Source organism: Mariniradius sediminis, from assembly GCF_021491425.1.
In the GTDB taxonomy this organism is placed as follows: domain Bacteria; phylum Bacteroidota; class Bacteroidia; order Cytophagales; family Cyclobacteriaceae; genus Mariniradius; species Mariniradius saccharolyticus.
The window spans coordinates 57,672-115,342 of record NZ_JAKEVZ010000012.1; the positions used below are offsets into that span (position 1 = coordinate 57,672).

The following is a 57,671-nucleotide window of genomic DNA, read 5'->3' on the forward strand; positions in this document are numbered from 1 at the left end:
CTCAACGATTCATACCTCCATCCAAACGGACAAATACCCGCATATGAGTGGAATTTTTCCGATGTAAATCCTCCAGTCCATGCCTATGCCGTACAGCGGGTCTATCAGATAGACAAAAAAATGAACGGGGGAAAGGGTGACCGGGACTTTTTGGAACGCTGCTTCCACAAGCTGATGATCAACTTCACGTGGTGGGTCAACCAAAAGGACAGCGACGGCAAGAACATCTTTGAAGGTGGTTTCCTTGGTCTAGACAATATTTCAGTTATCGATCGCTCCCATGCCCATCGCTACAAGGGAAAACTGGAACAAGCAGATGCGACGTCTTGGATGGCTATGTTTTCGCTTAACATGCTTCGGATATCCTTGGACCTCTGCGAGTTCAACAAAAACTATCAATACACGGCGATCAAGTTCCTAGAGCATTTCCTCCATATTGCGGGGGCAATGAGCAATATCTCCGAAGAGCACATCAGCCTCTGGAACGATGAGGAAAACTTCTTTTTTGACGTTTTTCACCTACCTGGAAAAGAGCCAAAGGTGATGAAACTCAAATCCATTGTAGGCATCATACCTTTGTTCGCAGTGGAATCGATCAAGGTGGATATGTTTGAGAGCCTTCCGGACTTCAAGGAAAGACTGGAGTTCTTCCTAAAGGAAAAACCCAAAATGGCAGCTTTGGTCTCGAGCTGGATCAAGCCAGGATACGAGAAACGGAGGTTGTTTGCCCTCCTGAGGGGACACAGAATGAAGAGCATCCTCCAAAAAATGCTTGACCCGAACGAGTTCCTAAGCGACTATGGCATCAGGTCGCTGTCGAAATACCACCTCAAAAAACCCTATAGCGTCAAAATCAACGGTGACCTGCTGACTGTCAGGTACACTCCTGGGGAATCCGACTCGCTGATGTTTGGGGGCAATTCCAACTGGCGTGGGCCGATCTGGTTTCCCATCAACCACTTGATCATCGAATCGCTCCGCAAATTCGATTACTACTATGGTGGCGAATTCTCGATCGAATACCCGACCGGCTCGGGAAATTACGTCACGATGGATTTGATTGCCAAAGAGCTTTCGCTCCGTTGCATCAGGCTGTTTTTGCCGGATGAAAATGGAAACCGACCGGTATATGCCCATTATGAAAAATTCCAGAAAGACCCCCATTTCAAGGACCACATCCTGTTTTACGAGTATTTCCACGGAGACAATGGCCGAGGCCTCGGCGCTTCGCACCAAACGGGTTGGACTGGCCTCGTCGCCGAGATGATCCACAAGTATTACAAAACCGAAAGCACATCCAAAGACAATGCTGAGTCCTTTTTTAGAATTTGAGCGGATAGAAGCTGGCTGCGATGAAGTCGGGCGGGGTTGCCTTTGCGGGCCGGTGGTGGCGGCGGCGGTCATTTTGCCACCCGACTTCGCCAACGCTTTTGTCAATGACTCAAAAAAATTGACCCGGGAAAGCCGGAATGCCTTGGTCAATGAGATCAAATCCGAAGCCATTGCCTGGTCCATCGCCGAGGCAAGTGTGGAGGAAATCGACCGGATCAATATTCTCAGAGCGTCTTTTCTAGCCATGAGCCGGGCAATTGAAGCACTAAATGTGAAACCCCAACACCTGCTGATCGACGGCAACAGGTTTAGCAGCCATTTGACAATACCTTATACCTGTATCGTAAAGGGCGACGGAAAATTCGCGAGCATAGCCGCAGCATCCATCTTGGCAAAAGTTTACCGTGACGAAATGATGGAACGCTATGCCGAGCAGTACCCGGGATATGGCTGGGAAACAAATGTGGGCTACCCAACACATTCACATCGGGAAGGAATTCTGAAACTCGGCACCACACCGCTGCACCGAAAAAGTTTCAGGCTGCTGCCTGATCAACTGGAATTTGATTTCTAAAACCGGAGAAGCATGTACCCTTGAGGAACATATTTGGTCAGGGTCGTCAGCATCGACAACGCGAGTTGCGCCCCCTGCCACATATCGCTTGGCTTCATATCGCGCGCGATGAGCGATTGGCCACAAATATAGAACTCGACCCCAGCGTCCTTCAAAGCTTCATAGACAGGAAGGTTTGGATTTTTGTAGCCATAGAGCTTTTCATAGTATGCATCTCCGAGGATGCTAAAAACCGCACCACCATGTACCGCCACTTTCACCTGGATATGCTCATGCTTGACGCCGCCGATGCCATGGAGGTTGATCATGCGGGCAATATTGTCCACCATTCGGTTGATTTGCTTTGGATCGTCGGCAGGTGAGACGAGGTCAATGATGATCTTGAATTCTCCGTTTGGATCGGGCTTTTCTGTCGCTTCAGGTATTTCATATATACCACCAAAGCCCTTTATGATCGGAAATTGGGCCGTCTGGCCATTGGCTGCAAATGCAAACGTTAGAAAAACAAGTGGCGCAAAAAAGGTTTTCATTATTGCAAACATGGGATCGGTCAAGGATATTTTCGAAAAAGTACCCAAAAAATCACCACCATCAAACCTCTATTTTTTTGACTACATAACGCTGAATGCCATTGATGTTCTCAATACCCAACACGACAAACTTGTTCTCCTTCCAATGATACACCCTGACTTCTTCCCATCCAGAGAGATTTCGCTGCGTTTTTAGAAAATCATCGATTTTGAGCAATCCAGTAAGGTTTCCTTCCTCAATCTGATAGAGCTTGAAGCCCGGTAGCACGTTAATTTTCGGGCTTCCCTCAAAAACGAAATACAAATCCCTTTCGACCAGCCCGAGGGTACTATAATTTGCCAAGGCTCCTCCCAATCCATAAAAAACCTTCACCGATGTGTCGTAAACGCGTTCGCCTTTGTAGTCGAGCAGGACAAAATGTACAAATTTCCTTACCACTCGGTCGGAACTGGAAGCAAGTACGATATAATCGCCATTGGTCTTGGAATGATATATCACCATTTCCCTCCTGAGGTTTTTTGCATTTTTCCGCCGGCCGGGGTTCTTTTTATAGTCAAAAAAACCCTCCAAGGACTGCATGGGGTGGATTTTTGCGGATTGTTCTAGGAAATCATTGACCGCAACATGGTAGTATCCGGAAAATTGCTCCCCCTGCTTTTTGGCATAAGTCCCGACAATGCTATAGCCTAACCCAGAGGTCGAGATCAACTTCGCCGATTTAAAGATCAGCTTTTTCGGCCCCGGGGGACGTATTTCCATTTCGTAGACCTTTGTTCCTAAAGTCGAAAACCCAATCATCTTAAGCGATTGATTGTTGAAATCACCTTTTTTGTGAAGCAGCATATCAAAAACATCACCTTCTACCTGTACATCCCATACCCTTGTTTTTGGATAGTACAATTCGGAAAGCGAAATCAAAATCCCGGTACGATAGTCGTATAATTGGACGAAATCACCTTTCTCGAGCGATTCAACGACCAATAGCGTATTTCCGATAATCTTGAATCGATCAACCTTCCCAAGGTTGATCGAAATTGGGTAGAACTTGATATCCTGGGTCTTAGTGTCGACGACACTGATCATCTTGTATGAACTCCGGTTGGAGAGTAGCAGGTATACCTTATCATCAGCTACCTCATGATTGACTCCAAAGAAATCCCTTCCAATTCGGTATTCTTCAAAAAGCTGATGGTCGAAATTTCCGTCCTTGAGCGACAATGACAGTACCCCCAAAACAGGATCAACTTGATAGGTAAGTACAAAATCCTCCCCCGTTACAACGCCACTGTTTGCCCCGAATCCAAGTGGGCTTTCGGTCTGTTGGCTCAATTCCTGACAAAACCCACCGACGGAAAAAAGAAATAATATTAAAGTCGTTCGAAATAGAAATGCGAAGCGTCTTGACATAACGGAATTTACGCCCCAGAAATGAAATGGTTTTTTTAAAACCAAACACTTTAGGAAGTTGGTGCTGGACTTTCTTGGGTTTTCCCCTTTGGTCGTGGCACAAATCTAGGAACGCGGGCTTGATATGATTTGTATTCGGGGTATTTTGAAGCACTGATTTCCTCGCTGAAATTGGAACTGCCCTGAAAAAGAATCAATAACAAAAGGCAGCCGACTATTGACCAATTGAGCCATTGGCCAGAAGCGGTTACAGAGAAAAAGTAGAAAGTCACCCAGAAACCCTGCTCACCGAGGTAATTGGGATGGCGGGAAATGGCCCAAAGCCCCTTGTCCAAAAAACCCTTTGCAAAATCCCCCACAAGCAACTTCCCCTCCCGTATCAGCCTCCATTTTTCAGATTGGTACTTCCACTGCTGCTCGTCGGCGGCGGTTTCCAATGCCAAGAAAAACAAAGTACCGGCAGCCACGAAATAATCCCACCTACCAATACCTCCATCGTCAAACTGCATTACCACCAGCATGGGTAGCGTAAACAACAAAATCAACACATTTTGATAGCCAGAAATAAAAAACAGATTGAATAGGGTCCATTTCCAGCGGGGTTGAAACTCGGGCTTTTTACGCAAAATCTCCCAGCGGTAGTCCTCTTCGCCCTCCCAAAACTTCCATCGATAGGCACCTTTTCTGGCAAAATTATAGGTAAGCCGTACTCCCCAAGCGCTTACCAACACCGCAAGCAGGATCATTCTTGGCGTGAAGTCACCATAATTTGCCATCACCCAGGCATAGATGATCGGCAAGATGCTCCAATACTTGTCCACCTGACTGTTGTTGCGGGTAAGTTCTCCTACCAGAAAACAATAAGCAATCGACACGCCGCAGATCTTGACCAATAGTGAAAGGGCAGCCCATTCCGTTTCTCCCAAGGGTATTCCAAACAGGTATGTGAAAATGGGTACTACCAAAAGGGTGAATATCAAGAGTACAGCTGTTTGGACGATCTTCATGGAGACAGTATTTTCTATTGAAAATAGGGAGAAAATCAATTTTTCAAAAATCATTACAAACCTGGCGAAAAAAATACAGGACAAGGCAACCCACCTATCAACAAAAAAGCCCCGGAGAGAATCCGAGGCTTTGTGCGCATGAGAAGATTCGAACTTCCACACCCGTAAGGGCACCACCCCCTCAAAGTGGCGTGTCTACCAGTTTCACCACATGCGCGGTTAGGGTCTGCAAAAGTAGAAAGGTTTGTTATTCGTTGCAAGTGGGTAAATGAACTTTCCGAAGAAAAATTGGGCAGCATCAGACTTTGGTGTTCCCGCTTTTTGTAAGCTTAGGGAAAGATTTTCTTTTCCGCGGCCAACAGCGTATTGAAAAGCAGGGAGGCTATTGTCATCGGTCCAACACCACCCGGCACCGGGGTAATGGCAGAAACCTTGGCCGCCACTTCGTCAAATTTCACATCTCCCAAAAGTCTGAATCCGGACTTTTTACTCGCATCATCGACCCTGTGGATTCCCACGTCAATCACAACTGCACCTTCCTTGACCATCTCTGCGGTGACAAACTCCGGCTTGCCGATCGCCACGATCAGAATATCGGCAGTCTTGGTGATTTCAGGAAGGTTTTGTGTGCGGCTATGGGTCAGCGTGACGGTACAATTTCCAGGATATTCATTTCGTGCCATCAGGATACTCATCGGAGAGCCTACTATATGGCTGCGACCTATGACGACACAGTGTTTGCCCGCAGTTTCAATCTTGTATCTTTTCAAAAGCTCCACAATTCCGTAGGGAGTAGCTGCCACATAGGCAGGCCAGCCCAAGGTCATCCGCCCCACATTAGTCGGCGTAAAACCGTCGACGTCTTTTTCGGGCTTGATCTTATCGGTTACTTTTTGGACCGAGATGTGTTTTGGCAGTGGCAACTGCACAATCAATCCGTCGATTTCGGGATTGGCATTGATGTCTTCCACCACTTGGAGCAATTCCGCTTCGGATACAGCTGCATCCAAACGGACCAAAGTGGATTGGAAACCTACTTGCTCGCAAGCCTTCACTTTCGCACCCACGTAGGTCTGGCTCGCACCGTCGTTGCCGACCAATATGGCTGCGAGGTGGGGGATTTTTCCTCCTTCAGCCTTGATTTCGGCTACCCGAGCGGCGATTTCGGTTTTGATTTGTTCGGAAGTGAGTTTTCCATCGATAAGAATTGCCATTTGCTATGGATTGAGTTTTTTTGAAAGTACGAAATCCGAAGTACGAAGTACGAGGAAAGCACACCCTATTGGTTGCTTTTTGCTTTGTTTATCGAAGCCACAACCATCTTCAATATCTGTTCACACTCATCTAAAAGCAGTGACAGTTCTCTCTCTAACGAAACATCACCGTTGATCTCTCTGATAAGTTCCAGGAAGTATAACGATTCATCAGCTTCCTCTTCGACAATTTTCAATTTATTAATGAAGTCAGCGGTTGACTTTGCGCGTTGACTTGCACGGTAGTTTGCTCCTACTGAACTGGAGCATCTGATAAGTTGGTTGACATAACTGTTGAAGCCTCTGGAATTAGGAAGTTTGTTGCAAAAATGCCAAACATCAACCGCAAACCGTTTTGTCCTTATTGTCAGATTGGTCTGCATATGGGTCTCAAAAGGGCCTTGAGTTAAGATATTCGTACTTCTAACTTCGTACTTGACTAATCCAATTTAAGTACCGCCATAAATGCCTCCTGAGGCACCTCGACATTGCCGACTTGCCTCATTCGCTTCTTGCCCTTCTTCTGTTTTTCGAGGAGTTTGCGCTTTCTGGAGATATCACCCCCGTAGCACTTGGCCAAGACGTTTTTGCGAAGTGCCTTCACCGTTTCCCTGGCGATGATTTTGGTGCCGATGGCAGCCTGGATGGCGATTTCGAACATCTGACGCGGTACGAGTTCTTTGAGTTTTTCACAAAGTCTCTTGCCCCATTCGTAGGCTTTGTCGCGGTGCACGATGGCGGAAAGCGCATCTACGACCTCGCCATTGAGCATCACATCCAATCTCACCATGTGAGATTGCTGGAAGCCCATCAATTCGTAATCGAGCGACGCATATCCCCGCGAAATGGTCTTTAATTTATCGAAGAAATCAAATACGATCTCGGCCAAAGGCATATGGAAGGTCAATTCGACCCGGTCAGAAGTCAAATAGATTTGGTTTTTGATCTGACCTCTTTTTTCCATGCAAAGTTGAATCACAGGACCCACATACTCTGCAGCGGTGATGATCGTAGCTTTAACAAACGGCTCTTCAATATGCTTGAACCTGGTCGGATCGGGCATGTCTGAGGGTGCGTTGATCAATTTCACCTCGTCATTGGTCATGATGGCTCTGAACTGCACAGAAGGCACCGTCGTGATCACCGTCATGTCAAACTCCCGCTCAAGCCGCTCTTGGATGATCTCCATGTGGAGCATTCCCAAGAAACCGCAGCGAAATCCAAAACCCAGCGCCGCAGAGGTCTCGGGTTCCCATACCAGCGAGGCATCGTTGAGCTGTAGCTTCTCCATCGAAGCCCTCAACTCCTCAAATTCAGTGGTATCCACGGGATAAATCCCCGCAAAAACCATCGGCTTAACGTTTTCAAAACCCTTGATGGCTGCGGCACAGGGATTTTTCACATGGGTGATGGTATCACCGACTTTCACTTCTTTGGCGACTTTGATGCCGGAAATGAGGTATCCCACGTTACCCGCAGACATGGTCTGTTGCGGAATTTGGTTGATGCCGAGTATTCCGATCTCATCGGCCTCGTATTCACGGCCTGTGTTGACAAATTTGATCCGGTCACCCTTGTTGATAGTGCCGTTAAAAATCCGGAAGATAACTTCCACACCACGGAAAGAATTGAATACGGAATCAAAAATCATGGCTTGAAGTGGTGCTTCCGGATCACCCTTTGGTGCCGGTATTCTTTCCACCACGGCATTCAGGATATCTTCGATCCCAATGCCCTCTTTTCCGGAGGCAAGTATGATATCCTCTCTTTTGCAACCAATCAGATCGATCACCTCATCGGCCACGACGTCAGGGTCAGCGCCGGGAAGGTCAATCTTGTTGAGCACAGGAATAATCTCCAAATCATGGCCAATCGCCAAATACAAATTGGAAATGGTCTGCGCTTCGATACCCTGGGAGGCATCCACGATCAACAGCGCGCCCTCACAAGCGGCGATGGATCTGGACACTTCGTAGGAAAAATCCACGTGTCCCGGGGTATCTATAAGGTTGAGCACATATTCCTCATCCTTGTAGTTGTACTTCATCTGGATCGCGTGGGACTTGATGGTAATCCCCCTTTCCCTTTCCAAATCCATGTTGTCCAACAACTGGTCCTGCATTTCCCTGTCACTTACCGTGTTGGTAAACTGGAGCAGGCGGTCGGCCAAAGTACTCTTCCCATGGTCAATATGGGCGATGATACAGAAGTTTCTAATTCGTTGCATATTCATTCTGGGCGCAAAAATAGGTAAATTTGTGGGTTATTTTGGTATAGCCTCAAAACACCTAGGTAAATTTGAAGGGCAAGAGAACAAACCACAAAATGGCATCAACCAGATATTTGATCTTGGTGTCAATCCTTTATCAAACTGGTTGAAAGCAGCAATTGTTGGCCAGCAGAAAGAATATGAAAAAAATTGCTTTAAATAAACTGGAAAAGAATATCGCCGAATACATCCTATATATGTACCAAATGGAGGATTTGATCCGGGCATACGATTTCAATATGGAGGAAATCGGGCAATATGTCGTGTCTCATTATCCTATTGCCGAGTCTGAAAAACAGGAAACTTTGAGCTGGTTTGCGGAAATCGCCCATGAAATGAAGTCCTCCGGCATCGAAAAACGAGGGCATCTAGTCCGGATTCAAACACATATGGATACCCTAGCCAAGATTCACTGGGAAATCCTCAAGACCGACAAAAACTATTTCGAGCTCTTCCAAAAAGCCAAACCACATCTCCTTCAATTGGTGTTGGAGGTGAAAGGTGAAAACCCGGGAAATGAAATCCGAATTTGCCTGCATTCCATCTACGGGCAATTGCTGGCGAGGCTAAAAGGACGAGAGATTCCAGCAGATATCCTTGAAGCAAATGAGCGATTTGGCGATCTCATCAGTTACCTGGTGTTTGTCTTTCACCAACGTGAAAGGGAAAAAATCCAGAAAAATTAACTGTCGGCACTATCCCACTAAATGCGGATTTGTGTAATTCAATTTTTTGGCCGAGATCTGTAACAAATCGCATTCTTGTGCATCATTCCAACATTTACCAAAACAACCTACCTATTGATTATCAAGGAAAACATCCTCGCCCAACTCTTTGTGATCTACACCCGATATCTTGTCGGTTCGGGCTTTGTTTTTGCAAGCATCGTAAAAATCAAAGGCGAAAGATTCACTACCGTCAGCCACCAGGATGCCCCGTTCGGAACGGCATTCCATTTTTTTGAAACCATGTACCAGACCGGGATTTATTGGCAATTTCTGGGCTGGGGGCAGTTAGTCGCAGGTTTGTTGCTGATGACGCAGCGCTTCGCCAAATTGGGTGCGGTGGTTTTTTTTCCCATTATTCTCAACGTATTCGTGATCACGATCTCGATGGAATTCGCCTTCACGCCGGTGATCACGTTTCTGATGCTGATGGCCAATCTGCTGCTGCTTCTTTGGCATTGGGACGAGCTCAAGATCTTGCTCAATTTGACGCCAACACTTCCCGATGCCAATCGATTGGAGAACAAAAAAATCTGGGAAATCACAGGCTGGATCCTGTTTTTGATGACTGCCGGATATCGTGCCATCAACACGCTCTACAACCCCATGCTATGGATGGGAATGTTGGTATTGGTTGGATTGATTCCTTTAATACTTGTTGGGGTGCAAAGGAATAAATACCTCCGGTTTTGACCAAATTCTCGCTGATAACACCTGTAGATCGCTGGATTGGAATGATGGAATCAAAATAAAAAAAATCCGCACCCCTGTAGGATACGGACCTTTTTTGGAACCGGGTAACTCAAACCTGATTACATCGTCAAGGTTCCTGCCGCTAAGGCAATGTGTCAGCTGCAGCTTTTTGCGCAGCCTCATACTCCATAAAAGCGATAACTACGGGGGAATTGTCCCAGTAGCCATGCTCCCGGGTAATTTTACCGTCAACAAACTGATAAGTGGCGTGGACGGGAACCTCAAACGCCTGGCCCGTCGCAGCCATGGTCGCTTTCCAGGTTCCCCATACGTTGACCCATTTTTCGCCCTCATCTGTAGTCACCATTTCAATCGCATCTTCACCGATGGCGATGGAATAGCTCGAAAATCCGGCCATCTCGTCCTTTTGTTGTGCGATCATCTGATCTACCGATGTTGGTTTGGTTTCGGGCGCGTTGTTGAATATCTGGGCACCCTCAGCATAAAACTGCCTTTGCCCCTCATAATCCCCTTTGTTGTAAAGATCGTACATCGATTTGATCGCGTCGATTTCTGGCGACTGCATGGTGTATCGCTGCTCTTGGGCACAAGAAAACAATATGGCGCAAACTCCAAGGATAATCAGTGTTTTTTTCATAGGATGTTTTTTTTGATTGATGGGAAATGATTTGGAAATTCTGTCTGCTCAATTAAACCCTGCACTTACAGGGAATGCACCGCCCCCTTGGGCGTACCGAAAATCTCAAGCTGATTGATCTTTCATCGTAGCCTTGACTATCAAGCTTACTTCCGAACAGAGGAATCGAACCTTATAAACTAATTTCTTGGAAATCTAAAAACCCTACTCAAATCCTCGGGACGGGCATCCCATTTCAATGGACTTTGGAAACATCAAATTTTGGGCATTTTCACTAAAAACAAACTCTTGTAAATGTTGATAAAATCGCCCAAATATCAAAACAAATATCGTTGATTATGAGGAATTTAAGATGCAGGAGAACACTTTTTACCATCGAATATCCGAATAATACATTCCCACGATTCAACTGACGATAAAAGCCAAAAGATATTTCCCCACATGCAAACATACACATCATGAATATACCCCGAAGCGGATGAGGTCTGATGATATTCGAAAGCATTAAAAATCCACCCGGACTACCATCTCGGGTGGACTTAAAAAAACCAGTGTTCCAAATGAAGCTTACTATTCCGATTTCAACGTCTTGGCCGGATTGACCTGGGCCGCTTTCAGCGCCTGAAGGCTCACGGTCATGTATGCAATCCCCATAATCACCGCGGCGGCCAAGGGTATAAACCACCATTCAAAATCAATCCGATAGGCATATCCCCCCAACCAGTCCTGCATCAGCCAATAGGCGATCGCGGAACCCAGCAGGATTGAGATCGACACGATCAGGATAAACTCGCGGTTGATCACATGGAGAATCGACAAAGTGGACGCGCCCAGCACTTTGCGGATGCCGATTTCCTTTGTTTTCTGCTCGGCGATATGGGCAGAAAGGCCAAATAATCCGAGACAAGAAATAATGATAGTCAGGATGCTGAAATACTGTGCGAGGTCACGAAGCCGCACATCGTCCTGGTACATTCTTGCATAATTTTCGTCCATAAATTGATAGGAGAATGGGAAATCCGGGTTGAGCTCCGTCACCACGCCTTCGATCAACGCGATAGTCTCCTGCATCCTTTCGGGTTGGACTTTGACAAAGGCATTGAATGCGTAGGTCGGGTCAAGGATCATAAACGCCGGTTCCATAGACTGGTGAAAACTCTCGAAGTGAAAATCCTCCACCACGCCGATAATTTCGCGGGGTTCGCCGTTGATTTCAATACTTCTCAAGTCAGGATTCGCTTCGGTGATGATCTCAAAAGCTTTCTTGTTGACGACAACCGACTGTACAGAGTCAGCTGCGCGATCCCTCGAAAATCCCTCGCCAAGGACGAATTTCATCCCCATTGTTTCAAAAAAATCATGATCGACCAATATCCTCTCAAACAAAGCATTGAAATTCGGATCCTTCCCCTCCCAATTGACACCGCCGGTATTGTTGTTTCTTCCCATCAGGCTGTGGGTCGTTCGGGTTACTGATGCGATGTCGGGGCCGGATTCCAGTCTGTTTTTAAAAATCTCATATTTTCCAAATAACTCACCTTCTAAAGGGATTTGAAGCAATTGATCTTTCTCGTAGCCCAGATTTTGGTTGAGGGCAAATTCGATCTGCCGATAGATTACCATCGTGGACACAATCAGACCCGTCGCCAAGACAAATTGAAAAAGCACCAAACCCTTGCGGGCGAAAACCACACCACGACCGCCCTTGATGTAGCTCCTGAAAACGGAAACCACTTTGATCGCCGAAAGGTAAAACGCCGGATAACTACCCGCTATCAGGCCGGTGATGAACATGACCAGCAGTAACCTCGACCAGAAAACCACATCACTAAGCGGCATCACGAGCGACTTGCCTGTCAGGTCGTTGAATATCGGCAAGGTCAACTGCACCAACAAAACCGCAAAAAGACCCGCAAAACAAGTAACCAACAATGATTCGGTGAGAAATTGCGCAATCAATGAATTCCTATCTGCACCTGCGACTTTTCTTACCCCAACCTCCTTGGCTCTTTTTTGGGACTTTGCAGTGGAAAGGTTCATGAAATTGATGCAGGCAATGATGAGGATAAAAATGCCTATCATGGCAAACAGCTTTACATTTTTGATCCGTCCCTCCTGCAATTTTCCGTTCTCCCAAGAACCATAAAGATAGAGTTCGCTTTGCGGATAAGTGAACAGTTTCACATTGCTGCCTTCGTTGCGGTCGAGGATATAGTTTTCGATGGAAGCCGAGAATTTTTCGGGATCGGCCCCTTTCCTGAGTTTCAAGATTGTACTTGGCCCATTGTTGCCCCAATGCTTCAACCAATCGTTGTAGGGTTTGTCAAACATGACCTTGTAGGGTAGAATGTACTCAAAAGCTGCTGCGACTTTGTTGCCCGGATCCGCCAACACACCTTGGACGATAAAGGGTTCTTTGCCCTCATTGGAAATGAACTCAATCGTTTCCCCGATGACATCTGTCTTCCCAAATAGTTTCAATGCACCCTGTGCGGTCAAAACAACATGGGATTTCTCGGTAAGGGCTTTTTCCCTGGACCCATGCAAAAAGGGATATTGCATGATCTTCAGGTAATCCTCTCCCGCATAGAAGCCATTCAATTTGACCCGGTTTTCGCCGTAAGCAAACAATTCCTCGCTGGACCAGGAATAAGTCGCCGCATGCTCGACGTCGGCAAGCGTCTCCTTCATCGACTCCGCCAGAATCCCGGGTGTGGAGTTGGTGGTGAATATCTGTTCACCATAGGACTGGTGCTCCATGACACGGTGAACTTGGTCAATTTCGGGCAGTCCATTGCCCACTTCAAATTCACTTTGGATCCAAAGTCCGATCAGGATTGCGGCCCAAAGTCCCAAAGCAAGGCCAAATACATTGATAAAAAACGTTAGCTTGTGCTTGGCGAAGCCACGAAGGGCGATTTTGAGGTAGTTGGTGAGCATAGTTGGTAGTATTATTGTTGGTTAGTTTGTTCTTTATCAAAATTTCCAGCTGGTGGGAAGGGCACTATTCGTTTTTCAGAATTTGGACCGGATTGGTACCGATGCTCTTGAAGGACTGAAACAGGACGGTAAGCAATGCCAAACCAAAACAAGCCCCAGCTCCGATGAGAAATACCCAAGGCGTGAGTGGCACTCGAAATGCAAAACCCCCCAGCCACTCTCCCATCAGGAGATAGGCCGTAGGTAAAGCAATAAGTACAGCAATTCCGATCAGCTTGAAATAACTGCCGGAAAGCAACAGGAACAATTCGGATGTCTCCGCCCCGAAAACTTTTCGGATGCCGATTTCCTTGGAACGCTGCTGCACGGAATACGCCGTCAACCCAAATAATCCAAGCAATGCAATGAAGACTGAGATCAGCGTCAAGACGTTCATCAGTTTTCCCATCCTGATCTCTGAATGATAGACGGCCTCAAAATCCTGGTCCAAAAAGGTGTAATTCATGGGTACTCTTGGCTCAAACTGCTTCCAAGTCTGCTGCAAATCTTCGATGGCCGCCGCAAAATTGCCCGCGCTGACCCTGACCGTGATATAGTCACGCAAAAAATAGTCATCCATGTACTCAATCACGAGCGGTTTGATTTCTGTGCGTAGGGATTCAAAATTGAAATCGCGGAGCACTCCGACAACTTCCAACTTTGCTTCGTCTTCCGCGCCCTGATTCTTGATGATCGTCTTGCCTATAGCGTCGTCCGCAATCCCCAGTACTTTCGCAGCCCGCTCGTTGATCAAAACCTTTTGTCGATCAGCCCCAGGTATTTTTGAAAAATTTCGCCCATCTGCAAGCTTCAAGTCGAGAGTCGTCACGAAATCCTCATCTGCCTCGTACCAATTCATCCCTTGACCTGTGCCGGACTCCGGAAGGTTGAATCCGCGCATGTGGAAGCTTCCCGGAAGTGGTATCCCCGTTGAGAAACTGGCCGACTGAAACATGGGGTTGGTAGAAAGTCGCCGCTTGAAATCCTCCCGCTCCTGATTTGAGACTTCGCCGTCGTTATGGATGACAAGCAGTTGGTCTCGTTTGAATCCCAGGTCGGTATGCTGGATAAAGCCGAGCTGTTCCTGTACGATCAAAGCACTGATCATCAAAACCAAGGATATCCCAAACTGAAACACCACAAGGCCGCTTCGGAGCCCAACGCTGCCCTTTTCGGATAAGGCAGTGCCCCTGAGTGCCTTGATCGGCTTGAAAGAGGAAAGGTAAAATGCGGGATAAAATCCAGCCATCAAAGTCAGAATAAGGACCAGAACTGGCAGTGATATCCAAATCCAAGAAGGCTGCATCAGGTCAAAACTGATCTGCTTTCCGCTGATTTCATTGAATAGGCCGTTGAGCGATTGGATCAAAAACAGCGAAACAACAGTACTCAGCAGCACCAGAATAAATGCCTCCGCAAGGAACTGTCCGATCAATTGGAACTTTCCCGATCCCATTACTTTTCTCACACCGACCTCCATGGACCTATTTGCTCCTTTTGCGGTGGACAGGTTCATGAAGTTGATACTCGCCAGGAGCAAGATGATTGCAGCCACAGCTGAGAAAACATTGACATAACCCCTGTATCCGTTGACTTCGTGCTCACGCAGGAGGTGGGAATCAAGGTGAATATCCTGTACCCGCTGCAGCGCAAAGTAAAAATCCGTGGACTGCTGATCTCCCGTGAGACGAGGCACAATTTCCGTCGCCACAATTCTATCCAAATGCGCTTCTACGACACTTTCCCCACCCTTTTGCACGATAGCATAAGTGTGGAGGATATTCCATGTCCAATTGTCCATGAGGAATATCTCCTCGTGCATGGATGGCTGATGTACCAATATATCAAAATGAAAGTGCGACTGCGTCGGCAAATCCTTCAAAATCGCAGCGATCCGAACGGGAGTAGTTGCAGAACTGCCTATCAGCAGGTTTTTGTCCATTACTTCGTGTAATGGGACATTTCCAAAGTAACGTCTTGCAGTCGTCTCGGTGATTGCCAAGCCATTGCCTTTGGCAAACGACTCCTTGTTACCCTCAATGATTTCAAAGTCGAACACCTCAAAAAAGTTGGGCTCCGCATAGAATACAGATGTCTCGCGGAATATCTGTGCCGCATTGAGCCCCGTCTCCGGTTGGATGGTGAAATCATTCCATTTCAGAAGCCTCGTGACGGCTTTGATCTCTGAAATACCACTCGTAAGCGCAGCGCCCAATGGCGGAGGTGCCGTGGCGTATTGTGCGTCGCCGTTGGTTCCCCAGTGCGAGGTAATTCGATAGACATGGTCCGAATTGCTGTAAAACCGGTCGTAGTTGTTTTCATCCAAAATAAAGAAACCAATCATCAGAAAACCCGAAATGCCTATCGTCAGTCCGAGGACATTTAGCAGAGAGTACATGCTATTTTTTCGAAGGACTCTCCAGGCGATAAGGAAGTGGTTTTTTAGCATTTTGATTGATGGTAAGCAGGCTTCAATATCTCTCCTCAATCCAGAATTCTTGGAGTTCACCGAGAATTGACCCAACGCAGCGATTCACTGCTGAATGGATTAGTTGATTTGCGTTTAGAAAAGAAAACCGGCACTTTACTTTGCGCCGGTTTCCCTTTGGCTATCAAATGTGGAATTGTTCGCGGATATTCTCCGTCACCACCTTGCCATCAAACAGATTGATGATGCGGTGGGCATAGTTGGCATCATGGGGGGAGTGGGTTACCATCACGATGGTGGTGCCTTCGTTGTTGAGTTCCTCCAAAAGCCTCATGACTTCTTCACCGTTGGCAGAATCCAAGTTACCTGTAGGTTCGTCGGCGAGGATGACGGAGGGCTTGGCAACGATGGCACGGGCAATCGCCACCCTTTGCTGCTGACCGCCGGATAGCTGCTGCGGAAAATGGTCCCGACGGTGCATAATGTTCATGCGGGTCAATACTTCCTCTACCCTTCTTTTCCGCTCGTCGGAGGGAGTCTTGAGGTACAAAAGCGGAAGTTCGACATTTTCGAACACCGTCAATTCATCGATCAGGTTGAAGCTTTGGAAGACAAAACCGATGTTGCCTTTTCTCAGTTGGGAACGCTGGCGCTCTGAATATTTGGCCACCTCATTGTTGATAAAATGGTATTGGCCTGCATCTGGGTTATCCAACAGTCCAATAATGTTGAGCAAAGTGGACTTGCCACATCCTGAAGGGCCCATGATCGCGACAAATTCACCCTTTTTGATCTCGATATTGATATCGTCCAGAGCGGTGGTTTCCACCTCTTCGGTGGTATAGAGTTTTTTCAGGTTAACGGTTTTGATGATGTTTTCCATATTGATTTTTCGATAGATTATGCTTTACGAAAGTTGCATTGATCAACTGATAAACCAGATGTGCCAAACATATGCCACTTATTTTGTCCGCATTTGGTTCAAAATTGGCACTTTTTGTAGATAATCGGGGGAATTTACGAACAGTATTGTCCGCCAGCGAACAAAGCCGAATCTGGTTTTGGTTGGTTGGCCTTCGGTGATTTTCATGCCCCCAAAACACGGACGCACTTCGAATCCGATGAAACCCTGGGAAAAAACTGAATGCGTTTTTTTTGCTTCTAAGAATTCGAAAAAACCGATTTTGATTCATCGAATATCTCTCGAAATTCCCCGCTCACTTTATTCTCGAAGATTGCAGCGTCACATCGGCTGTCTTCCATACCGCATCAAACTGGTCCTTTGCCTGAACGGATTCGCCGGACTTCCCTGATTTCTCCAAAGCCAGCATCAGGCCATAGGATGCCCATCCGTTTTTTGGAAATTCCTCCAAATCCCTCCTGAAAACAGCCTCAGCTTCCTCATATTTCCCAGCTTCCAAGAGCACCGCACCCAAATGATGACGCGTGGACAAAAACCAATCAGGGGGCTCATTGTACAAAAGCCGGTCCTCCAAATCCGAAGCTTGGCGCAGTTTTGAGATGGCATCTTCAAATTGTCCCTTACTTGCCAAAAATTCCCCCTCGAGCACGAACAATGCGATTTCCAGAATGGACTGAAGTGAATTTATTCCCCAAATCGTGGCATCTCCAAGTGAATTATTGGCAACTAAGCCTTTTAATGCTTTGAGTTCAACTTCGGCAGCGGCCAAATCGTCCTTGCCCAGGAAGGCCATGCCGCGTGCATAATGCTTGATTGCCTCTTGGTATTCTGTGCCATTTTCCCAGAGTGAAAGCTCCAAAACCTCATCCCAAAGACCAAACTTGACCCTCACGAAATACGGAATGGTCGAAAAGTGCTGAATGACTTCGAGGCCTTCCACGGCCTTCAAGTCAAGGGCCAAATGTTCATACAACCTGTCCGCCGCGAAAACAGCCCATTTGCTGTTCCCCTCCAAGATCGCGGTCCCGGCCATGAAATGGTAATTGTGTGGAAAATAGGCCAAAGGATATGTCCCTTGGGCTTTGCAAGTCTCAATGTAAAGGCTATCTACTTTGGCCGCGCGGAGATTTGCAAGTGTACCCTCATTGTAATGTCCCGTACGGATATAGATGTGGGAAGGCATATGGATCAAATGTCCCACCATCGGGGTAAGTCCCTGGTCAAATTTCCTGGCTGAATTCAAGCCTCTCTCAGGATGCCTCGATCCCTCGACTGCATGGATGAAAAGATGGTGCGCTCCGGGATGATCAGGATGTTTTTCCAATACTTTTTCCAAAATTTCCAGTATCAAATTGGTGTTCCCTTTGGGATTGCCCTCTTTGTCCCAAAGATCCCAAGGCTGAAGGTCCATCAAAGCCTCTGCATAAAGGGTCCCTGCGTCGGCGTCGTCCGGATATTTTTCCCACACTTTGGCCATTGCCTGCGCATAGGCTTCATCCAATTCGGTTCTGTCGGTCCTTGGCTCGGCCACATATCTTTTGTCCATGGCCATGATAAAGGCAGCTTCCTTTTCAGAGACTAGATTCAGCTTGGATTTGGCCTTTTGAATTGCAGCAAAAGCCAACTGGTAGTGCTCGGGCTCCATGCCCGCATTGTAGTTGGGCCCCAACACATAGGCCTGCCCCCAATAGGCCATTGCAAGGTCCGGATCCAAGCTTGCGGCATACTGGAAGGAGCGCTCTGCTTCCGCATGGTTGAATCCATAGGCTAGCAAAAGCCCTTGGTTGAAGTACTTCCTTGCCTCAGCATGATCGGTCGAAACAGGAAAATCCAGAAGATCCATTCCCTGCAACAAAGGCGCTTTGCCGTCTTTAAAATCCCACTGCATGCCGGCCGGAACAAAACACAGACTCATCGCCTGCTCATAGGGATCCTTTTCGGCAACAACATCATCGGATGGTCTTTGACAGGAAAAAACACTGCCCATCAGACCAATTGCGATAATCAGATTTCTGCTGTACATAGTTTGTATTTGTTAAAATGTAAAATTCAATTCAGTGCTCTTCCTAGCAATATCGAAATTACTTCTTTATTAGTTCAAGACATTTCCCCAAACGGACCAAAAAGTGGAATTCACACAATTAAAAATATAACTTGTTGATTTCTATAAATTTATCTAAAAAACGCAACGAAATCAATCCAAAATCGGAATCTCGGTTCATCAAATTATAATTGAATTCCTGATCTGGCTTTTTCTAAATACCCAGCCATAAAATGACAGAGAGGTTACTAAGGATTCCCTTTGTTTGGGAATCCTTAGTAGAAAAAGCATCCATAGGTCGTTTGGCCATTTGTAACTTGAGTTAATTCCAAAGGAAATATCAAACCTAAAACCAAAGATCGCGGATCTGCAGGCTTACTGAGAATCCTAATTCTGCGCCAAGAATGCTTCTTCTTAATTCAAATTCAAAACCTCATTCTTGCCAAAGTTCTCGTAGCCACTGATGATGACTTTCTCGCCTGTTTCCAGCCCTTCGATGACTTCATAGTATTCTGGGTTTTTGCGGCCAAGTCGGATGCTGCGCTTTTCGGCTTTGCCGGTAGACTGATTGACTACGAATACCCAGTTTCCGCCCGTATCCTTATAAAATCCACCCGTCGGCAACAGGACTGCCTGCTCACTTTCACCCAATTCCAATCGGATACGGACAGTCTGCCCACGCCTGATACCACTAGGCACCTCGCCCGTAAAAAACATATCCACTTCGAAGCGCCCATTGGTGACATTGGGATAGATTTTGCCGATTTCCAATTCGTAATCGCCTCCTGAAAAGGTGAATGTCCCCTTCAGCCCTGTCGACACGCGTGGTAAGTACAATTCATCGATCGGAACGCGCACTTTAAACTTGTCCAATATATCGATTTGGCCATAGCGCTGCCCGGCTTGGATGGACTGACCGACTTCGATCTGCTCGGTCGATAGCTGTCCTTTTATAGGTGCACGCACGACGAGATTATCCAGAATATGGCCCACGCCATCGAGGGATTGGGTCATGCGTAACTCGGAATCACGCAATTGCCTCTTCTGGATTGACCTGGCGATCGAGTCGTTGCGGTAGGACTCGTAAGTGAGTTTCCGGCGCTTGACGTTGTAGAGGTACTGTTCTTTGACTTCTTCGAGTTCGCGGTCAGAGATCAGCCTCTTTTTGTGTAATTCCAGAAAACGCTCGTATTGAGGCTTAAGCAGGTTGATCTGGTAGTCTATTTCAGCCAATTGGCCTTGCTGGTTGAGGTCGTTTTGGTCGAGCAGAAGACGGGTTTGGCGGAGGTTGTTGATTTGGAAATAAAGGTCCGTCTCACGCTGCATCACATCGAGTTGGAGGTTGGAATTGGTGAGTACCAGGATCGTATCCCCCTTTTCCACAAGGGCACCGGACTCGCGGACGATTTGTTGGATATTTCCCCGCTCGATTGCATCCAAGAAAAAGACCTCTCCCGGCTCAATCGTGCCCGACACGGGAATGTAATCGGTAAACTCACCGGCTTTGACGGTTGCGATCGTGACACGCTCCATGGCGACGTTCATCGATGAGCGGGAATCCGCAAATACCAATTGATAAATCACAAACCCTACCACTAAAGCAGCTCCAGCTACCATGGCTATGAACTTGGGCGTCCAGGTTTTCTTCTCTATTTTCCTATCCATCTCGGATGACGTGTTTTAAATTCTCACAGGTATTTGCCAATTAACATGCCATGAAAAAAATGCCCAAAATCGACCAAAATCCGTGAATTTTTCCACGCGGAAGAAATTTTTCGAACAAATTCGTCCGCCAGCGAACAAAAACTGCATCAAGGAATACAATTCCTATGCTACACCAAACCAACCAAGTAATGGAAAAAATGCCTAAATTCTAGGCGTTTGGCCATTTTCGGTCAAACATTGACCGTTTGTATCATTTCGGTACAAGTTTTGGCTCAGTAAGTGGAGACGATCGTTCACTGCTCCGTCTCATATCCAGCGTCTCACATCTCATGTCTTAAAATATGAAAGAACAAAAACCCGGTAAAATCCTCATCGTCGACGACAACGAGGACCTCTTGAAGGCCGCTAAGATTTTTTTGAAAAGGCATTTTGGGCAAGTGGACACGGAGACGAATCCCGGATTGCTGCCTGTGCTGATCGTCAACGAGCAGTATGACGTGATCATGCTGGACATGAACTTCACCAAGGATGTCAGCAGCGGACAGGAGGGTTTTTACTGGCTGGACCGGATATTGGAATTGGATTCATCGGCAGTCGTCGTCTTGATCACGGCCTATGGGGACGTCAATACAGCCGTCAAAGCCATCAAGGAAGGTGCGACGGATTTTGTACTGAAGCCATGGGAAAATGAGAAACTCCTCGCCACACTCAATGCCGCGCTCCAACTCCGTCAATCCAAGTTGGAAGTCTCCCAACTCAAAAAGCAGCAACAGCAACTTTACCAGGATATCGACAGCAAGTTCAAAGATATCATTGGACAAAGTCCCGCGATGGTAAAGGTCTTTGAAACGATCGAACGCGTGGCCGGTACCGATGCCAACGTCTTGATCCTCGGAGAAAACGGTACGGGCAAGGAACTGATCGCCCGCGCGATCCACCGTTTTTCGAAGCGTCACAAGGAGGCCTTTGTGAGTGTGGATTTGGGTTCGATTACGACAACCTTGTTCGAATCGGAGCTTTTCGGCCACAAGCGTGGCTCGTTTACCGATGCGAAGGAAGACCGGGCGGGAAGATTTGAGCAAGCCAACAAAGGCACGCTCTTTTTGGACGAAATCGGCAACCTTCCGATGCCTTTGCAGGCTAAGCTTTTGGCAGCCCTTCAAAACCGCGAGGTCACCCGCGTGGGTGCCAACAAGCCTACGCCGGTCAATATCCGCCTGATTTCGGCCACCAATATGCCGATCCACAGCATGGTGTATGAAAATACCTTTAGGCAGGATTTGCTCTACCGGATCAATACCATTGAAATTACACTACCGCCGCTGAGGGAGCGCTTGGAGGATATCCCACTCTTGGCCAACCATTTCATAGATATCTATGCCAAAAAGTACAACAAAGAAATCCGCAAGGCTGGAGAGGCCCTGATCAAAAGGATGCAAAAGTACCATTGGCCGGGCAATATCCGCGAACTCCAGCACAGCATCGAGCGGGCGGTCATTATGACGACACACAGCGTGCTCCAGCCGGAAGACCTATTTATGCAAAAGCAACTCAGCCCCGAAAAGCAGGACGAAATGGTCAGCCTCGACCACCTCAATATCGAGGATGTGGAGAAGATTTTGATCAGAAAGGCCCTGCAAAAGCACAATGGACACATTACTCGCGCCGCGGAGGAGTTGGGATTGACGCGATCATCATTGTACAGGAGATTGGAGCGCTATGGGCTTTAGGTCATTTACAGTCGGCGTGACGGTCCGCATTTTGCTGATCGTCTTTTTTGTCTACCTGGGATTGTACATCTACCATCAGGATGGTTCGCTGATCCAAGCGACTATGTTTTCCGTAATCGTACTTTTCCTGACACTGAACCTCATTTCCTACAGCACTACCACCAACCGAAAAATCACGCGCTTCCTCGAGTCGATCCGATATTCCGATTTTTCTTCCTCCTTTACCAAAGACAGCAAACTCGGTTCATCCTTTCGGGAAATGAACATGTCCTTCAACGAGGTAATAGAAGCCTTCAAAAAAACCCGGGCCGAAAAAGAAGAGCAGATGCTTTTTCTCCAAATCATGATCCAGCACATCAATACGGGGATCATCTCCTTTGACAGTACAGGAAGAATCGGCGTCATCAACGGCGCCGCCAAGCAATTGCTGCAAATCCCACAGTTCAAGGACATCCATGACCTTGGAAAAATATCCATCGAACTGCTCAAAAATGTACTTTCGCTTAAGCCGGGCGGCTCCTTTTCGATCAAAATCAACAACGACCTCCACCTCAACGTGCAGTCCGCCGCCTTCAAGATGGAGGGGAACAGTTGGACCCTGCTATCCTTCCAAAACATCCGTGCCGAGCTCCAGAAAAACGAGCTTCAGGCTTGGCAAAACCTCACCAAAGTCCTTCGCCACGAGATCATGAACTCGATGACGCCCATCGCCAGTCTTGCCAATTCCCTTGGGACAATCCTGGAAGAGGATGTCATCGAGCAGGAAGATGGCAGCTTGGAAATCGAGCAAGACACTTTTGTCGACCTATCGGAGGGCCTGCAGACCATCAGCAAGCGCAGCGCGGGCCTGGTGGATTTCGTCAACGCTTACAGGGACTATACGAATATTCCCCAGCCTGTCCTGAGACGATTCCCCGTGCAGCAGCTCTTTGAAAACATCTGCACCCTCCTCAAGGAAGAATTGCTCAAAGTGGATATCAAACTCGTGACGGAAATCCAACCCAAGGAACTGGAAATCAATGCCGACCAGGACTTGATCCAAATGATCCTGATCAACCTGATCAAAAACGCCAAGGAAGCAATGGAAAAGGCCACCAACCGCACGATCATCCTCAAAGCAGGCATCGACGGGCAGTCCTTTCCATATATTCGGGTCATCGACCACGGCGAAGGCATCGTTCCGGAAGCGATCGAGCGGATATTTGTGCCCTTCTTCACGACCAAAAAAACCGGCAGCGGCATTGGCTTGGCGATCTCCCGTCAGATCATGAACCTCCACAAAGGCAGCCTCGAAGTCGAATCCGAACCCGGAAAAAGGACAGCTTTTACTTTGGGTTTTGGGTGAAAAAGTATCTTCTTTATCGATTAGGCATGATAGCCCGGTAATTTTACCCTACCCCAAATACTCATAGACACTATGGTAACAGCCATGGGATTCTACATAGTCGATGTAGGCATGATAGAATGGGTGGGCACTTAGGGTAGCGCTGTCTCCAACGACGATCAGTTTGCGCTTGGCACGGGTCAGGGCCACATTCATGCGGCGTGTGTCGGAGAGAAAGCCGATCTCATTTTTGGTATTTGACCGCACGAGACTCAACAGGATGATATCACGCTCTTGCCCTTGGAACCCGTCGATCGAGTCGATCGTCAGGAGTTCGGAAAAGGATCGCAGGTTGGGATAGTTGTAGGACTCGAAGAGCAATTCGTTGAATTTCCTGACCTGGGCTTTGTAGGGCGCGATCAGTCCGATATTCCAGGCGGCTGTTTTGATCTTGGCGATGCCGATGCGCTTGATCAGCGACTCAAGTTGGCCGAGGCAAAACTTCGCTTCCTCCGGATTGAAAGTGGAAAATGTCTCCTCCTCCGTCTGTTCGGCAAATCCACTTCCCGCAGTATCGACAAATTCCAACACAGGTTCGGCTTCATCCAAGAAATGATATCGGATATTGGGTGCGGCATGCAAATCGCGGTGGTAGAAAAAATCACTCGAAAACCCTGCAATCAGCTCAGGCATGCGGTACTGGACATTGAGCATATGGGAAGCTGCGGGCTTGCGTTTGATTACCTTTTCGAAAAGCGTCTCTGCGAGGCCACCTTGTGCCGCTTCATAGGACTTGATCGTAGGCGGGAGTTGGCAGTGGTCACCTGCCATCACGATCTTTTGGGCTTTTTGGACCGGAATCCACACGGCCGGCTCCAATCCCTGCGCGGCCTCATCGATAAACACAACGGGAAACTTGCGTCCATCGAGCATGGAATGCGCCGCACCAACAAGCGTACAGGCCACAACCTGCGTTTCCTGGAAAATGTCATAGACGATATAGTCTTCGAGCTGAGCCGCTTCATCCCGGGCCCGGGCAACCTCATCCAGCATTCTGCGCTTCTGCATCCGCTCTTCCTGACCGTAATTGCGTTTGTACTTGGAAGCGAGCTTGCGCAGTTCGTCGACAGATTTTTTGACCCGCTTCAGGTCCTTGTAGCTATCGTGTTGGGCGATCTTCGCATCCAAAGTCTGCGCAAGAATCTGCTCGTCCACTCGTGCGGGATGGCCCATCCGCAGGGTTTTGATACCCTGGGCGACCAGTTTTTCCACTAAAAGATCCACGGCCGCGTTGCTCGGTGCCGTCACCATGACCTGGGAAACAGACCTCAACGTCTCTACGATCGACGCGACCAAAGTAGTGGTCTTGCCTGTCCCTGGAGGACCATGGATGACGGCCACGTCCTTTGCGGCGATCACTAACCTGAGCGCTTGTTGTTGGCTCTCGTTGAGCCCATCGGTTTCCAAGGGCTCAATAGGGCTGAATTCGGGCGATTTCTCACCCAATAGAATCTGCTTGAAAGCACCCAATCGGCCTTTTTCGGACTGGATGACGGATTTCATGGCCGACTCCATTTCGCGGTAGCTCGCCTCGTCAAAAAGCAAGTCGACGCCAATACGCGTTTGGAATGCCCAGTCAGGAAGTGAATCCTGCGAAAGGGTAACGGTCATCGTATCCTTTTTGACCTGGTTGATGACACCGCTGATGCGCATATTGGATGCGTTGTTGAAATCGGCGGTGGTGAAGATGGAGACGGATTTGCCAGACTGGAAGGAGTGCGATCTGCCCGTATCAATCCGCTCAAGCTCAACGATCAAACGGTCGCCAAGTCTGTGCTTGCTGGTTTTCAACTGGACTGGATACCAGCAAACACCCTCTTCTTTTTTGGATGCGATCGAGGCGTTCAGGAACTTTCTGCGATACTCCTGGAGATCGGTTTCCCACTCCAACTTCAAAAGTTTCAAAGTATTTGTTAATTCTTCCTGAATATTTCGCATCAATCTCTAATTTTAGGGCGAAAGTAATCAATATCCTTCCCCCACATTACACGCTGCAATAAAAGGTGAATTTTCTCGCACACGCTTATCTATCATTTGGTGATCCTAAGGTTCTAGTCGGAAATTTTATCGGTGACTTCGTCAGAGGCGATATCGAACACAGTTTTGACAAGGATATCGTCATTGGCATCAAGCTCCATTGGGGTATTGATAACTTCACGGACCACCACTTTGTAGTGAAGGAGGCACAGGCAATCCTGAGGCCGCATTACAGCCGTTATTCGATGGTAATCACGGATATGTACTTCGATTACTTCCTCGCAAGGTATTGGAAAAACTACAGTGCCAAGCCGCTGCCTGAGTTCGCCGATGAGGTTTATGAAACAATTGATAGCTATGCCGACATATTACCGGAGAAATTCCTCCAAACATTCAGCTACATGAAGTATTACAACTGGCTTGCTGGCTATGGGGAACTCGAAGGAATCCGCAGGGCAATGACAGGAATGTCTAAGCGAACACGCTTCGATTCCAAAATGGAGACCGCCCATATTTTTCTAGACGAACACCACGAGTACCTAAAGGTCCATTTCGGCGATTTTTTTGAAGATGTGGTAAGTTTTGCCAAGGGAAGATTGAAGGAACTGAGGGAAGAATATGGTTCACTGCAAACCTAAGACAAGCACGTACATTGCCTTAAGCCTCATCCTGTTGGCTTTGGTCGCAGGATTGGTCAGTACTTTGGGGCACTTTGCCAGCCAAAGAACGTATCCAATTTGGTTGTATTTGAGTGTGACTGTACTTCTCACGGTGGTGATTTTGATGCTTTTGGTCAAAATGATGGCCGGCTTCAAAACCATATCGGCTGGCGATGGAAAAATCGTAACCATGCTGCCGCTTCGAAACCAAACCAAGGTTTACCCACTCGCGGAAGTCATCGCTTGGGATGAGGAAAAAGTCGTTGCCAACAAACGCGAGTTTCGGCAGCTGACGATAGTCTTTTCTGACAAAAACTCCTTCACCATCAGCAACCACGAGCATGTCAACTACGATGATTTTTTCAAATACCTCATCAAAAAGCTCCCCAACAAAAGGCCGAAGCAAAAAGCGAAACAATAGTCTACCTGTACAAAACCGATTCCTTAAAAAAACAAAACCCCGATTTTGGACCGAGGCCTGCTATTATCTTTGGGTGCGGAAGTTTCTGTCGTACAGCGTGATGCTGTCCTTAATGATTTTATAGGCTTCTTCTTTTCCAAGAAAATCCTCCACCTTCACCTCCTTATTTTCCAATTTTTTATAGTCTTCAAAAAACCGGTGAACCTCCTTCATCAGGTGGGGCGGCAGTTCATCGATATCGCTGATATAATTGACGGATTGGTCGTCGGCTGCCACGGCGATGATTTTGTCATCGGCCTCGCCCCCATCTACCATCCGCATTACGCCGATGACTTTAGCCTTCACGAGAGTCATCGATGGAATGTCTATCTGTGATATAATCAGAATATCCAAAGGGTCCTTGTCGTCGCAGAAAGTCTGGGGAATAAAACCATAATTCGCAGGATAATGCACTGCCGAAAACAACACCCGGTCCAGCAGAAGCATGCCCGTTTTCTTGTCCAATTCGTATTTTCCTTTACTTCCTTTTGGAATTTCTATGACGCCCATTACATATTCAGGGGCTTCTTTTCCAATATTGACATCATGCCAAGGGTTGATCATCTCTAAAAAGATTTAAGGGTAAACAATAAATATCAAGCAAATTAACGCCAAAATGCCAAGGAAACAAAGTGCGCGGTATGCTGTGGAATTTGGAATTTTCTGGGCCTTGGAAGTGCCCTATACCGTGGTCTTTTCGGGTTCCGGAGTCTTTAGGGAAGGCAAAGTTACCTGTACCGTGGTGCCAAGGTCAACTTCTGACTCAAGCAGGATTTTTCCACCAAGCTGATAGACTGCCTCTTTGACCATATACAATCCCAAGCCTGAACCGACGCTTTTCTGGGTTGCCCTTTGGAAAAGGTTGAACACATCGGCACGGTATTTCTCCTCAATTCCTACGCCGTTGTCTGCAATGGAAATAAGTGCTTGATCTTCCTCGACCACGATTCGGACGCGCACCTGTTTGGAATCCGAAAAATCCTTTTGGAACTGGCACGCGTTGTTGAGAAGGTTTCCAAGGATCACACGAAGCTTGGAATCATCAGAATAGAATGGCTGGTTTTGGGCAACATCAACCCGCAAGTCGATCTCAGACAAATCCCAACGTGAAGCAAGATTGTCAATTTGCTGCTTCACCAAGTCTGCAAATTCGATCTCAGTGACTTTGTTTTCCAATTTGGTAGACCTGTAGAAATCCAGCATTTTGAAAATGTAATCGTCGAGCTTATGCATCGCCAAATCGATCATGTCAAAATACTCAAGCACATTGGGGTCTTTGGATTCTAGCTTGGCGAGTTTGGAAACTCCCGAGATACTCATCAGCGGCCCACGCAATTCGTGCGATAGCGTATACACGAACTGGTTCATTTCGGAGTTGATCTTTTCAAGTCTTTCATTTTTGACTCTGAGCTCCCTTCTGGTGAAATAGATGTCTCCGGCATTGATGATTGCATTTTTGACTGTTTCGATGTTCCACGGCTTATCAATAAACCGGTACACTTGACCTCTATTGATCGCGTCGATTACACTTGCGATATCCGAATAACCTGTCAACAAGATTCTGACCGCTTCGGGATTGATTTTCATCAGTTTTTCAAAAAACTCAATACCATCCATTCCCGGCATCCTGATGTCTGCGATGACCACATGGAGTTCCTGTTCGGCTGCGATCTGCAATCCTTCTGCGGCGCTTTGGGCAGTCACCACTTTGAATTCCTTTCTCAGGCTAGCTTTGAAGGAATTCAGGTTATTGTCCTCGTCGTCGATGTATAACACTATGATCCGATCAGTCATTGTACGGCGTGGTTTGGTATATTGGTAACGTGATGATGAAATTGGTGCCCCTACCCTCAGCGGTATCCACGTGTAGTGTACCCTTGTGGTTTTCGATGATGGTGTAGACGATGGAAAGACCCAATCCTGTTCCTTTCCCTACGGCTTTGGTAGTAAAGAAAGGTTCAAAAATCCTTTGTTTGACATGACTTGGCATGCCAGGGCCATTGTCTTCGATTTCTATTTTGATTTTTTCGCCCAGAAGTGAGGTACGTATAGTCAGGGTCGGCTCGGCTATCTTCGCATGGTCAAGCAAGGCATGAATAGCATTGGTAATAATATTCATGAAAACCTGGTTCATTTTACCGGCGAGGCATTCGACCATGGGAATGTTGCCAAATTCCTTGTTCACCTTGATCTTGCCTGCCATAGCACTGTTGAGCAGGACCAGCGTGCTGTTGATGCCATCGTGGATATCGACCTTCTTGACATCCTGCTCGTCCACTCTGGAAAACAAGCGTAGGCCCTTTACAATTTCTACGGTGCGCTTTGCGCCGTCTTCCATGCCCCTGAGCAACTGATCTATTTCCTGAAGGATATATTCGAATTCGATTTCCCGCTCCAGTTTGTCAATTTCTTTTTGGGATTCGGGCGAAAACTCGAGCTTTCCTTTTTTGCGGTAAAGCTCCACAACCTCCAACAAATCACCAATATCCCGACGCAAGGGAGAGATATTGGAGCTGACAAAATTGATCGGATTATTGATCTCATGCGCAATGCCAGCGGTCAACTGACCCAAGGAGGCCATTTTCTCCTGATTGACCATTTGGGTTTGTGTGCTCTGCAGGTTGTGCAGTGTATATTCCAATTCCTCGGTACGTTGCTTCACCTTTTCCTCCAACAGTTCATTTTGCTCAATAATCAAGCTCTCGTTTTGCTTGAGCACTTTCAGGATGTCATATTGCTCCTTTTCCTTCTCTGATTCGAGGATGCTTTTCCGATCCGCAAGTGCAAATGAAAACAAGATTACCTGGAGCGTTGCCGCCAATGGAAGAATATAGACCGAAAATGACGAGAACGGAATCAATCCGAGTTCGATGGATATGTGCGCAAGGGCACCCATCGCAAAGACCGTCCAGGCTATGATAAAATACCTGGCGGGAAGGTATCCTTTTCTCAAAACCCGAAACCCAATGAACCAAACGAATATCGACAACAGACCAATTGCCAAGAGGTAAATCCGATATCCCGCCGCCTGGGAAAAGAAAATATTATCAAGCACCACAAACACAAAAATGCCTACAAGGAAGGTGATTCCGATTTTGAGCTTGGGTGTGTATCTAGAAATCGCCAAAAATTCCTTTGCAAATAGCGTGATCGAAATTCCAGTTAAGGAACCGAACAGGACGATTGATCTGATATTCATCCATTCCCAACTGGGCCAAAGCAGCTCCTGGGTATATCCGAATATCGAAGATTTGGCAAACCAAATGAGGATTGTATGAATCGTATAGAGTATGTAAACCTCGTCCCTGAATGCAATGAAAAGAAACAAGTTGTAGACAATCAACCCTGCCAAGATTCCTGTAAACACCCCAAAAAGAATGTTTTGCAAGTTCATTTTGTAATTTACTTGCTGAAGGTCAGCAATATAGGCGGAAAATATCTTGCTACTGTTACTCTTGATTTTAAGATATACATCGGCTTCCTGAATTCCCGAGAGGTCTAGCTCAAACGCGATCTTATTGGTAGGGATGATCTTTTTGTGAAAGTCAACGACTCTGCCGCCCATTTGGTGGCTGAGGATTTTCTCCCCATTTGCCAAAAAGAAATGTGCCTCGTCTAAGCTGGAGTTATTGATTACAAGGAACTTCCTTTGATCGTCCAAACTCTCTGACTTGACACGAAACCGCAGCCAAATCGAACTTGAGTTGATGCCGAAATTATGGATTCTCTTGGCAAGCTCCCTAAAATCCTTGCGATGAATAATTTGCTCCGGCGTAAACTCATTTCCCGGGTCAACCAAGTACTCAAATTGGGAAACGGGAATGGCTTCCTGGTCTGGCAAAATATGAATCGGAAACAAGCCGACTATCCAAAGAATAATTGAAAACAACCCAACCATCGGAAAATTACATTCATTAAAACTGATGCGCGACTGGCCCGACCATCGCAAATATTGCAGCTATATATCGGATATCCACATCTAAACCCATGATTTCCAAATGATTGGAAACACATTGCAAATATCCAAGCCAAACAATCGGGTGACGAAAGATCAGGGGCAACCAAGCATTTGTCAGGAAAAAACGTGGGGTAAAATTTGATTAAGTATCTCTTACTCAATACAACACGTCATTTCCGGATGGCAATATGTGGATTTCTTTTGTATTTTTTGAGTACGGGTACATTCAAATGCCGAAATTTTCTTTTTGAACCAAAAAAACTGAAGCATAATTTCTAAACCCAAAAACAACCCAAATCTCCAACGAATATGTTTTTCCGAAAAAACCAAACCTCAATCAAGTACAATTTTCTCCTGCTTCCATAAATTGGTTTTTTGATGCATAAATGAGGACAAACGAAGATTCAAACTACTGAAAATCAGTACATTTTCAGAATACGGGAATTCAAAATAGTCGGATAAATGATCAAAAAAATGAAAGATTTTTGATGAAAAATTAACCTATCTAAGACCATATTTTTTTATTGTAACACAAAAAAAATACAATTACATTCAAAGATTGGTGTTTGGAAATAAAATATTTGTAGTTTTGCCACAATCAATCATGCCATTCGATGTCTGAATCACCCCAAGATAAGATAAGAATCCTGTATGTAGATGATGAAGAAAACAACCTTCAGGCCTTCAAAGCTACATTCAGGAGAAACTATGAAATCTACCTTGCCCTATCTGCCAAAGAAGCAAGGGAAATCCTTCAAAACCACGAAGTGCAGATCATCATCACGGACCAGCGGATGCCTGATGAGACAGGGGTGGACTTCCTTGCGTCGATCATTCCGTCCAATCCGGACCCAATCCGTATCCTGTTAACTGGCTATACGGATATCCAGGCTGTAATTGACGCCATCAACAAAGGCCAGGTATATCACTACCTGACAAAGCCTTGGGAAGAAGAATACATGAAAAACGTGATCAGTAACGCTTTTGAGGTATACTCGTTACGCAGAGAAAACAAACAGCTCACCGAAGACCTGTTGCTCAAAAACAAGGAGCTCCAATCAATGCTTAATCTGAAAGAAATGCCCTAATAACGGGCGGCAAGGAGCAGCAATAATTCCTTGTGGGTCATTGAGAATTTTCGTGCAAGATAAGCATTTGTCAGGCTACCTCGGTACGTGTAAACTCCCTTCATGAACCATTTGTAGTTGAATACCATCTCCTCGGCCCCTCCTAAATCAGCCATTTGTAGCAGAATGGGTGTAAAAATGTTACTCAGTGCAACTGAAGCCGTACGGGAAACCCTAGACGCGATATTGGGCACACAATAATGGATAACACCATACTTCTGGAACGTTGGATTGTCGTGGGAAGTCATCTCGGAAGTCTCAATACACCCTCCCTGGTCAATAGATACGTCAATGATCACGCTGCCCGGCATCATTGAAGCGACCATTTCTTCGGTCACCACCATTTTGTTTTTGCCCTTCTCGGCGCGCATCGCGCCGATCACCACATCCGCCTCTTTGATCGCTTTGGCGATGGTATAATTATCTATCGTAGAGGTGAATACCTGCTGGCCAAGCAACTGCTTGATCCTGCGCAGTTTATAAATATGATTATCAAATACCTTAATATTTGCCCCAAGGCCGAGCGCGGTACGAGAGGCGTATTCAGCGACAGTTCCCGCGCCTACAATCACCACTTGTGTCGGGGGTACGCCCGTGACGCCACCCAATAGCAGACCTTTGCCGTTATTCACGGCACTGAGGTATTCCGATGCGATCAACATGACGGTGCTGCCTGCTATCTCACTCATCGCACGAATCACAGGCATTCCTCCGACCTTATCTTCCAAAAACTCATAGGCAACTGCCGTTATCCGCTTTGAATTCAGCGCATGTATGAAATCAGCGTTTTGTTTTCCAAGCTGCAGGGCCGAAATAAGGCAGGAACCAGGCCTCATAAACTCTATTTCTTCAACTGCTGGCGGCTCGACCTTCACAACCACCTCGGCATCAAACGCCTCCTTGGCCGAATAGACAATTTTCGCACCGGCATCAGAATACTCTTTGTCCGAAAATTTTGATTGCGCGCCGGCGCCAGTTTCGACCATCACCTCCATCCCGTTGTTGATGAGTAGGGCAACAGCATCCGGTGTAAGAATCACGCGCTTCTCTTGTGCGGCAGTCTCAGTCGGCATCCCGATCAATAGTGATCTTTTGGACTCCTTCACTTTTGCCATTGCTTCCCTGGGAAAAATCCCAACGCCCTCGGTTATCTCAACCATCTGCTTGCCCATTTTTTACCTTCCTTAGGATTAATTGCCTTGTCCCATTGTGCAGGGTAATTATGCGGACATGGAAAAAATCCTCTGGCAAAAAACCCGGAATCTTTTCCGCCCACTCTATCCAACAATAATTTCCACTTTCGAAATACTCATCTACTCCGATCTCAATTGCCTCTATGGGATCCTCCAGCCTATAAAAATCAAAATGGTAAAAGACTTCACCAAAGTGATTCCTGTACTCATTGACCAACGAAAATGTCGGGCTGCTTACTCGATCTTCCACCCCAAAGAGTTTGGCTATCGCCCTAATAAGGGTTGTCTTGCCAGCTCCTAAGTTACCTTGGAAGATCCAGATCTTCTCATCCCCAGCGTATTCGATCAGCTTCTTTGCGGTCTGATCGATTTCGTCCAAACTTTGGCACTCAATCGTTTCCAAATCTAATCAAATATTCTTTGGTGACATTCTGACTATAGGAACAATCATTTCCTCCAATGATACGCCGCCATGCTGAAACGTATCCTTGTAGTAGTTGACGTAGTAGTTGTAATTGTTAGGATATGCAAAGAAATAATCTTCGACTGCAAAAACATAACTTGTGGAAACATTGAATTTTGGCAACTTGGCGTCTTCGGGCCGAGAGATTTCAAATACTTTTCCACTCTCGAAGTTGAGGTTCTTTCCTTGCTTGTACCTTAGGTTGGTCGTGATGTTCTTGTCCCCAATGATTTTGTAGGGCTTGTTGACCCGCTTAGTGCCGTGATCGGTTGTCACGATGACCTGGGCCTTGGCTTGGTGGATTTTTCTAAACAGCTCATACAATGAAGAATGCTCAAACCAACTTCTCGTCAAAGATCTGTACGCGGATTCATTTGGAGCCAACTCCCTGACCATTTTCATATCGGTCCGTGCGTGGGACATCATGTCGACAAAATTGTAGACCAAAACATTCAAATCATTCCTCAAGAGTTGGCTAAATTGATCGACAACCGCCTTACCTTGGAAGGCTTGGATGATCTTATGATAACTGTATTTGATCGATAGCCGATTGCGATGGAGATTTTCTCCAAGAAACTGCTCCTCGTTATTGTTTTTTCCTTCTTCCGTATCCTCTCCTTCCCAAAGATCTGGGTGTATCCTTGCCATATCCGAAGGCATTAGCCCGCTGAAAAGTGCATTGCGCGCGTAAGCCGTCGTCGTAGGAAGTATGCTGAAATAGGTCCCTTCTTCCTCCACGTTGAAATATTCGGTAATCAGCGGCTTGATTGACTCCCACTGGTCCAGCCTCAGATTGTCGATCACTACAAAAAAAAGCGGTTTTCCAACTTGTATGGTTGGAAAGACCTTTTCCTGGAGTAGTCGGTGGGAAAGTATTGGGCGGTCACTTTTGGGGTTGTTGATCCAGTCGAGGTAATTATTCTTGATAAACTTCGCGAAGGAAGAATTCGCTTCAGTCTTTTGGGTGTCAAGCACGTCCTGCATAGTCTTATTCTCAGTGGCATCGATTTCAAGTTCCCAGTATGTGAGACGTTTGTATATCTCGGTCCATTCCTGAAATGTGGACGCTTCGTCGCAGGCATGACTGATATTCATAAAATCTTGCCTGTATGAGAGGTTGGTCTTTTCTGTGATCAACTGCTTGTTTTGGAGTATCTTCTTGACCGAAAGCAGGATTTGATTTGGATTTATCGGCTTGATGAGATAGTCGGCAATCTTGCCGCCGATGGCATCATCCATGATGGTTTCCTCCTCACTTTTGGTGATCATGACCACGGGAATCTGCGGCTTGAGCATCTTGATTTGTTGTAAGGTCTCCAACCCAGTCATCCCCGGCATCATTTCATCCAAGAAAATCACATCAAAATTGCTTCTCTCGACCGAATCGATCGCATCGACACCGCTGTTGACGGTCTCGATTTCATAACCTTTTTGTTCCAAAAATAGAATATGTGGCTTCAGGAGATCAATCTCGTCATCCGCCCACAGGATTTTGAACCTTTGCATAGAGTAGGGTTTACTTCTTCTTGAATTTATAATTACTTTTGGAACCAATCAAATGTCGCGGACATTGAAAAGCCACAAGATACTGAATGATCCTGTTTATGGATTCATTACCATCCCCAGCGGACTGATTTTTGAAATTATCGACCATCCATTCTTTCAACGGTTACGGCGGATCAAACAACTTGGTTTGACTGATTTCGTCTATCCGGGCGCCCTGCACACCAGATTTCACCATGCACTGGGTGCTATGCACCTGATGCGTATCACGCTGGACAACCTTCGCGTGAAGGGGACGGAGATTTCCGAGGAAGAGTATGAGGCTGCGCAAATCGCGATCCTTCTGCACGACATTGGGCACGGACCTTTTAGCCATGCCTTGGAATTCAGTCTTTTGGAAGGCATACCCCATGAATCAATTTCGGCCCTCGTGATCAACAAATTGAACGAAGAGTTTGGTGGCAAACTGGGCCTCGCGATGAAAATGTTTGGCGGGACCTATCATCGTAAATTTTTCAATCAGCTTGTATCCAGCCAGTTGGACATAGATAGATTGGATTATTTGCAGCGCGATTGCTTTTTTACGGGCGTCTCGGAAGGGACGATCGGCGCAGATCGGATCATCAAAATGATGACGATCTCGGATGACGAATTGGTCATCGAAGAAAAAGGAATATACAGCATCGAGAATTTCCTAAGTGCCCGGCGTCTGATGTATTGGCAGGTCTACCTGCACAAGACGACGGTAAGTGCCGAAAACATGATGATCAACCTGATCAAACGGGCAAAATTTTTGGTGCAAAATGGGGAAAACATCCCCGCCACCGAGGACCTGTTAATCTTTCTTAAAAACGACGTGCAGCTACACGATTTTGAGAATTCCGATCAAATCCTACACGCGTTTTTGTCATTGGACGACTTTGATGTTTGGGGAGCAATCAAATGGTGGAAAAACAGTTCCGATCCGGTATTGAGGAATATTTCAAACATGTTTTTAACCAGAAACCTCTTTAAAATCACGTTGAGAAACGAGGAATTTTCGGATGAGGAATTGGAAAATGCCCAAGCCAACCTTATGAAGAGGCAACATATTTCGAAGGAAGATTTGGGTTATTATTTTTCCCATGGATCATTGAGCAACTACGCATACCTCAGCAAGGAGAAGATCAATATCCTCACCAAAAAGGGAGAAAAAATCGACGTTGCCTCAGCCGCTGACCTTCCAAACATCAAGGCGATGAGCAAAATTGTCAAGAAACACTTTCTCTGTCATGCCAAAAATTTAATTTTGTAAGATACAATCGCGCACGCATGGAGTTTTCCCTCAATCAAATCGCAGCACTCATCAACGGACAGGTAGAAGGCGACGGCAGCCTCACGGTCAGCCGCATCGACAAAATCCAGGAAGGTATGCCAGGAGGCATCAGTTTTCTCTCCAATGCCAAATACGAGTCTTTCATCTACGAGACGAAAGCCACTGCTGTGATTGTGTCTGAGGATTTCAATCCCCAAAAGCCGATTTCCACCAATCTGATACGTGTCAAGAATGCCTACAATGGTTTCACGCAACTTTTGGAAACCTATGAAGCAATGGTCAAAGGTCAACAATCCGGTGTGGAAGAGCCTTCTTTTTTTCATCCATCCAGCCAAATCGGAGTAAACCACTACCGCGGAGCTTTTTCTTATGTAGGAAAAAACACAGTTTTAGGTGACAATGTAAAGATTTTCCCACACGCCTACATTGGTGACAACGTCCGAATCGGCAACAATGTGACGGTACACGCCGGGGTGAAGGTTTACAACAATACCCAAATTGGAAATAATTGTACCATTCACCCTGGGGCAGTCATCGGGGCCGATGGATTTGGATTTGCGCCACAAGAAGACGGCAGTTACAAGGCAATCCCACAATTGGGCAATGTAGTTTTGGAAGATCATGTGAGCGTTGGCGCCAACACGACGATAGACTGCGCAACGATGGGATCCACTTTGGTCAAAAAAGGCGTGAAAATCGACAATTTGGTGCAAATCGCCCATAACGTAGTCATAGGTGAAAACACGGTCATTGCTTCCCAAACGGGCATTTCGGGATCTACAATAATTGGAAAAAACTGCGTAATTGCTGGCCAAGTGGGAATTGTGGGGCATATCAAGATCGCGGACAACACGACCCTCGGAGCCAAAACCGGCATCATCAAAAGCGTGGATACACCTGGAAAAACACTTTTTGGTTATATAGGATTTGAGGTAAAGGAATTTTTGAAGTCCTACAGTGTATTCAAAAAACTTCCCGATATACAGGACAAAATCAAAGAACTGGAAAAAAAGGTTTAAATTTGCCGCTTAGTAGCTAATTCAGGAAGCGAAAATCGGACGAATGAGAGTCAAACAGCATACGATCAAAAAACAGGTTACCTTATCAGGAGTCGGACTCCACACAGGCGTAATCTCCAACATGACTTTTTTACCTGCACCTCCTAATCACGGCTATAAATTCCAGCGCATAGATTTGGATGGTATGCCCATCGTAGATGCTGACGTAGACAATGTGGTGGATGTATCAAGAGGAACAACCTTGGAACAAAGCGGCGCGAGGGTTTTCACGGTTGAGCATGTGTTGGCCGCATTGGTCGGACTTGAAATCGACAACGTTCTGATTCAACTTGACGGACCCGAACCACCCATCATGGATGGCTCCTCGATCCAGTTTATCCATATATTGGAAGAGGCAGGCTTGGAAGAGCAAAATGCGCTACGCAGGTTTTTTGAGGTACCAGAAAGTATTACCTACCGTGAACCGGCGAGGGAAGTGGAGATTGCCGCTTTGCCATTGGATGACTACAGGGTGACTGTGATGGTTGATTACAACTCTCCTGTACTCGGTAGTCAACACGCCTCTATCACCAATATCAGCCAGTTCAAGGATGAAATAGCTTCTTGCCGTACATTCTGTTTCCTCCATGAGTTGGAAATGCTCTACAATCACAACCTGATCAAAGGCGGAGACCTCAATAACGCCATCGTTGTAGTCGATCGAGTGGTGGAAGACAAGGAATTGGAGCATTTGGCCAAGATGTTCAACAAGAAAAAAGTCGAAGTAAGGAAAGAAGGTATCCTCAACAATGTCGAGCTCCGATACAAGAATGAACCCGCAAGGCATAAATTGCTCGATGTGGTGGGTGATTTGGCATTGGTAGGAAGACCTCTAAAGGCGCAAATATTGGCGGCCCGTCCAGGCCATGCAGCCAACGTAGCCTTTGCCAAGAAAATAAAACGGGTCATGGAAAAAGCTGGCCCGGTTAATATCCCACATTATGACCCCAAACTCCCACCGGTCATGGATATCAACCAGATCAGCAATATCCTTCCCCACCGCTATCCATTCCAGTTGATTGACAAGATCATCTACCTGGACGATACCGTAGTCGCAGGCGTAAAAAACGTAACGATCAACGAGCCGTTTTTTATGGGGCATTTTCCGGGAAATCCCGTGATGCCAGGCGTTCTGCAGGTCGAGGCAATGGCACAGACCGGCGGAATTTTGGTATTGAGTACCGTCGATGACCCGGAAAAATATTGGACCTATTTTTTAGGTATTGAAAGTTGTAAGTTCCGCAAAATGGTTCTTCCTGGAGATACACTCGTGTTCAAATGCGAGCTTTTGGCTCCGATTAGACGGGGAATCGCCAAAATGAAGGGAGAAGCTTATGTGGGAAACACATTAGTCTGTGAAGCAATTATGACCGCTAGCATAGTCCGTAAAGAAGCATGATCAGTCCACTAGCATATATACACGACAAGGCCAAGATCGCCAATAATGTCCACATCGAACCATTTACCATGATCCACGATAATGTGGAAATTGGTGAAGGGACCTGGATAGGTTCAAACGTCACGATTTTCCCGGGCGCCAAAATCGGAAAAAACTCGAAGATATTCCCCGGAGCCGTGATTGCGGCAATACCGCAAGACCTAAAATTCCACGGAGAGGAATCAACAGTGGAAATTGGCGACAACACCACAATTCGTGAATGCGTCACCATCAGCCGCGGCACCGTGGACAAAAGAACAACCAAGGTAGGCAACAACTGTCTGCTGATGGCTTATGTGCACATTGCCCATGATTGCATCGTGGGAAACAATGTCATTATTGCCAATTCAGTCCAAGTGGCCGGCCATGTGTCTATTGACGATTGGGCGATCATCGGGGGCAGTAGCGCCGTGCACCAATTTGTCAAAATCGGCATGCATTCTATGATTTCCGGTGGGTCTTTGGTCAGAAAAGACGTGCCACCCTTTACGAAAGCAGCCCGTGAACCGCTGAGCTATGCGGGAGTCAACAGTTTGGGACTTAGGAGACGGGGCTACTCCAGCGAAGTGATCAGCCAAATCCAAGAAGTGTATCGATACCTCTTTTTAAATAGCCTCAACAACACACGCGCACTGGAAGAAATCGAAATCAATCTCCCCGCCACCAAAGAGCGGGATGAGATCGTCAATTTTATCAGATCTTCCGAGCGCGGCGTGATGAAAGGCTATATCAGCTAGGATGGATGGAAGTCCTGCTGCAAAATATTTCGAAGCGCTTCCAATACGAATGGATTTTTAAAAATCTGGACCTTCAGATTGCCGACGGATCACGTTGGGCAATAACTGGAAGCAATGGTTCGGGGAAGTCAACTCTTCTGAAATGCATCTCGGGAGTTCAACCATTGACTGAAGGGGCAATTTCCTATAACATACATGGCGAAACCATCCCCTCCGAAGAAATCTACAATCACCTAGTGATTTCGGCACCCTATCTCGAACTCCCCGAAGAGTTCACTTTAAGCGAGTTTCTGGAATTTCACTTTAGCTTCAAACAAGCCAAACCAGGACTTTCCGAAAAACAAATGGTGGAAATCATGTACCTCAAGGGACAGGAACAAAAGCCCATTTCACAATTCTCATCCGGAATGAAGCAGCGATTGAAGCTGGGAATCTGTTTTTTTTCAAAAACAAATTTAATTCTGCTGGACGAGCCAACTTCCAATTTAGATGAAAAGGGAGTCAAATGGTATTTGCATTTGATTCAACATTTTTCGCAAGACGCCACAATTTTCGTCTGTTCCAACGACCAAAGGGAATACAGCTTTTGCGACAACATTGTTGAAATCGAGGCCTACAAGCCAAAACGGATACTTTGATTTTACAGGTATATCACTATTTTTACGGGGAAATATCAACTAAAAATATGTTTAAATCACCAATGCGCAGCATCCTAGCACTTTGCGCAATCCTTCTAGTATTCTCCTGTAAAGACGACGGAGAAGTGGATCCTCCCAAAACTCCCGAGGAATTGGCCATCCAGGATTTGACCGGGTCTGGAACACTTACTTGGGTCATCGCCGGAGGCGGCTCCGTTACCAGAGATGGTCGAAACGAAACCAACATCTACCAAACATTTGAGCTTACGTTGAATTCGGCCCCAGGCAAAACCTATACTTCCATCAATGGCGCCGACTTATTTGACTCGGGTGGAAGCTGGGCATTTGTGACTGGCAGCCTTGACAAAATCATCCTTGACGGATCCAAGCCTGCATCGAAAATTCCGATTTCCTTTACACGGACAGGAGACAATTTGATTTTGACATTCTCCATTGTGGCACCTAGTGGTAGAACCATCCCGAATGGCGCAGTGGCCGGCAACTACACATTTACTTTGAGAAAAAAGGCTTAAAATCTATTTTCTTGAAGAAAAAAGGGATTCCGCACAAATCGGAATCCCTTTTTTATGCCCTGAGCGTCACAAGCGTAACGCCTGCGCCTCCCCTGTCGGCGTGTTCATCTTCCAACTTGGCTACCGAACTCATTGACCGCAACAGGTTTCTGGTTATCTCCCGCAAAATGCCGTCACCTTTGCCATGGACAATACGCAAGTCCTTCAAACCCAACATAAACCCATCATCGACAAAATTCTGCACTAAGGAAATGATCTCCTCGGCACGCTTTCCCCTGATGTCGAGGTTTGGAGAAAAATCCATCATCTTGGCATTGGTGTCAAAGCCTATCCTTCTGGCAAGGGACTTTTTCTCTTTCTTCATTTCCCCCAGGGAAATTTTTTCCAATCGATTTAGCTTCACGTTTGATTTCAGATCACCGATACTGATTTCGGCCTCATTCTTTTTGAGGGCCATCACCTCTGCAATCGCACCACTGTCCTTCAATCGCACGTGATCACCCACGGCAATCTCCCCTGAAATGACCTTGATGGTTTTTTCGGGAGCTGGAATTTTCTTTTCTGGTTTTACCTTTGCCTTCAGCTGCTCGACCTCTTGCCTCAGTTCCTTTGCTTTATCTTTGTCGGCCTGCGTGCGGCGGATTTCGGCAATGGTATTTTCGATCTTCCTGTTGACATCGTCCAAGAGTGCTTTCGCCTCTGTCTTCGCCTCTTGGATATACTTCTTTTTGTTTTGCTCCAAGGATTCCCTTAGCTCGGCATATTCCTTCATACGCTGATCCAGGATCCTTTCTTTCCGTTTGTTTTCCAGCAGGAGGGATTCTTGCTGCGCCATTTGGTTCTCGAGCTTGGTAAGCATCTTATCGTACTTGACACGCTCTTCTCCAATATGCTCCTTGGCATAGTCGATGATATCCTTGGCGATTCCAATCTTCGAAGCGATCTCCAGTGCAAAGGAGCTTCCTGGTTTGCCAATATCCAATTGGTAAAGCGGTTCCAATTTCTCCACGTCATAGCGCATGGCCCCATTCACCAAGCCTTGGTTTTTGGCGGCCACCTGTTTGAGGTTGCCGTAGTGCGTCGTGATCACCCCATAGGCTCCGGTCCGGTTGAGAGCAAGTAGAATCCCCTCGGCTATCGCTCCACCAAACATCGGCTCAGTCCCTGTACCAAACTCGTCGATAAAGATGATGGATTTCTTGTCAGCAAATTGGGTGAAATGCTTCATGCTCATCAGGTGTGAGCTGTAAGTACTGAGGTCGTTTTCGATATTCTGCTCATCCCCGATGTCGATGAAGAAATCATCAAACACAGTACACACAGAATGGCTGTCCATAGGCACCAAAAGGCCACATTGGAGCATAAACTGGGCCAAGGCCACTGTCTTTAGCGTAACGGATTTCCCGCCTGCATTGGGCCCCGAAATGACCAAGAGCCTTCTGTTATGGTCTAGGCTTAGGTTGAGTGGCACGACTTTCTTCCCTGCCTGTTTGAGGGCAAATTCGAGCAGAGGATGTCTTGCATCGGACCATTGAAGCTGACGCTCCTTTTTTAAAATGGGCTTGTGGGAATTGGTCTTGATTGCAAACTTTGCCTTGGCCCGAATAAAATCCACCATGCCCAAAAAATGATAGGCCTTACGCATCTCGGGTATGAAGGGCCTCATTGTATCCGTGAGCTTCGTCAGAATCCGTTGGATTTCCCGACGCTCCATGTACTCGAGGTCCTTCAGCTCATTGTTGATGTCCAAGACTTCGGCTGGTTCAAGATATACAGTTTGGCCTGTAGCTGATTCATCATGGATGAATCCCTTGATTTTTCGCTTGTTTTCTGCCAAAACCGGAATGACCATCCTGCCTCCCCTGACGGTAATGGATGCGTCATCGGGCGTCATCCCCTTCGATTTGGCTTCTCGAAATATACGGTCCAATACCTTTCTAAGGCGGTTTTCCTCGTACAATATCTGTGACCGAATCAGGGATAGTTCCTGGGAAGCGTTGTTCCTTATTTTTCCCTTTTCATCAAGTATCCTTTCTATCGCTCTCAGCAGAGTGTTGTCCAATGCAACAAGGCCCAACAATGCAAACAGACTCGGATACGCTTCCTCATGATCCTTGAAAAACTCTATGCACCGGCTGAGGGTAAAAAGTGAAAGCCTGATTTCGTGGAATTCTTCTTGATCCAGAAAACTTCCCTCTATCCTCGCCTTATCGAGGTAGGGATTAGCATCGGTGTAGTTGGATGAAGGGAACAACTCCCCGGATCCAATGATTTTCTTGAATTCATCTGTCTGTTCAAGCAGCCTCGAAACCAGCGACAAATCCTTTGAAAAGGACATTTTGTCCACGAATTGGATACCTAAAGGTCCAGAACATTCCTCTTTGAGTAGTTCCCGGATCTTGGTAAAGCTGATTTTTTCTTCTACGTTTTGGGGATAAAGCATGAATCGTACCTATTTGCCAGAAGATTCGATGACGTGCAGGGAATCAATGGTCCTGGCGTAAATCCTGTCCATCACCCGAAGATCCCGCATATAATACTCAAGGCTTGCTCTAAAAACCGAGTCGCTGACCGCATGTTTTTCAAAAACCTCATTTTCCAAATAGGGGTACAATACCCTTGAGGAATCAAAATGTATCGGGAACGAACTGACTATCCCCTCTGCCAAATGGATATCCGTCAGGATTTGAACCATTTTGTCTTCCGAGAGCACACCTTCCGGCTGCTTGTCAGGACTGCAGGCAACGGAAAGGATCAAGCAGAAATGGAGAAATATTTTTTTCACGAACCAAAATTAAGGAAATCCAAGATATAGCCGTCGAATTATAACATCGTAAACTCCCGAACATCCCATTTCGTTTTTAAATTCAAATATCAGGCTTAATTTAGGCCCGCGAAAACCCCAACATGAACCAACTCCTCAAGAAGCTCAGACGGTATGAAATCATGATCCGGAAGGTGGTCAACAACCAGCTTCAGGGTGACTACCAATCGATCTTCAAGGGATCTGGGTTGGAGTTTGACGACTTGCGGCCGTATCAGTACGGGGATGATTTCAGGACGATCGAATGGAAAGTTTCTGCCAAAGGCCACGGCACTTTCGTAAAGACCTTTCGGGAGGACAAAGACCAGTCGGTTTATTTTTTGCTGGACATCAGCGGTTCGCAGGATATCGGCGATGAAGGCAAAAAGAAAATCGATATCGGAAAGGAAGTGGCTGGCGTATTGACTCTGGCCGCGGTCTTTGAAGGAAGCCAAGTCGGTTTGATTTCATTTTCAGATCAAAAAGAAAAAATCATTCTTCCCGGCAAAGGCCCCAAGCAGGGCATCAAAATCATCCAAGGGATATTCGGCCACAAAAACATATCCCTCAAAACAAACTTGAAGGAAATGTTCAACTTCGCCCTGAACATCATCAAGAAAAGGAGCATTGTCATTGTGATTTCTGACTTTATCGATCAAGGATACGAACGACCATTCAAGGCATTAGCCCAAAAACACGATTTGATTGCGATCCAAATAACCGATCCAAGGGAATCCGCGTTACCTACTTTGGGGATCATCCCGGTCTATGACAAAGAGCAAGGCAGGACGACTTGGGTGAATACCGCGTTTGGGAGTTTTTCTAGAAAAATTCTAGAATCTTTCAGCTCAGAACGCGAACACCTCCAAGATGTCTGCAAGAAAAACCAGGTCAACTACCTCGAAATCAGTACAAAGAATGACATTGTCCTGCCACTGATAGAATTATTCAAGCACCGTAACCGAACCATGAAGCGTGGGTAAAATCTTGGCCTCCATATTGTTGATTTTGGGATTCATTGTCCGACCGGTTTTGGCGCAGGATATTGAGGTGGAGGGCTATTTCATGCAGGATTCAGCGAAGCTAGGCGAGCGGGTTGCCTATGTACTCAAAGCCAAATATCGCCCCGGCACCAATATCATTTTCCCGGATTCCAGTTATAATTTCGAGCCTTTTGTTTTGCTCGAGAAAAAATCCTTTATCTCGTCTACAACAGATGACGTGACATTGGACTCCGCCGTGTACTATGTCTCGAATTTTTCGCTCGACCCCGTCGTACGGCTGTCACTACCGATTTATGAAGTCTTTCGATACGATAGTCTGGAGCACAAACCCCTGGAAGCCCAACTCGCCCTGAAATTGACGATTGACCCGCTTCCCGAAAACCTCGCCTTCAAGGACAACAACGTCTACCAACCCATACCTACCGAATTCAATGTGTTTGTTTTGGTTATCGTCCTGGTGGTACTGCTGGTGGTCGCTGCCGTCGTTTTGTTTTTCTTCGGAAAAAAACTCAAGCGGATGTGGCAAAACTGGCTCGAGAAACGCAAATACAAACGCTTCCTCAGCCGGTGGGAAAAAGCAGAACTTGCCTTTGCTTCCCAACCTGACATGGACCATGCCGACGAGTTGCTTGGGCTTTGGAAAACTTACATGGAGCATCTCAATGAGCAACCTTTCAGGGAATGGACTACCACGGAGATTTCGGAATTCCTTGACAACAAAGACATCATCAAGGATTTCCGCGCGATCGAATCCATCATCTATGCGGGGCAATCCGGAAAGGACATCAGCGAAAACTGTCAAAATCTAAGGGATGTATGCGCCATGGCGTTCCAAAAGAAGATAACCGAACCCGATGAATCCAAATAACATCAGCGACTTTTTCTCCTTGTTTTGGTTCCTTCCCGAGACATTCCAGTCCTATGATTGGGAAAATATCTGGGCTTTGCACCTGCTTTGGATCGCTCCGTTGGTAATGGGTTTACGGAAGTTTGTCAAATTTCTAAAAAACCCCGTGTTGGAGCTTTCCCTTCCCGGTACGGTTTCACAAAACAATCCATGGACTTATCTGCGGCTCATTCCGGGAGTACTTTTTATACTCGGACTGTGGATGGTGATCATCGCACTCGCCCGTCCGCAGAAAAGCAACGAGCGTGTCGAACAATACACCGAGGGCATCGATATCATGCTGGTGATGGATATATCGGAATCCATGGACCTACAGGACTTCAGCCCCAACAGGCTGGAAGCGGCCAAGCAAACGGCGATTGATTTCGTCAACGGCAGGTTTGGCGACCGGATCGGAATGGTGATATTCTCCGGAGAGGCATTTTCACTGGCTCCTTTGACGACAGACTACAAGCTGCTCACCGATTTGGTGAAAGACATCACCTTCAATATGATGGATGCCAAAGGCACCGCGATTGGCAGTGCGCTGGCGGCAGGCACCAATCGAATGCGGGAATCAGAATCCAAAAGCAAGGTGATGATACTGCTCAGCGACGGGGAAAACAACGCCGGAAACGTCGATCCGATCTTCGCGGCCAATCTCGCCGCGGCCATGGATATCAAAATCTACACCATTGCCGTGGGCAAGGATGGCATGGTACCCTATGGCGTGGATTTCTTTGGACGGCCGCAGATGATTGAGAGCTATCTGGACGAAACCACCCTGCGGGATATCGCGCGCATCGGCGGCGGGCAATTCTTCAGGGCATCCGATGGAAATGCGCTAGAGCAGATTTTTGACCAAATCAATACCATGGAAAAAGCGGAAATCAAGGAATCCCGCTACAAGGAAACTGTGGATTTCTATCGGGTGTATTTGTTTTGGGGCATCCTTTTTTTCCTCATTTGGATGGGGCTGAAAAGCAGCTTTTTCAACAATTTCCTCTTGGATTAAGGCCTATTCCGCCAGTGCCTCCCGTGTCAGCTGCTCAAATAAAATGTACGTGGAGTAAAACGTAACGGGCACGCTGACCAACAATCCGACACCAAAGGTCAAAATCCCGCCGAGATTGATCAACAACAAGAGTAAGGTGTAGACAAAAAACTTCCACCAACGCACCGTGATCAGTTTCCGGCTTTCCTCCAATGCGCTCCAATAGTCAAATCCCCCAAAAATTGCCATTAAGACCGCAAAATTGTAAGCTACTGCCAGGTAGACTCCCGGAATGATCAAAGCAAAAATACCCAGACTCACCAAAACCTGCCCGACCAGCCAAATCAAGACGGTCGGAAAATAGTAGGTGAAACCTGTGAAGAAATCCGGATACACAACGGGTTGCCCAGCACTGATCTTGAAGGCCACGAGATAAAATCCCGAATACAAAGGCGGGGCAAGCAGCAGGCCAAACAGGAAAACGAATTTATCAAGATAAACCAGCGCCAGCAGCTGCAAGGAAAAAATCAGCAGCGTAAAGGCCATGCTGAAAAGCGGCTGCTTCAAAAACATTTCCCAAAACTCCCGGAACACCTGATCCAGGTCAAAGTCATAGCCTTTTTCCCGCATTGCAGCAAGCCGTTCTTGGTTCGTGTTGGTTGAAGTCATTTTCAGATCAGATAGAATTCATTGGGTTGGAGGCAGCACAAGCCAAATGCTACACTTTACTATAGACCAGAGATAAATGTCCACCTAAAATTTGTAATTGGGCAAATGTTTCAGGATATCGGCAGTCATCTTGGCAAGGTCAAAGTCGTGCTGCCAGCCCCAATCCTGCCGAGCTCGGCTATCGTCAATGCTGTCGGGCCAAGAATCAGCGATCGCTTGGCGGAAATCCGGTTCATAACTGATCTTGAAGTCGGGATAGTGAAGCTTGATGTTTTCATAGATCTCGCTTGGAGAAAAACTCATCGCCGAAAGGTTGTAGCTCGAGCGGATCTTGACACTCTCCCGCGGTGCTTGCATGAGTTGGATGGTGGCTTTGATGGCATCGGGCATGTACATCATCGGTAGGTAAGAATCTTCTCTAAGAAAGGATACAAAATGCTCCCCTGCAATCGCCTTGTGGTAGATATCCACGGCATAGTCAGTAGTTCCTCCGCCCGGCAGAGACTTGTATCCGATTAGCCCTGGATAGCGAAGGCTGCGTACGTCAACACCGTATTTTTCAAAATAGTACTCGCACCAGCGCTCTCCGGCTTGCTTGGAAATTCCATAAACCGTATTGGGCTCCTTGACACAGTATTGGGGTGTCTGGACCTTGGGCGTGTTGGGACCAAACACGGCAATGGAAGAAGGCCAATAGATTTTGTCCATTTTTTCTTCCTTCGCAAGCTCCAAAATGGAAAGCAGACTGTCCATATTCAATCTCCAGGCAAAAAGCGGGTTTTTCTCGCCCGTGGCGGAAAGCACCGCGGCCAAATGATAAATCTGCGTCACACTTTCGGATTTCACCAGTCGGCGGACAGCCGCATCGTCCATTACATCGAGGACTTTTGTCTTGCAGCAATCAAATTTTTCAAGTGATTTTGGGTTGATGTCGGTAGCGATTACCTGCTCGCCACCATGGATTTCGGCCAAAGCCTGTGTCAGTTCCGAGCCCAATTGCCCGGCTGCACCAATGATCAAAACGCTTTCCATGAGTAAAATTTTCCGACAGATGGACTTCTGTGCCCCCTGAGGTTTTTGATTATATTTGGGATTGAATGGCGCAAAAATAGTGATTTCAGCCGATGTACGGCACAAGGGCGCCACAAGTGTTTGAGCTTTTAAAAAAACTAATTCCAATCCATGTACGATACCCTAAAACCCAAATTAGAGAAAGAGTTGCAGGAAATCCAGTCTGCTGGACTTTTCAAGAAAGAGCGGATCATCACCTCCCCTCAGGCTGCGGAAATCACCATCGCCGGCGGACAAAAGGTGTTGAACTTCTGCGCCAACAACTACCTTGGCTTGTCATCCCACCCCAAAGTGATCGAGGCGGCCAAGAAAGCCATCGATACGCATGGATTCGGTATGTCTTCTGTCCGCTTCATCTGCGGGACGCAAGACATCCACAAGGAGTTGGAGGAAAAGATTTCCAAGTTCTTGGGTACTGAGGATACGATTCTGTATGCCGCCGCTTTTGATGCCAACGGTGGCGTATTCGAGCCCTTGTTTGGTCCGGAGGACGCTATCATTTCCGATGCCCTGAACCATGCCTCCATCATCGACGGTGTCCGCCTCTGCAAAGCCATGCGCTACCGCTACGAGCACAACAACATGGAGGACCTCGAGGCCCAACTCAAGGATGCCGATGCCAAAGGTGCCGTACAGAAAATCATCGTCACGGATGGGGTCTTCTCTATGGATGGCACCATCGCGCAACTGGACAAGATTGTAGCTTTGGCTGAAAAATACAAAGCGGTAGTCATGTCAGACGAATGCCATTCCACCGGATTCATGGGCAAAACCGGCCGCGGCGTACACGAATACCGCAACGTCATGGGCAAAATCGACATCATCACCGGCACCTTGGGCAAAGCATTGGGCGGTGCTTCTGGAGGCTTCACCTCAGGCAGAAAAGAAATCATCGAACTCCTCCGCCAAAGGTCAAGACCTTACCTGTTTTCAAATACCCTAGCCCCTTCGATCACAGGCGCATCGATTGCCGTGTTTGATTTGCTATCCGAGACGACCGAACTCCGGGACAAACTCGAGGAAAACACCAAATACTTCCGGGCCAAAATGACCGAGGCAGGATTTGACATCAAGCCGGGAGAGCATCCCATCGTTCCGATCATGCTTTACGACGCGGTATTGTCACAAAAAATGGCTGAAAAGCTGCTGGAAAAAGGAATCTATGTGATTGGATTCTACTTTCCCGTCGTGCCAAAAGGACAAGCCCGGATCCGCGTACAGATTTCAGCCGGACACGAACGTCATCACCTCGACCAGGCAATAGCGGCTTTTGTTGAAGTCGGCAAGGAACTTGGAGTGGTGAAATAGAAATTTTTTACCGTGCCATGATGGAAGGGTCATGGCACGGGATTTTTTTTAGTGGCTGGGAAATCAGGGTCCAAAATACGCTACTGCCATCATTGGCGGACTATTTCACCTCCTTACATTCTTCTCCTCGATCCTTTTCAGCTCGGTTTGAATTTTTTCCTTGCTGATCCATTGACCGCGGAGCATCAGACCTTCGATGTTTTTGAGTCGGCTGAGATCTTCGAGTGGATTGCCTGAGACCAAGACAAAATCTGCTGCAGCACCTGACTTGATCACTCCATATTGCCCATCTTGTCCAAAGTAGCGCGCGATATTGATAGACCCGGATTTGAGGATTTCGACGGGTTCCATTCCCGCTTCGTGCATGGACTTGATTTCATTGTGGATCGAAAAACCGGGTACGTTAAACACCTGCGGGCTATCCGAACTCATCAATATCGGAACTCCCGCTGTATGCAAAGCCAACAGCATTTTTTGACGGAATTCAAGGTAAGGCTTCACGATCTCTTCCCGAAGCATGCCCTGGTTTTCCAACAGTTTTTTCTGGTTGACCCATTGCTGAATTTGGACTCCCGGGAGGTATTTCATATCGGGTTCGAGCCGAAACTGGTCGGCAGGTTTATAGCCAAAAAACCGTTCAAACAGCGTAAGGGTAGGCGCAATCCAAGCTTTGGAATCCAAAGTCATTTGGACCAATTCAGGGATTTTGGACATATCTGCATAGGGAAGCGCCATCATGCTGAACGCTCCCGCCACTTGGGGATCTAGCCTGCTCTTGTCAGACACCAGTGCCTCTATGTATCCATCCATGTGCTCCACGGACTTGTAGCCATGTTGGAGGGAATTGGCAAGGCCCACGTCCAATGAAACGTGACCGCCAAAGATGATACCCTCTTCTTTCGCAGTGTTCGCGATCGCCAAAAACCGCGGCATATCCAATCCTGGATGCAGCTTGAGGTGGTCAAATCCACCGGCTTTCTGTTCTCTGACCATTTGGGCGCCATGCTCCGGACTTTGTACAGAGCCTCCGTTCAGGGAAGGACCCGCAGCAAACAGGCGTGGGGAAATGATTTCCCCCGATGCCACTTTTTCCTTCAACTCAAGATGTGAAGGATGACCCATCATTCCTCTGACATTGAGGATGCCGTTGGCGATGTACAGCCAAAGGATATCCTGGGTATAGGAAAAGTCCCCCTCTGCGGATGCAGGCGGGATATGGGAGTGCATTTCCGCCAAACCAGGATGTGCAAAAGCTCCTTTTGCGTCTGTTTTGGTAATATTGGTCGGTATGTTTCTGGGCGGTGATGCCTTGGGGAATACGGCTGTGATTTTTCCTTCTTGAACCAAAATGGACTGGTCGCGAAGTATTTGACCCGACTCGACATCGATGATGTGGACGTTTTGGACGAGCATATCCTGCGCAGCACATGCAAGTGAAGCACATGCCGCGACAAATAAAAGAAGGAGCTTTTTCATGGTTAAATTTGGGTTTAAGATGGATGTGGAACACTGGCTTTCCAATCACTGTGGAAAAAGGCCCCACTTGGGTCGTCTTTACGCTGATAGGTATGCGCACCGAAATAGTCTCGTTGTGCCTGAATGAGATTGGCGGGGGAATCGGTCGTGATGCGGCTGAGGAAATAATTGGCAGCGGCAGACATGACGGGGAGTGCATGGCTATGCTGCAAGCCCAAGCCAACGATGTAGGTCAGGTCCAATTTCATTTCCTTGATTTTTGATTTGAGTGATTTGGTGGTGAAAATGGACGTGTTGTCCTTGAAAATTCCCACCAACTGCTCCATCATGGTAGAGCGGATGATACAGCCATTGGTCCAGATACGGGCAATCTCGCTGAGATTGAGGTTCCAGCCTTCTTTTTCCGATACCGTTTTCATCAAGTCGAAGCCGACTTCATGATTGATGAACCGCGTGAGGGCATAGGCGTTTTTGAGTTTCTCGATCAAAATGACCTTATCCTCCGCAAAGGCGCCGAATCTGTGTCCATAATATTCCGCCAATTCGACCCGATTAGATTTGTTGCTGGAAAGCATCCGGGCAGTCACGGCTTCAGACAAAGGACTATAAGGCACTTGAAAGTTCAAAGCAGTGGTCAAGGACCAGCTGCCGGTTCCTTTTTGGCCCGCCTTGTCCAAGACCATATCCAGCAGATATTCCCGCCCATCCCTTACCAATAAAATATCGGCAGTAATTTCCAACAAATAACTCCTTAGGCCTTCGTTTGCCCAATTCTTCAACACTTTCGAAATTTCAGGATAGGTGAGTTTGAGTCCATATTTCATCAATTGGTAAATCTCAGCCAAAGCCTGCATTTCAGCATACTCGATGCTGTTGTGCACCATTTTTATAAAATGTCCCGAGCCGGCGGGGCCGATATAGTCGACGCAGGGATTGGCATGGGTATCTTTTGCGGCGATTTTTTGCAGGTAGGGTGCCAGGATATCAAAGGCTTCCCGGCTTCCACCCGGCATCAGCGAAGGGCCTCTACGAGCGCCCTCCTCTCCACCGGAAACGCCCATTGCTACAAAGTGAAGTCCCTTTTCCTCCAAATCCTTCACGCGTCGATTGGAATCCTCATAAAAAGAATTCCCACCGTCAATCAGGATATCTCCCGCCTGCAACGAGGACTCCAATTGGGCGATTTGTTGATCGATCGCCGCGCCGGCAGGGATCATCAGGAGTATCTTCTTCGGCGATTGAAGCGATGAAAGAAAACCTGCCAGATCATCAAATCCCTTCAACAACGGAAATTCAGTATTCTCCTCAGCAAACTGGCTGGCAATGTTCTCCTCTTTCCCCTCCACAAACCGATTGTAAACCGAAACAGGAACGCCCTTTTCAGCGAAATTCAACGCAAGACTTTTTCCCATCACGCCCATTCCGATAATGCCGATATGGGAAGCTGCTTGGGATATTTCAGGATAAGACAACACCTCCTTTACCATTTCTTCTGGAGTTTTGGTGATATCCATTTGATAACCGTAGCCAGGTTCCTCCCAAGTATTGAGTTGGGAATCGAGCAAATCGGGGTTCATGTAATGGCCCTTTCTTGCGGCCATCCTTTCGGCAATGACTTCCTTCATGCCTTTGAGGTGCAGCCAGATAATGTCCGGGACGGTTTGAAGCCTTTCCCGATATACTTCCCGTAGCGCAGAGCAAGCCAAAATCCCCCCACCGGATGATTCCCATTTTTGGATATTTCCCGCTAGGTGATCAAGCCAAGGCCAACGGTCGTGGTCGGTCAAGGGAATACCGTGGGTCATCTTCTCGATATTTGCTGTGGGATGGAAGTCATCCGCATCATAAAAAGGCAAATGAAGATTCTTTGCCAAAAGGGAGCCCAAAGTGGTTTTTCCGCTCCCGGATACACCCGTCACAATGATTATCATAGCCGAAATTAAGAAAATTAATTATTTTCACCATGTTTACTTACGCAGGGCAAATGGCTGCTTCAGAAAATCTTTCCGATCATTTTTATACCAAAAAAGTCGCCGACCTGCATCACCGTAGGCTGTTGGTTTTTCATCCCAAGACTCCCGTTTCCGGCGTGGCAGCGGCCATGGCCGAAGAAAAAATGTCCTGCGTATTCGTAGGTCTTGGGGAGGATGACATCCAAGGCTATGTCACTGACATCACCCTCCGTGACAAGGTATTGGCCAAAGGAATATCTGCGGAAATTGAAGTTGCGGAGATAATGGATTCGGGTATCGTCTTTATCCTAAGACAGGCATTTCTCTATGAAGCTTTGCTGCTGATGTTTCGAACAAAGACGAGGTATTTGCTCGTCCGCGAACATGGAAAATTTGTCGGGTGGATATCCAGAAACAAGATCCTCTCTGAACAGGCGCAGGGGCCCTTCATGTTTATCCAATCCGTGAAGCAAGCCTTGGACACTGAGGAACTCGCCTCGAAATGGGCGCAACTTCCCTCGATTATCCACGACCTGTTGTCAAAGGGGATGAAGGCCCAAATCATCAACCAGATCATCACGGCCATTTCAGACGCCATTTCGCTCCGGATCATTGAAAACGTGATCCATGAAATGGGCCCGCCACCGGCAAAGTTTGTCTTTTTTGTATTGGGAAGTGAAGGGCGGTCCGAGCAAACGCTTAAGACCGACCAGGACAATGCAATCATTTACGAAGACAAAGCCAATGAGCAACGGGAGATTGTGCGGGAATACTTCCTGGAGTTTGCAGATCGGGTTTCCACCGACCTGGACCGGGTCGGTATCATATTCTGTAAGGGTGGATACATGGCCAAAAACCCCAAGTGGACCCATTCGCTATCGCACTGGCAACGCAACTATGAAAACTGGATCCAGGAGTCCTCACAGGAAACAGTAATGAAGTACGCAACCTTCTTTGACTGCAGGCCGATTTTCGGGGATTTTTCGCTTTTGGATCAATTGAAGGCATTTATGGGAGATTTACTTGAAAAAGCTCCGGAGCGCTTTTTTATCAATATGGGTTACAATGCGCTGCAATTTGAACCGCCACTTTCATTTTTCAGGGGTATCAGAACCTACGAAATTGATGGGGAAAAACATTTTAACATCAAAAAAACGATGACCCCCATTGTTGACTTAGCCCGGGTGTATGCCTTACACCACAGGATATTTGAAACAAATACCGGAGAAAGAATCAAGGCGCTTGAATCATTGGGTGTCTTTTCACACAAGGAATCCAATGAACTCAGCCACGCGTACTACTACTTGATGGGACTTCGGCTCGAAAAACAGTCGCTACAATTGCTTCAAAAAGATGAAAAAGCATCCAACCATGTAAATATTGACCATCTGACGAAGGTCCAAATGGTCACATTGGTGGAAATCTTCAAAGTGATCAAAGAATTTCAACTGAAAATCAGGGTGGCGTTTACTAAAAATATATTTTAGCAAATCGAAAAGATCTTTTTTAAATTTTTTATAAAAGTCTATGATTTAATACAAAAGTTTTTTTATTTTGTGTAGAAAATAAAATCCCAATAAAATTTCTTATTTGGAAAGATTGGTAATTGCAATGCAGATTAGAATAAACCAATCTTCTAAAAAGGGAACGATTACCAAAATTTATGATCGGAAGAAAGATTTCTAACCGAAACTTCTCCCTGACAAATCCAGCGTACGAATCTGATAAACCCAGCAACATAACTCCATCTATATGCTCAGCAAATATCCGCTTTCAGAAGTAGAAAAAGCCTTTCAGAAAGAATCAGGAATTGAGAACATCAGCACGCTGATACCGTATCTCACGGTCGATAACTTCCCAAAGCTCGGTTTGATCACGGCTTGCCGATTTTTGGAATGGGTTTCCGAAAACCCCCAAGGCGTCATCAGTCTTCCGACTGGAAAAACTCCCGAATACTTTATCAAATGGACGCAGTTCCTTTTGGAAAATTGGGACACAAAAAAAGGGAAAGAAGTGCGGGACCGCTACAATATGTCAGCCCTAAAGAAGCCCAACCTGAAGGATTTGACATTTGTGCAGATCGATGAATTCTACCCGATTTCTTCCAAGCAGAAAAACAGCTTCTTCGACTACGTCAATAAATTCTACCTGGAAGGATTTGGCATGAGCAAGGAAAAAGCCATCCTGATTAATTCGGACGAGATCCCTTTGGCTGGCGGCAAGCACTTCAAGGAGGTTTTCCCTGATTTGAAGGTGGATTTGTCCCTCCGCTTCCGCGATCCGATAAATGCCCTCGAAAAAATCCAGCAGCAGTCCATTTACATGATTGACCATTGGTGCGGGCAATATGAACAGCGCATCAGGGATGCAGGCGGCATAGGGTTTTTCTTGGGCGGAATTGGTCCAGATGGACATATAGCATTCAATACGCGGGGATCGCACTTGTTTTCGACCACGCGTCTGACAGAAACAAACTTCGAAACCCAGGCCGTAGCCGCGGGGGATTTGGGTGGAATCGAGGTTTCTGCCAATAGACTAGTGATTACAATTGGCCTTGAAACCATCGTTTACAATCCGGAAGCAGTCGGCATTATCATCGCCGCGGGTGAAGCCAAAGCCCAAATCGTCAAGGATTCTTTGGAAACACCCCTGAGCAATATCTATCCTGGAACAGTACTGCAAAAACTCAAAAACGGACGTTTTTACCTGACCAAAGGTGCTGCAGTTCGCCTGACCGATTCCGTGGACGCCTATTACAAAAAAGGCGAATGGACCTGGGAGAAAACGGAAAGATCCATCATTGATCTTTGCAAAAAGATCCAAAAGTACGGCCACAGGCTCAAAATGGAGGACCTGAAGGCGGACAAATACACGTCGATGATTCCGGGGCTATCCGAAGACACGGTCAACCAAGTGATGAAAAGTGTGGTTGAGAAAATCAACCGCGGTACAGAAAAGGAAAAAAACCAAGTACTGCTACATACCGGCCCGCACCATGATGATATCTCTTTGGGGATTTTGCCACACATTACAAATCAATTGGCGGAAAACACCAATGAAGCGCATTTCTCTGTATTGACTTCGGGCTTCACGGCCGTGACAAATTCATTTGTGATCGATACTCTTTTACAGACCAAAAAATTGCTGGACGAAGGCTTGATCCAAATGGTCCATTACGATGACTTTTTTGACGTAGGCTACAAGCTGAAAACCGATAAGGATGTCTATCACTTCCTGACCAATGTGGCTTCCGAACACCCCGACCAGAGAATAAGAGGTCTATGCCATAGGGTCGTGCGGGCATTGGTGGACATTTGGGAAGTAAAAAGTAAGGCCAAGCTGCGCGAAACCATCAATGACGTGATCAGCATTCTGAGAAACTCCTATGACGGCGAGAAAAACCCGGCCAAAATCCAGAAGCTGAAAGGTATGATCCGGGAGTTTGAGGAGGAATTGGTTTGGGCGCATTTTGGGGTACAGGTCAAAAACGTCCACCACCTACGCTTGGGATTCTACACTGGTGACATTTTCACCGAACAACCCGATAAAAAGCGTGATGTGGAACCGATCGTGGAATTGTTCAGAAAAGTTAACCCAACTAAAATAAGTTTGACATTGGACCCAGAAGGTTCTGGGCCAGATACCCACTACAAGGTACTTCAAGCAACCGCAGAAGCGGTCCGTCAATGGGGATTGGAAAAAGACTTGAGCGAATTGCGCATCATTGGTTACAGAAACGTTTGGTTCAAATTTGAACCCCACGAGGCCAACGTGATCGTGCCTGTTTCACTCGGAGACATGTCAGTGATGGAAGATTCCTTCACCAATTGCTACCTGAGTCAGGTAAATGCTTCCTTCCCTAGCTATTCGCACAACGGGAAATTCTCCACTGTTGCGAAAAGAACTTGGGTGGGACAGTTAAACGACATACAGTTGCTATTGGGTAAAAACTATTTTTACCTCCACGATACGGCAAAGGTTCGGTCAAGCCACGGCCTGATATTCTTTAAGGATATGAATGTCGAGGAATTCTTGGCCCATGCGAGGGAGTTGGAAAAATCCATCGAGGGAATGCTTTGAAGTACGAGAAAATAAATGGCCGGGAAGAAAGTCCAGCGCAAACTTTCTTCTGCGGCCGTTGAACTTTTGAACAATAAACCTATGCTGAAAACCGAAAGACCTATTCTTGGCTTGGACATTGGCGGCACCAATATCAAAGCAGGCGTGCTCGTCGGATCCGAGTTGGTGGATATCCGAATGATCGAAACTCCCTCACAGGAATCCCAGGAGTACATCCTCGAGACGATCGCCGATCTGATTGGCACCTATCTTCACCACGATTTTTTTGCGATTGGAGTAGGTATTCCGGGCCTGATAGACACGGATTTGGGCATTGTGCTCAATCTTGAAAATATCCCTTCCTTCAAAAGGGTACACCTCCGCGAGTTTTTGGAATTGAGGTTCGGCAAACCGGTATACATCAACAATGACGCGAATTGCTTTGCGCTTGGGGAATACAAATTTGGCGCAGCAAAAATCTATAAGCATGTAGTCGGAATCACGCTTGGCACCGGACTTGGCGCAGGCATTATTGCGAATGGACACCTTTATTGTGGTTTCAACTGTGCGGCGGGCGAATGGTGCTCAGCCCCCTATTTGGACCAAGACTTTGAGTTTTATTGCAGTTCCAAGTTCTTTCATGCCAAATACCATGCAAAGGCAAAATCACTTTCGAAGCGGGCGAAAGATGGAGACAAAGAGGCATTGCGCGCTTATGAGGAATACGGGCACCATTTGGGTGAATTGATCAAAAACATCCTGTACACGCTAGCGCCCCAGGCAATTGTCTTA

At 46.8% G+C, this 57,671-nt stretch carries 47 protein-coding genes and 1 tRNA gene (2 of these 48 cut by a window edge); 22 read left to right on the forward strand and 26 right to left on the reverse strand.

What is annotated here, in order from left to right; all coding sequences use genetic code 11:
- Together L0U89_RS15260 and rnhB are read left to right on the forward strand one after the other, a co-directional pair.
- Window positions 1–1,332 carry the 3' end of an MGH1-like glycoside hydrolase domain-containing protein gene (locus L0U89_RS15260; RefSeq protein WP_234862312.1) on the forward strand. The gene continues 1,341 nt to the left of window position 1, outside the view, so only the last 1,332 of its 2,673 coding nucleotides appear in the window; its start codon lies off the left edge, out of view; its stop codon occupies window positions 1,330–1,332.
- Window positions 1,307–1,906, forward strand: a complete 600-nt coding sequence (rnhB, locus tag L0U89_RS15265) for a ribonuclease HII (protein ID WP_234862313.1) — start codon at window positions 1,307–1,309, stop codon at window positions 1,904–1,906. The genes L0U89_RS15260 and rnhB overlap by 26 nt, the downstream gene beginning before the upstream one ends.
- On the opposite strand, the gene L0U89_RS15270 is transcribed toward rnhB, so the two are convergent.
- The 7 genes from L0U89_RS15270 to lepA form a co-directional block, all read right to left on the reverse strand.
- Window positions 1,903–2,436: a DsrE family protein gene (locus L0U89_RS15270; protein WP_234862314.1), complete on the reverse strand. Its 534-nt coding sequence runs from the start codon at window positions 2,434–2,436 to the stop codon at window positions 1,903–1,905. The genes rnhB and L0U89_RS15270 overlap by 4 nt on opposite strands.
- A 61-nt stretch (window positions 2,437–2,497) precedes the next feature.
- Window positions 2,498–3,844, reverse strand: coding sequence for a hypothetical protein (locus L0U89_RS15275; RefSeq protein WP_234862315.1), 1,347 nt, complete (start codon window positions 3,842–3,844; stop codon window positions 2,498–2,500).
- Window positions 3,845–3,894: 50 nt separating this feature from the next.
- Complete coding sequence (locus L0U89_RS15280; protein WP_234862316.1) at window positions 3,895–4,851, reverse strand: DUF1295 domain-containing protein; 957 nt, start codon at window positions 4,849–4,851, stop codon at window positions 3,895–3,897.
- Between the two features lie 133 nt (window positions 4,852–4,984).
- Window positions 4,985–5,068: transfer RNA gene (locus L0U89_RS15285), tRNA-Leu, on the reverse strand.
- Window positions 5,069–5,180: 112 nt separating this feature from the next.
- Complete coding sequence (locus tag L0U89_RS15290; protein ID WP_234862317.1) at window positions 5,181–6,065, reverse strand: bifunctional 5,10-methylenetetrahydrofolate dehydrogenase/5,10-methenyltetrahydrofolate cyclohydrolase; 885 nt, start codon at window positions 6,063–6,065, stop codon at window positions 5,181–5,183.
- A gap of 65 nt (window positions 6,066–6,130) precedes the next feature.
- Window positions 6,131–6,487, reverse strand: a complete 357-nt coding sequence (locus L0U89_RS15295) for a four helix bundle protein (protein WP_234862318.1) — start codon at window positions 6,485–6,487, stop codon at window positions 6,131–6,133.
- Between the two features lie 56 nt (window positions 6,488–6,543).
- Window positions 6,544–8,331 (reverse strand): translation elongation factor 4, encoded by a 1,788-nt coding sequence (gene lepA, locus L0U89_RS15300; RefSeq protein ID WP_305067158.1) that lies wholly within the window; start codon window positions 8,329–8,331, stop codon window positions 6,544–6,546.
- 182 nt (window positions 8,332–8,513) lie between these two features.
- Here lepA and L0U89_RS15305 point away from each other — a divergent pair, with 182 nt between their 5' ends.
- Together L0U89_RS15305 and L0U89_RS15310 are read left to right on the forward strand one after the other, a co-directional pair.
- The gene (locus tag L0U89_RS15305) at window positions 8,514–9,059 is read left to right on the forward strand and encodes a DUF4924 family protein (protein WP_234862320.1); all 546 of its coding nucleotides are present in this window, start codon (window positions 8,514–8,516) and stop codon (window positions 9,057–9,059) included.
- A 75-nt stretch (window positions 9,060–9,134) separates the two neighbouring features.
- The gene (locus tag L0U89_RS15310; protein WP_234862321.1) at window positions 9,135–9,791 is read left to right on the forward strand and encodes a hypothetical protein; all 657 of its coding nucleotides are present in this window, start codon (window positions 9,135–9,137) and stop codon (window positions 9,789–9,791) included.
- Between the two features lie 142 nt (window positions 9,792–9,933).
- On the opposite strand, the gene L0U89_RS15315 is transcribed toward L0U89_RS15310, so the two are convergent.
- The 6 genes from L0U89_RS15315 to L0U89_RS15340 form a co-directional block, all read right to left on the reverse strand.
- Window positions 9,934–10,449: a nuclear transport factor 2 family protein gene (locus tag L0U89_RS15315; RefSeq protein WP_234862322.1), complete on the reverse strand. Its 516-nt coding sequence runs from the start codon at window positions 10,447–10,449 to the stop codon at window positions 9,934–9,936.
- A gap of 570 nt (window positions 10,450–11,019) precedes the next feature.
- The gene (locus L0U89_RS15320) at window positions 11,020–13,389 is read right to left on the reverse strand and encodes an ABC transporter permease (RefSeq protein WP_234862323.1); all 2,370 of its coding nucleotides are present in this window, start codon (window positions 13,387–13,389) and stop codon (window positions 11,020–11,022) included.
- A gap of 64 nt (window positions 13,390–13,453) precedes the next feature.
- The gene (locus L0U89_RS15325) at window positions 13,454–15,826 is read right to left on the reverse strand and encodes an ABC transporter permease (protein WP_234862324.1); all 2,373 of its coding nucleotides are present in this window, start codon (window positions 15,824–15,826) and stop codon (window positions 13,454–13,456) included.
- Window positions 15,827–16,040: 214 nt separating this feature from the next.
- Window positions 16,041–16,739 (reverse strand): ABC transporter ATP-binding protein, encoded by a 699-nt coding sequence (locus L0U89_RS15330; protein ID WP_008627067.1) that lies wholly within the window; start codon window positions 16,737–16,739, stop codon window positions 16,041–16,043.
- A gap of 334 nt (window positions 16,740–17,073) precedes the next feature.
- A complete protein-coding gene (locus L0U89_RS15335; protein ID WP_234862325.1) occupies window positions 17,074–18,801 on the reverse strand; it encodes a tetratricopeptide repeat protein in 1,728 nt (575 codons plus the stop codon).
- Window positions 18,802–19,233: 432 nt separating this feature from the next.
- Window positions 19,234–20,484 (reverse strand): efflux RND transporter periplasmic adaptor subunit, encoded by a 1,251-nt coding sequence (locus tag L0U89_RS15340; protein WP_234862326.1) that lies wholly within the window; start codon window positions 20,482–20,484, stop codon window positions 19,234–19,236.
- Between the two features lie 341 nt (window positions 20,485–20,825).
- Between L0U89_RS15340 and L0U89_RS15345 the strand changes: the two genes are divergently transcribed.
- Together L0U89_RS15345 and L0U89_RS15350 are read left to right on the forward strand one after the other, a co-directional pair.
- Window positions 20,826–22,214, forward strand: a complete 1,389-nt coding sequence (locus L0U89_RS15345) for a sigma-54-dependent transcriptional regulator (protein ID WP_234862327.1) — start codon at window positions 20,826–20,828, stop codon at window positions 22,212–22,214.
- Complete coding sequence (locus L0U89_RS15350; RefSeq protein WP_234862328.1) at window positions 22,204–23,559, forward strand: sensor histidine kinase; 1,356 nt, start codon at window positions 22,204–22,206, stop codon at window positions 23,557–23,559. The genes L0U89_RS15345 and L0U89_RS15350 overlap by 11 nt, the downstream gene beginning before the upstream one ends.
- A 48-nt stretch (window positions 23,560–23,607) precedes the next feature.
- On the opposite strand, the gene L0U89_RS15355 is transcribed toward L0U89_RS15350, so the two are convergent.
- On the reverse strand, window positions 23,608–25,536 hold the full coding sequence (locus L0U89_RS15355) for an AAA domain-containing protein (protein ID WP_234862329.1): 1,929 nt from the start codon (window positions 25,534–25,536) through the stop codon (window positions 23,608–23,610).
- A 65-nt stretch (window positions 25,537–25,601) separates the two neighbouring features.
- Between L0U89_RS15355 and L0U89_RS15360 the strand changes: the two genes are divergently transcribed.
- Together L0U89_RS15360 and L0U89_RS15365 are read left to right on the forward strand one after the other, a co-directional pair.
- Window positions 25,602–26,213: an acyl carrier protein phosphodiesterase gene (locus L0U89_RS15360; protein ID WP_234862330.1), complete on the forward strand. Its 612-nt coding sequence runs from the start codon at window positions 25,602–25,604 to the stop codon at window positions 26,211–26,213.
- Window positions 26,194–26,655: a hypothetical protein gene (locus L0U89_RS15365; RefSeq protein ID WP_234862331.1), complete on the forward strand. Its 462-nt coding sequence runs from the start codon at window positions 26,194–26,196 to the stop codon at window positions 26,653–26,655. Before L0U89_RS15360 ends, L0U89_RS15365 begins: the two co-directional genes overlap by 20 nt.
- A 63-nt stretch (window positions 26,656–26,718) precedes the next feature.
- On the opposite strand, the gene L0U89_RS15370 is transcribed toward L0U89_RS15365, so the two are convergent.
- The 3 genes from L0U89_RS15370 to L0U89_RS15380 form a co-directional block, all read right to left on the reverse strand.
- Window positions 26,719–27,258, reverse strand: coding sequence for an inorganic diphosphatase (locus L0U89_RS15370; protein WP_008627083.1), 540 nt, complete (start codon window positions 27,256–27,258; stop codon window positions 26,719–26,721).
- 117 nt (window positions 27,259–27,375) lie between these two features.
- Complete coding sequence (locus L0U89_RS15375) at window positions 27,376–28,488, reverse strand: hybrid sensor histidine kinase/response regulator (RefSeq protein ID WP_234862332.1); 1,113 nt, start codon at window positions 28,486–28,488, stop codon at window positions 27,376–27,378.
- Window positions 28,481–30,592, reverse strand: coding sequence for a sensor histidine kinase (locus tag L0U89_RS15380; RefSeq protein WP_439651573.1), 2,112 nt, complete (start codon window positions 30,590–30,592; stop codon window positions 28,481–28,483). Before L0U89_RS15380 ends, L0U89_RS15375 begins: the two co-directional genes overlap by 8 nt.
- Before the next feature lie 674 nt (window positions 30,593–31,266).
- Between L0U89_RS15380 and L0U89_RS15385 the strand changes: the two genes are divergently transcribed.
- Window positions 31,267–31,740, forward strand: coding sequence for a response regulator (locus L0U89_RS15385; RefSeq protein ID WP_234862334.1), 474 nt, complete (start codon window positions 31,267–31,269; stop codon window positions 31,738–31,740).
- On the opposite strand, the gene L0U89_RS15390 is transcribed toward L0U89_RS15385, so the two are convergent.
- The 3 genes from L0U89_RS15390 to porX are packed head-to-tail and all read right to left on the reverse strand — an operon-like array spanning window position 31,737 to window position 34,941.
- Window positions 31,737–32,939 (reverse strand): alanine dehydrogenase, encoded by a 1,203-nt coding sequence (locus L0U89_RS15390; RefSeq protein ID WP_234862335.1) that lies wholly within the window; start codon window positions 32,937–32,939, stop codon window positions 31,737–31,739. The genes L0U89_RS15385 and L0U89_RS15390 overlap by 4 nt on opposite strands.
- A complete protein-coding gene (gene tsaE / locus L0U89_RS15395) occupies window positions 32,932–33,351 on the reverse strand; it encodes a tRNA (adenosine(37)-N6)-threonylcarbamoyltransferase complex ATPase subunit type 1 TsaE (protein ID WP_234862336.1) in 420 nt (139 codons plus the stop codon). Before tsaE ends, L0U89_RS15390 begins: the two co-directional genes overlap by 8 nt.
- Before the next feature lie 30 nt (window positions 33,352–33,381).
- Complete coding sequence (gene porX / locus L0U89_RS15400; RefSeq protein WP_234862337.1) at window positions 33,382–34,941, reverse strand: T9SS response regulator signal transducer PorX; 1,560 nt, start codon at window positions 34,939–34,941, stop codon at window positions 33,382–33,384.
- A 52-nt stretch (window positions 34,942–34,993) separates the two neighbouring features.
- Here porX and L0U89_RS15405 point away from each other — a divergent pair, with 52 nt between their 5' ends.
- From L0U89_RS15405 to L0U89_RS15430, 6 genes are read left to right on the forward strand one after another with little or no spacing between them, the layout of a single operon-like run.
- Window positions 34,994–36,232 carry an HD domain-containing protein gene (locus L0U89_RS15405; RefSeq protein WP_234862338.1) on the forward strand — a complete coding sequence of 413 codons (1,239 nt, stop codon included), beginning with the start codon at window positions 34,994–34,996 and terminating at the stop codon, window positions 36,230–36,232.
- Window positions 36,233–36,249: 17 nt separating this feature from the next.
- Complete coding sequence (lpxD, locus tag L0U89_RS15410) at window positions 36,250–37,272, forward strand: UDP-3-O-(3-hydroxymyristoyl)glucosamine N-acyltransferase (protein WP_234862339.1); 1,023 nt, start codon at window positions 36,250–36,252, stop codon at window positions 37,270–37,272.
- Window positions 37,273–37,315: 43 nt separating this feature from the next.
- Complete coding sequence (locus tag L0U89_RS15415; protein ID WP_234862340.1) at window positions 37,316–38,710, forward strand: bifunctional UDP-3-O-[3-hydroxymyristoyl] N-acetylglucosamine deacetylase/3-hydroxyacyl-ACP dehydratase; 1,395 nt, start codon at window positions 37,316–37,318, stop codon at window positions 38,708–38,710.
- The gene (gene lpxA, locus L0U89_RS15420; protein WP_008627095.1) at window positions 38,707–39,486 is read left to right on the forward strand and encodes an acyl-ACP--UDP-N-acetylglucosamine O-acyltransferase; all 780 of its coding nucleotides are present in this window, start codon (window positions 38,707–38,709) and stop codon (window positions 39,484–39,486) included. The genes L0U89_RS15415 and lpxA overlap by 4 nt, the downstream gene beginning before the upstream one ends.
- A 5-nt stretch (window positions 39,487–39,491) precedes the next feature.
- Window positions 39,492–40,124 carry an ABC transporter ATP-binding protein gene (locus L0U89_RS15425; protein ID WP_234862341.1) on the forward strand — a complete coding sequence of 211 codons (633 nt, stop codon included), beginning with the start codon at window positions 39,492–39,494 and terminating at the stop codon, window positions 40,122–40,124.
- A gap of 47 nt (window positions 40,125–40,171) precedes the next feature.
- A complete protein-coding gene (locus L0U89_RS15430) occupies window positions 40,172–40,657 on the forward strand; it encodes a hypothetical protein (protein ID WP_234862342.1) in 486 nt (161 codons plus the stop codon).
- Between the two features lie 52 nt (window positions 40,658–40,709).
- Here the strand turns inward: L0U89_RS15430 and L0U89_RS15435 are convergent, their stop codons facing one another.
- Both L0U89_RS15435 and L0U89_RS15440 read right to left on the reverse strand, forming a co-directional pair.
- Window positions 40,710–43,100 (reverse strand): endonuclease MutS2, encoded by a 2,391-nt coding sequence (locus tag L0U89_RS15435; RefSeq protein ID WP_234862343.1) that lies wholly within the window; start codon window positions 43,098–43,100, stop codon window positions 40,710–40,712.
- Window positions 43,101–43,109: 9 nt separating this feature from the next.
- Window positions 43,110–43,442, reverse strand: coding sequence for a DUF4296 domain-containing protein (locus tag L0U89_RS15440; protein WP_234862344.1), 333 nt, complete (start codon window positions 43,440–43,442; stop codon window positions 43,110–43,112).
- 122 nt (window positions 43,443–43,564) lie between these two features.
- On the opposite strand from L0U89_RS15440, the gene L0U89_RS15445 reads away from it, so the two are divergent.
- Genes L0U89_RS15445 through L0U89_RS15455 form a run of 3 tightly spaced genes read left to right on the forward strand, consistent with a single transcriptional unit; the run spans window position 43,565 to window position 46,365 of the window.
- Window positions 43,565–44,443 carry a DUF58 domain-containing protein gene (locus L0U89_RS15445; protein WP_008627102.1) on the forward strand — a complete coding sequence of 293 codons (879 nt, stop codon included), beginning with the start codon at window positions 43,565–43,567 and terminating at the stop codon, window positions 44,441–44,443.
- Entirely contained in the window at window positions 44,436–45,332 is an 897-nt protein-coding gene (locus L0U89_RS15450; protein ID WP_439651576.1) for a hypothetical protein, read from the forward strand. Before L0U89_RS15445 ends, L0U89_RS15450 begins: the two co-directional genes overlap by 8 nt.
- Window positions 45,319–46,365: a vWA domain-containing protein gene (locus L0U89_RS15455; RefSeq protein WP_008627110.1), complete on the forward strand. Its 1,047-nt coding sequence runs from the start codon at window positions 45,319–45,321 to the stop codon at window positions 46,363–46,365. The genes L0U89_RS15450 and L0U89_RS15455 overlap by 14 nt, the downstream gene beginning before the upstream one ends.
- 3 nt (window positions 46,366–46,368) lie before the next feature.
- On the opposite strand, the gene L0U89_RS15460 is transcribed toward L0U89_RS15455, so the two are convergent.
- On the reverse strand, window positions 46,369–47,013 hold the full coding sequence (locus L0U89_RS15460; RefSeq protein ID WP_234862346.1) for a hypothetical protein: 645 nt from the start codon (window positions 47,011–47,013) through the stop codon (window positions 46,369–46,371).
- 84 nt (window positions 47,014–47,097) lie between these two features.
- Window positions 47,098–48,045, reverse strand: a complete 948-nt coding sequence (locus tag L0U89_RS15465; RefSeq protein WP_234862347.1) for an NAD-dependent epimerase/dehydratase family protein — start codon at window positions 48,043–48,045, stop codon at window positions 47,098–47,100.
- A 150-nt stretch (window positions 48,046–48,195) separates the two neighbouring features.
- Between L0U89_RS15465 and kbl the strand changes: the two genes are divergently transcribed.
- Window positions 48,196–49,392: a glycine C-acetyltransferase gene (gene kbl, locus L0U89_RS15470; protein WP_234862348.1), complete on the forward strand. Its 1,197-nt coding sequence runs from the start codon at window positions 48,196–48,198 to the stop codon at window positions 49,390–49,392.
- 105 nt (window positions 49,393–49,497) lie between these two features.
- Here kbl and L0U89_RS15475 read toward each other — a convergent pair whose 3' ends face one another.
- Entirely contained in the window at window positions 49,498–50,868 is a 1,371-nt protein-coding gene (locus L0U89_RS15475) for an amidohydrolase family protein (protein WP_234862349.1), read from the reverse strand.
- Window positions 50,869–50,882: 14 nt separating this feature from the next.
- Window positions 50,883–52,799, reverse strand: coding sequence for an NADP-dependent phosphogluconate dehydrogenase (gene gnd, locus L0U89_RS15480; protein ID WP_234862350.1), 1,917 nt, complete (start codon window positions 52,797–52,799; stop codon window positions 50,883–50,885).
- A 32-nt stretch (window positions 52,800–52,831) separates the two neighbouring features.
- Between gnd and L0U89_RS15485 the strand changes: the two genes are divergently transcribed.
- The 3 genes from L0U89_RS15485 to L0U89_RS15495 form a co-directional block, all read left to right on the forward strand.
- Window positions 52,832–54,307, forward strand: coding sequence for a DUF294 nucleotidyltransferase-like domain-containing protein (locus tag L0U89_RS15485; protein WP_234862351.1), 1,476 nt, complete (start codon window positions 52,832–52,834; stop codon window positions 54,305–54,307).
- A gap of 265 nt (window positions 54,308–54,572) precedes the next feature.
- Window positions 54,573–56,900: a PIG-L family deacetylase gene (locus tag L0U89_RS15490; RefSeq protein WP_008627122.1), complete on the forward strand. Its 2,328-nt coding sequence runs from the start codon at window positions 54,573–54,575 to the stop codon at window positions 56,898–56,900.
- Between the two features lie 81 nt (window positions 56,901–56,981).
- Window positions 56,982–57,671, forward strand: the 5' portion of a protein-coding gene (locus tag L0U89_RS15495) for an ROK family protein (RefSeq protein WP_234862352.1). Its footprint extends 195 nt past the window's final position; 690 of the gene's 885 nt are visible here — the first part of the coding sequence; the start codon lies at window positions 56,982–56,984; its stop codon lies beyond the right edge, outside the window.

Bases quoted from the DNA above. Each gene is read 5' to 3' on its own strand.
- L0U89_RS15270 (WP_234862314.1), bottom strand. From the start codon at position 2,436: ATGAAAACCTTTTTTGCGCCACTTGTTTTTCTAACGTTTGCATTTGCA.
- kbl (WP_234862348.1), top strand. From the start codon at position 48,196: ATGTACGATACCCTAAAACCCAAATTAGAGAAAGAGTTGCAGGAAATC.
- L0U89_RS15425 (WP_234862341.1), top strand. From the start codon at position 39,492: ATGGAAGTCCTGCTGCAAAATATTTCGAAGCGCTTCCAATACGAATGG.
- L0U89_RS15325 (WP_234862324.1), bottom strand. From the start codon at position 15,826: ATGTACTCTCTGCTAAATGTCCTCGGACTGACGATAGGCATTTCGGGT.
- lepA (WP_305067158.1), bottom strand. From the start codon at position 8,331: ATGCAACGAATTAGAAACTTCTGTATCATCGCCCATATTGACCATGGG.
- L0U89_RS15280 (WP_234862316.1), bottom strand. From the start codon at position 4,851: ATGAAGATCGTCCAAACAGCTGTACTCTTGATATTCACCCTTTTGGTA.
- L0U89_RS15350 (WP_234862328.1), top strand. From the start codon at position 22,204: ATGGGCTTTAGGTCATTTACAGTCGGCGTGACGGTCCGCATTTTGCTG.
- L0U89_RS15475 (WP_234862349.1), bottom strand. From the start codon at position 50,868: ATGAAAAAGCTCCTTCTTTTATTTGTCGCGGCATGTGCTTCACTTGCA.
- L0U89_RS15460 (WP_234862346.1), bottom strand. From the start codon at position 47,013: ATGACTTCAACCAACACGAACCAAGAACGGCTTGCTGCAATGCGGGAA.
- L0U89_RS15295 (WP_234862318.1), bottom strand. From the start codon at position 6,487: ATGCAGACCAATCTGACAATAAGGACAAAACGGTTTGCGGTTGATGTT.
- L0U89_RS15465 (WP_234862347.1), bottom strand. From the start codon at position 48,045: ATGGAAAGCGTTTTGATCATTGGTGCAGCCGGGCAATTGGGCTCGGAA.
- L0U89_RS15455 (WP_008627110.1), top strand. From the start codon at position 45,319: ATGAATCCAAATAACATCAGCGACTTTTTCTCCTTGTTTTGGTTCCTT.
- L0U89_RS15490 (WP_008627122.1), top strand. From the start codon at position 54,573: ATGCTCAGCAAATATCCGCTTTCAGAAGTAGAAAAAGCCTTTCAGAAA.
- L0U89_RS15330 (WP_008627067.1), bottom strand. From the start codon at position 16,739: ATGGAAAACATCATCAAAACCGTTAACCTGAAAAAACTCTATACCACC.
- L0U89_RS15365 (WP_234862331.1), top strand. From the start codon at position 26,194: ATGGTTCACTGCAAACCTAAGACAAGCACGTACATTGCCTTAAGCCTC.
- L0U89_RS15340 (WP_234862326.1), bottom strand. From the start codon at position 20,484: ATGGATAGGAAAATAGAGAAGAAAACCTGGACGCCCAAGTTCATAGCC.
- lpxD (WP_234862339.1), top strand. From the start codon at position 36,250: ATGGAGTTTTCCCTCAATCAAATCGCAGCACTCATCAACGGACAGGTA.
- L0U89_RS15370 (WP_008627083.1), bottom strand. From the start codon at position 27,258: ATGATCAACCCTTGGCATGATGTCAATATTGGAAAAGAAGCCCCTGAA.
- L0U89_RS15380 (WP_439651573.1), bottom strand. From the start codon at position 30,592: ATGGTTGGGTTGTTTTCAATTATTCTTTGGATAGTCGGCTTGTTTCCG.
- L0U89_RS15405 (WP_234862338.1), top strand. From the start codon at position 34,994: ATGTCGCGGACATTGAAAAGCCACAAGATACTGAATGATCCTGTTTAT.
- L0U89_RS15315 (WP_234862322.1), bottom strand. From the start codon at position 10,449: ATGAAAAAAACACTGATTATCCTTGGAGTTTGCGCCATATTGTTTTCT.
- gnd (WP_234862350.1), bottom strand. From the start codon at position 52,799: ATGATAATCATTGTGACGGGTGTATCCGGGAGCGGAAAAACCACTTTG.
- L0U89_RS15275 (WP_234862315.1), bottom strand. From the start codon at position 3,844: ATGTCAAGACGCTTCGCATTTCTATTTCGAACGACTTTAATATTATTT.
- L0U89_RS15435 (WP_234862343.1), bottom strand. From the start codon at position 43,100: ATGCTTTATCCCCAAAACGTAGAAGAAAAAATCAGCTTTACCAAGATC.
- porX (WP_234862337.1), bottom strand. From the start codon at position 34,941: ATGCAAAGGTTCAAAATCCTGTGGGCGGATGACGAGATTGATCTCCTG.
- L0U89_RS15430 (WP_234862342.1), top strand. From the start codon at position 40,172: ATGTTTAAATCACCAATGCGCAGCATCCTAGCACTTTGCGCAATCCTT.
- L0U89_RS15345 (WP_234862327.1), top strand. From the start codon at position 20,826: ATGAAAGAACAAAAACCCGGTAAAATCCTCATCGTCGACGACAACGAG.
- L0U89_RS15290 (WP_234862317.1), bottom strand. From the start codon at position 6,065: ATGGCAATTCTTATCGATGGAAAACTCACTTCCGAACAAATCAAAACC.
- L0U89_RS15390 (WP_234862335.1), bottom strand. From the start codon at position 32,939: ATGGTTGAGATAACCGAGGGCGTTGGGATTTTTCCCAGGGAAGCAATG.
- L0U89_RS15375 (WP_234862332.1), bottom strand. From the start codon at position 28,488: ATGACTGATCGGATCATAGTGTTATACATCGACGACGAGGACAATAAC.
- L0U89_RS15445 (WP_008627102.1), top strand. From the start codon at position 43,565: ATGAACCAACTCCTCAAGAAGCTCAGACGGTATGAAATCATGATCCGG.
- L0U89_RS15320 (WP_234862323.1), bottom strand. From the start codon at position 13,389: ATGCTCACCAACTACCTCAAAATCGCCCTTCGTGGCTTCGCCAAGCAC.
- L0U89_RS15485 (WP_234862351.1), top strand. From the start codon at position 52,832: ATGTTTACTTACGCAGGGCAAATGGCTGCTTCAGAAAATCTTTCCGAT.
- rnhB (WP_234862313.1), top strand. From the start codon at position 1,307: ATGCTGAGTCCTTTTTTAGAATTTGAGCGGATAGAAGCTGGCTGCGAT.
- L0U89_RS15305 (WP_234862320.1), top strand. From the start codon at position 8,514: ATGAAAAAAATTGCTTTAAATAAACTGGAAAAGAATATCGCCGAATAC.
- L0U89_RS15385 (WP_234862334.1), top strand. From the start codon at position 31,267: ATGTCTGAATCACCCCAAGATAAGATAAGAATCCTGTATGTAGATGAT.
- L0U89_RS15335 (WP_234862325.1), bottom strand. From the start codon at position 18,801: ATGTACAGCAGAAATCTGATTATCGCAATTGGTCTGATGGGCAGTGTT.
- lpxA (WP_008627095.1), top strand. From the start codon at position 38,707: ATGATCAGTCCACTAGCATATATACACGACAAGGCCAAGATCGCCAAT.
- L0U89_RS15355 (WP_234862329.1), bottom strand. From the start codon at position 25,536: ATGCGAAATATTCAGGAAGAATTAACAAATACTTTGAAACTTTTGAAG.
- L0U89_RS15415 (WP_234862340.1), top strand. From the start codon at position 37,316: ATGAGAGTCAAACAGCATACGATCAAAAAACAGGTTACCTTATCAGGA.